The organism is Cohnella fermenti, from assembly GCF_004801405.1.
In the GTDB taxonomy this organism is placed as follows: Bacteria; Bacillota; Bacilli; order Paenibacillales; family Paenibacillaceae; genus Cohnella; species Cohnella fermenti.
This window is the reverse complement of the sequence record NZ_SSOB01000054.1, coordinates 1-57,671: the sequence shown is the minus strand read 5'-3', so window position 1 is coordinate 57,671 and position 57,671 is coordinate 1. Positions and strand designations below refer to the sequence as shown.

The window sequence follows — 57,671 nt, the reverse complement described above, 5'->3', positions numbered from 1 at the left end:
TAACGAACGGAACCACCGGAGAGGCTCCGATGGTTCCGACTGTGTCTCTATTTAATGTGTCTCTATTTAATGTGTCTGTATCTAACCTTCTATATCGTATGATCGTTATCTTATAAATAGCTGGTTGGGTTCTTCAGAACGCCGTTCAGGTAAACTTCGAAGTGGAGGTGCGTGCCGGTCGAATGGCCCGTGTTGCCCATGATGCCGAGCGCGTCGCCCTTGGAGACGACTTGGCCCTTCTTCACGGAGATGCTCTTCATGTGACCGTACAGCGTCTTGAAGCCGTTGTTATGATTGATGATGACCGCGTTGCCGTAGCCGTTCTTCACGCCTGCGAATTCCACCGTGCCGTTGTCCGCCGCCATGATCGTCTTGCCCCCGACCATGTCGATTCCCTTATGCAAGGTGCCCCAACGCTTGCCCATGTAGCTCGTGATTCGCGCTCCGGTTACCGGCCAGGCGAACGTACCCGTTCCTTCGCTCGGGATCACCTTCGTTCCCTTCACGATGATGGTCGACACGGCTGCCTTCAGCACCTTGGAGGATACCTGCTCCTCTTCGACCATCGTGCCGTTGCGCTTGACCAACCGATACGTTACTTCCCGCCGGCCTTCCGTTCCTTGTTGAATCGTCTTCGATTGACCGACCTTGTAATCGTCGCTCTTGCGAATCTCGACCGGAGGATCGATCACTTCGATCTCGGTCACCGTCTCTTCCGATTGGACGTTTAACACCGGATGATTCTGGGTAATGTCGAGTACGTCCCCGATGTCGATCCGGTCGTTCACAATCCACGGGTTGTTCGCCTTGAGGAAGGCGACCGTCAGACCGAGCTTCTCGGCGATGCAGCCGAGGCAATCGCCCTTCTGCACGGTGTAGGTCTTCTTCTCGGGATTGCCCGTCGTCAGCTCCTGATACAACTCGTCCACGTCGTCGATCTCGTCCAGCCCGATCTCGACCGGAACGGTCGTGACTTCTTCTTCGAACGTGATCGATTCCACGATCCGCTCCGACGTGCCGGCTTCCGCATCGGATGCCTCATCTGCCGGGTTGTCCGCTATATCCTCCGTCTCCGCCGTTGCCGAGTAGGACAACGTCTTGACGGCTTCCTTGGAGGCGAGCGTGGCGCCCGCCGGCATGAACTTGTCCTTGACCTTCTGCAGCAGCGCGTCGGCCTCTTCCTGATTCTTCACGATCCCGACCTCGCGGCCGTTCACGACCAGCTTCACTCCGACGGGATGCGTCGTCAGGCTTGCCGCCAGCGCCGCCAGCGTCGTCTCGTCGTCGGGCTGCTTATTGTAAGCACTTACAGCCTCGTATGTAACCTGACTGTCATCCAGCTCGTAGCGGACATCGGTCTCCGCTTCGGACAGCTCCTTCTTCTTGGAAGAGATGACGTTCTCGACCAACTGCGTGTCGCTGATCTCGCCGATCGACTGACCGTTCAGAAGAACGTGATAATAGGATGTCGTGTTGGCTTGAACGTATTGATTGGCTCCGATGAACGCCCCGGCAACGGCGATGATCCCGATGCCCGTCGCGAGGATCGGGACTTTATGATGAGCGAACATATGCTTCGCCGTCGGCTTGGTCTTCGTAACGAGATGCTTCGCGCTGTGCGTGCCCGTAGACCGGCTCCTTCGGATGCCTTGCCGCATAGCGGACACAGCTCCGCGAATTCGGTCCATTCCCTTGAATACGGCCATGAGAATCTCCTTTGGATTAACCTTCGGTTAGGGTGGTATTCGGTAAAGTTTTCCGATAATTTGTCAGCTTGATATAAACTTTAGCATACCTTTAACAAATCTATCAATAAAACGATTATGAAGATTATCTCATTTAAATAGGAAAAAGGCCCCAGAGTTTCGGGGCCTTGCTGTCGAAAATTGTTATATTTCCGCTCTTCCTGCGCCTTTTTGCACCCTCTCGATTAAGGCTCTTCAGGTGTGTTCTGTCCCTGAATAATGGCCATCATCTGCTCATATTCCTGCTCGCTAAGCGCCTCCTTCAGCAGCGCTTGAAGCTGCGGCAGCTCGCTGGCGTCGACCCCGCCCTCCAGGTAAGAAGACAACTGCCGAAGCTGCTCGGAGTCGAGCTTCGAGACGACAAGCGAGATCAGCCGCTGGCGATCCTCATCCGACAGAACCGACTCCAAGCCGCCCACACCGGCCGATTCATCGCCTCCGGCCTCGTTGCCGAACACCGGGATCGCCTCTCCCGTCTTCGGGGTGTCCACGCTCGTCTCGCTTCCGTTCCCGGTCTCGCCTGCCTCTTCGTTCGCCGTGCCGCCGTCCGCTCCCGCTTCTGCTTCTTCTGCGGAAGACTCCGCCCCCGGCGAGGCCGAAGCTTCGCCAAGCGTGCCGCCCGAATCAATCGCTCCGTCATCGCCGAAGACGGGCTGATCCGGCGGCGGCTCTCCCGTCGCTTCCGCCTCCTGAGCGTCGGGCTTGTCCGCCCCCCACAACGTTCCCCATACGCCCGATAAGGCGAACGGCTGCACGTCGAGCGGAATATCGAGCTGCTTCACGACGGTCTGCAGGTAGCTGTTCACGATATAGCCCGTTGTCCAAATGCACAAGAAGCTGAGCAACACCGCACTTGCCGCAAGCTTGGCCGCCCAGCCGATCCATCTCCACATTCTATTGTCCTCCTGCCGATAGGTTCTCATAGGTTTAGTATGGGCAAACCTATCGGCTATCATTCCTCGATCATTCCTCGATGCTTCCGCTTCCTCGATCTCCTTCAGGGTTTGGAATTCCGGTAATGCTGCGGCGCCACGCCCACGAGCTTCTTGAATATGCGACTGAAGTAAAAAGGGTCCGGATAGCCGACTTCCTCGGCAATCTCCTTGACGCTCTTGGCCGTCTGTTCGAGCAAATGCTTGGCGCGTTGAATTTTCAACTGGTGGACGTAATGGTGGATCGTGGTCCCTGTATATTTTTTAAATACCTGGCAGAGGTACTCGTACTTCCGCTCCAGTACCCGTTCCAGCGTTTCTTTGGAGACGTCCGATTCGTAGAAGTTATTCAAATGATCGGCCAGCGCGCGGAAGGTGAGGTAAGAAGCCGGGGAAGCCGCGCCCAATTGCCGCTGCTCCAAGAAGTCGCCGGCCATGAGCAGCAGAATCTCGCCAAGCAACAGCGTGGCGTGGAACCGGAAGTAGTCCTTCGACTGCTTCATCGTCTGCACCAGTTGCTCGAACAGTCCCAACAGCTTGTAACGCTGCAAGGACTGCTGTCGGCGAGGCAATACAAGCAGGTCCTCGCGATGGACTTCCGTGGTTCTGAGCTCCGTGCGCTCGGCATGGGCAATATGAAGCTGAGAAGCGCGCTCCAGCACAAATTCCTGCAGATCGGGATTGCAGGAGAATTGTACCCAGAAAAATTGCCCCTGCCGTTCCTGCGCATTCCAGCCGCGGTGGACCTCCCAAGGCATCAGAAGCAGGGATTCGCCCGTTTGCAGCGTATGGCGGGATTCCGAGACCTCCAAGTGCACGGTTCCGTCGGCAATGACAATCAGTTCATAATACGGATTATGGTGCTGGTCGAAAAAGGTAGGGTTGCTGGTGTCGAACAGATCCGCCCACTTGACGTCAAGCGAGACTAAGCGCGATAGGGAGAAGTACATGCCATGTCAGCTCCGGATATTTTTTGTTCAGATAACGAAGCGATGTCCATAGCTCGCCCCGATCCGCTTATTTTATAATGAATTCGTTGATCATTATATCAAACTGACTATGGAGCGAATAGAAAATGGCAAAGCAATGGCAAGCCCGCTGGATTTGCGATGCGCCGTTTGGCACGTTGGCCAAGATGAATCTTTACCGCAAAGAAATGGACGCTTGCAGCCCGGAACCGCAGCATCGGGAGGATCTGCAGCATCATCATTGGCTGGCGAGAACGACCATTGTCCGGGAGCCGGCTGCTCCGGAGGCCGACCCGGTTTATCTGGACATTACGGCAGACGATTACTATAAGCTCTATATCAATGGCCGATTTGTTGCCCAAGGGCCTGCCCAGAACGATGCCGGTCACTATTATTACAACCGGATTGAGGTCGGCTCATTCCTGATCGCAGGAACTAATGCCATTGCTGTGCATGTTTATTACCAGGGGCTGGTGAACCGTGCCTATAACAGCGGCGATTACCGACAAGGGCTTATTGCCGAGCTGTCGGCAGGCGGCCGCTTGCTCGTCCGAACCGATTCCTCTTGGCGAACCAAACGGGCGGAAGAATATACCCGAAGCGACTCCTTCGGCTATGATACGCAATTTCCGGAGCATATCGATGCCCGCCGATCGGAGCAAGGCTGGCGTCAGCCTTATTTTGACGACTCCGCCTGGCTTCCCGCCTGCGAGAGCGCCCACACCGACTATACGTTTGCCGAACAGCCGACACCTCTTCTATCCGTATACGAGCTGAAGCCGCTTCGTGTGCAGAGAAGGGCGCCCGGCCATTACTGGATCGACTTCGGCCAGGAATTGACCGGCCAGTTCTGCATGGAAGCGGAGGGAGAGGCCGGGGCGGTTATCGAAGTCCGCTGCGGCGAAGAGCTCGAAGCGGATGGACTCGCGGTCAGGTTCGACATGCGCTGCAACTGTACCTACCAAGAGCGCTGGACATTGTCCGGGGCGCGCGACAGGCTGGAGCCTTACGACTACAAGGGCTTCCGCTATGTCGAGGTGTTTGGTCCGGAAGCGGCGATTCAACCCGACTCCTTCCACGCCATCGTAAGGCACTATCCGTTGGATGAGGAGAGCTGCTTGTTCCAATGCTCGGACGAGAGAATGAACGGTATTTTTCAAATATGCAAAACCGGCGTCAAGCTGGGCGCCCAAGAAAATTATGTAGACTGTCCGACCCGGGAGAAAGGACAGTACCTGGGCGATAATACCGTAATCGGGCACTCTCATATGCTTCTGAGCGGCGATATGCGATTATATAAGAAAGCCATTGAACAATTCGCGCTGAGCTCGGCTACTTGCCCGGGCTTGATGGCGGTAGTTCCCGGCCACTTGATGCAGGAGATTGCCGACTTCTCGCTGCAATGGCCCCTGCAATTGCTTGAATATTATCGATATAGCGGCGATCTCGACTTTGCAAGAGACATGTATCCGTATGCGGAGCGGCTGCTTCGCCATTTTCAAACCTATAATCGCGGCGATGGATTGCTGCATAACGTCGCCGACAAGTGGAATTTGGTTGATTGGCCGAAGGAGCTGCGCGATGATTACGATTTCGAGCTGACGAGGCCGGTCGGCCCCGGCTGCCATAATGTCGTCAATGCCTTGTATCTGGGCTGCATCCAGGCCGTGAATGAGCTGCGGGAGCTGCTGGGGATTGCCGATGATGCGGATAAGAGCGACTGGCTCCGGCTGCGACAAAACTTCATCGAAGCGTTCTACGATCCGGCCAGCCGTTTATTCACGGATGCTCCGGGAAGCCGTCACCATGCGTTGCATTCCAATGTGCTGCCGCTGCTGTTCGGCTTGGCTCCGGTGGAAGCCATCCCCTCGATCGTACAGTTGATTCGGGACAAGAGGTTCTCGTGCGGCGTATACTTCGCCTATTTTGTCTTGAAGGCTTTGGCCAGAGTCGGCGAGCATTCGTTGCTGTACGAACTTATGGACTCCGAGGAGGAACGTTCCTGGGGCAATATGCTCAATGAAGGGGCAACGGCTTGCTTCGAGGCTTGGGGCAAGGAGCAGAAGTGGAATACGAGCCTCTGCCACGCGTGGGCCAGCGCCCCTGTCCCCCTGCTGATCGAGGAGATCATTGGGCTCAAGCCGTCCAAGCCGGGCTGGACGGAGATTTCGTTCGCGCCAAGAATCCCGCCGCAATGGGAGCATTGCACGCTGCAACTGCGCGTCCCTGCAGGATGGATTCGCCTTGCCTACAGCCAGGGGCAATGGCAGGAGGACTTCCCGAAGCAGGTCCGAGTGGTCAGGCGCTAAATCATTTACGCGATAGAGGGGGACAACGGTGCTAAAGCCTGCTTCGCTCAACAAAACATGGTTCCGTCGCCTCCTGTTTTCCTACGTGACGATTTTCTTGTTTATTGTGCCGCTTCTCATGTTTGTCCTGCTGATGGCGTTCAGCGATTTATCGCGCAGAACCGCAGTCGAGTCGAATAAGATTTTCACCAAGCAGGTGCTGCAATCCTTGGACAACCAGATGCAACTGATCGATAATACGATCACGAACGAAGCGGCCAGCGATGAATTGATCTTGAATTTCTTTAATCCCGCCATGCGCGAAGATCGTTATTACTCCGGTTATCTGTCATCTCTGAAGGTGAACAGTCTGATGTCGACGATGCCTCTTATCGAATCGATCTATCTCTACAGGATGTCGGACGACACGGTGCAGACACCGTATTCGGTGTCCAAGCTGGCAGCGTTTAACGATAAGCAGCCTATTGTCGACGCCCTGCAGCAGCCCGGCCTGAACGACCTGTGGACCGATGTCCGCGAAGGCTACACCGAGCAAGGAGCAAAGGTTCCGTTCGTATCATTGGTCAGGTATGTCCCGCTGAATTCCGGCAGTGACGGCCTGATTGTAGTCAATGTGCTGTTGAATGACATTGCCCGATTCGTTCAGACCCTGACAACGGACAACTCCAATCATATCGCCATTGACGACCAGGTGGGCTCGCCAATTTACCGTGACGGCCATGCGTATGATTCGAACGCTTCCCTGAAGACCGAGCTGCGCTCCGATTATTCCGGCTGGGTCATCTCCAGCGACATGGCGAATAGCAATATCTTTCGTCTGGTTTCAGCGATTTCTACATACTGGGTTATTGCTTGCTGCCTGTTCTTTGTCGTCGGCGTCGTATGGATCGTACTGTTGTCCAGGCGCAACTACAAGCCGGTCAAAACCATTATCGACCGAATCCAACTGTTCTCGCAGCAGAAGAGCGCCGAGCTGTTCCGCGAGAACCATCAGAACGAATTTATGTTCATCGATTCCGCACTGCTGAATCTGATGGAGCAATCGAATGTGTACCGGAAGCAGCATGAGGAGGATTTGGTGTTCCGGCGCAAGCACTTCTTCTTCGAATGGCTGGAGTGGAACACCCCTATGCAGCACGAGGAATGGCAGCACGAGATGGACAGCCTCGGATTGCCTTATGACTTCACCGCTTTATGCGTGAGCGTGCTTGAGATTAACAAATATAGCGCATTTACCGCCCATTATTCCCATCACGATCAAAACCTGCTTAAGTTCGTTCTGTCCAGCGTAGCCAAGGAAGTGGCAAGTTCGCGCAATGTAGCTCTGTGGTGCGAATGGACGTCCACCGAGCAGGTGGCTCTGCTATACCAGATTCAGGAAGCGTCGCTTGCGGCGGGAAGCACCCCGGAGGAGATTATCGTTGAGATCGCGAACGAAATGCTGCAGTGGGTGCAGAATCATCTCGATTTCCACATTTCCTTGGGTATTGGCACCGGCGTGGATCGAATCGAGCTTGTCCACGATTCCTATGCGGAAGCATTGGAAGCCTTGCAATACAAGCCATCGCTGGGCGCGGAGAGCGTGATCGGCTATTGGCAGATCACGCCGGTCAGCAAGCGGCAATCTCTCGACCTGCTCGAATACATTCGCGTGATCGCCTCCTCCTTCCGGACGGACGAAGTCGCTTGGCAAGACAGCTTCGCCCGGCTGTTCGAGGGCATTCGTGCCGGATTGTATGCCCGCAAGGAATTGGACAACCTGATGAGCTATCTGATCTTCTTTATGCATAAGGAGTTTATGGAGCTGCCGACGGATGTGCAGCAGCTATGGTCAGGCGGGCTGCAGGCCAAACTGCAGGAAACAGTGAACGACTGGGATTCGCTGGACGAGCTTCAGATGACCTTGTCGCTCGATCTGGCCGAGGTGGCGAGATCCGTGCTGCATCTGCGCGAGCTGAGCAGCAACTATGCACTCGTCCGCAATATCAAAGCGTATATGGAAGAGCATTACGGGAACCCGGATTTATCGTTGCTCCACTTAAGCGAAGTGTTCCATGTGAATATGAAGAGCATCAGCCGGATTTTCAAAGAAGAGATCGGGGTTAATTTTATCGATTGTTTGACCCGGATTCGTATCGAGCAAGCCAAGGAGCTATTGGCGCATTCGGAGCATTCCATTCAGGAGATTACAGCCAAGATCGGCTACCTGCATCCGAACACGTTCATTCGCTCCTTCAAAAAACTGGCGGGGAAAACTCCCGGGGATTATCGCAAGGAGATTCAGGCCAGTCCTTCAAACGTATTTTATTGAGCCAACCGAACCGGATTTGCCTGGTAACAAGCCAGGCAGGACGGTTCTTTTTTGCCTGCGGGAAATTTGTTGATCGGCGGAAAATGAACGATTGTGCCGCTCTGCCATTCGCCTGTAAAGTGAGAGCGCAGGTTACAACAACAGAGAGAGGGAGCTATATGAGAGCGGCATACCGAAAGGGCATTGACAGGAAAAGACTGAGAGAGAATCTCCCCTTGCTGATTATGTTCACGCCCGTCCTTTTATTTTATTTAATCTTCAAGTATTTGCCTATGGGCGGGCTGATCATTGCCTTTAAAGACTACAACTTCATGGACGGAGTGTTCCACAGCCCGTGGGTGGGCTTTGCTAATTTCCGCAAGCTGTTCAGCGACCCGAATTCACTAAATATTATTCGCAATACTTTGCTGCTCAGCTCGCTTTCCATTTTTGTCGGATTTCCGTTCCCGATCGTTCTGGCCATCCTGATGAATGAAGTGCGAAGAATGTGGTTCAAGAAAGTCGTGCAGACGCTTGTTTATTTGCCGTATTTTTATTCCTGGGTTATTGTCGGCGGCATTATCTTCAGCATCTTTGGCATCGAGGGAAGCTGGCTGAGCCATTTGTTCGTTTTCTTCCACGTTGAGCCGTTCCCGTTCTTATACGATGAGAAATCCTGGGTAGCTATTTTTGTCGGTTCAGGAATCTGGAAGGACATGGGGTTCAACGCGATTATCTATATGGCGGCGATGACGGCGATCGACCCATCGCTTTACGAGTCGGCCGGTATGGACGGCGCCAACAAATGGAAGCAGATTATTCACATTACGATTCCCGGCATTGCGCCGACAATCATATTGCTCTTTATCCTCTCGATGGGACGGGTGCTGGAGGTCGGGTTCGATCCGGTCTATGTGCTGCAGAATCCTGCGGTGAGCGATGTGTCCGATGTAATCAGCACTTATATCTATCGCGTTGGACTGCAAGGGGCGCAATTCAGCCTTACTACCGCTATGGGCATGTTCGAATCGGTTGTCGCTTTAACGCTGCTGCTCGCGGTCAACGGGATCGCGCGCCGTTTCCAGCGGGGCTTATTCTAAGAAAGGGGAATCGAGATGCGCATTTCCTTCGGAGATAAAGTATTCCAAAGTTTCAATTACGTCGTCTTAATCTTGATTGCCTGCTCCAGCTTGTTTCCGCTCGTTCATTTGATTGCGCTGTCCATCAGCAGCTCCGCAGCCATCGAAACCGGCAAAGTCAATCTGTGGCCGGTCGGCTTCAACTTGGACACGTTCAACCTGCTGGTTAAAGGGACACCGCTCGTCAAGTCCTTCCTCAACAGCGTGGAAATCACGGTTGTAGGGGTTGCTCTCTGTATGGCTTCGACGATTCTGGCTGCCTATCCGTTGTCGCGTCCCCAATTTTACGCCCGGCGCTTCTTCACGCTGATGATGATCTTCACGATGATCTTCACGGGAGGCGTCATCCCTACCTTCCTGGTCATTCAAGGGCTGGGACTGGTGAACTCTTACTGGGCGCTTTGGCTGTCCAGCCTGGTAAGCACGTACAACATGCTGATTTTACGCACTTATTTCGAGAACATCCCTTCCGAGATCGACGATGCGGCGCGTATGGACGGCTGCGGCGAGACTCGCCTTCTGCTGCGGATCATATTGCCCGTTTCCATGCCGGTGCTCGCAACATTAACGCTTTTCTACGGCGTTGCGTTCTGGAATGTTTTTATGAGCATGCTGATCTACATCAACGATACCGACAAGCATAACTTAACCGTGCTCGTCCAGCAGATGATTCAAAGCCAGAGCGTGCTGCAGCAATCGATGATGGTGCAGCCCGACGAACAGGTGCATGTCGTGGAAGAAGGAATCAAGGCTGCCGGTGTGCTGGTGATGATTGCGCCGATGCTGCTTGTATATCCGTTTCTACAAAGATACTTTGTCAAAGGCGTCATGCTCGGTTCCGTCAAGGGATAGAAGAGAAGGCGCTTTAAGGGGGTGGTGTCCGCGCAGGAGGGGTTGAAGCCAGACAGCTTATCGCTTCTTACCGCTTATTGAGGCAATCTTAGACAAGACCAACAATTCGAGAGGGGTTTCACCGTATGAAAAGCTGGGTTACGGCATCATTGGCAACCGTTCTGACAACATCTCTAATGTTAACCGCATGCAGCTCGCAATCAACGAATGAACCGGCTGCCGATCCAGCCGCTTCAACAGCATCGTCCGCTGCAGCTTCCACAGCGACAGCCTCTGCAACGCCGGACAAGAAGCCGAATTTGACCGTATCGGTCTATGACCGCGGCAACATCCCTGCTGCCGAAGGCACAGTGGAGAATAACCGTTGGACCAAATTCATCAACGATAACGGACCTGCCAATGTGAAGTTCGTGCCGATCCCGCGCAACGACGCCGCGCAGAAATTCAATGTCCTGTTTGCTTCGCACTCGGCTCCCGACATCATCAACGAGTTCGACCCGAATATTCTTAATCCGCTCATTGACCAGAAGCAGCTCATGCCGCTCAACGATCTGATCGAGAATAACAGCGTGGAGTACAAAAAGATTCTTGAGGATTATCCGGCATTGAAGAAGGTTGCAACGAATGCGGACGGCAATATGTACGAAGTCGGACGGGTGCTGGAGGCTTTCCCGAGCTATGCGCTCTTTATTCGCGCGGACTGGTTAAAGAAATTAAATCTGGAGGTTCCGAAGACGACCGAAGACCTGTACAAGGTAGCCAAGGCGTTCGCCGAACAGGACCCGGACGGCAATGGGCAGAAGGATACTTACGGCATGGCTATCAGTTGGCGCTCCGAATATGTGGTCGATATGATGTTCGGCAATCCGGTCGAGCTCTACGGGCTGGTCGACGGTCAACCAAGCCGTGCTTTTGAGAATGCCAAACTGGCTACCGAGTTCAAGAAACGTTTGTTTGACGAAGGGATCATCGACAAGGACTTCGTTAACGACAAGAACGGAGCCAAGGCCAAACAGGACTTCTTGAACGGCAAGCTGGGCATCTTCCCAACCTTTATCGCAAGCTGGTTTGATGCAACGGTGACCGACATTCAAACGTTGAGGAAGGCCGTTCCGGATGCGGAAGTCATTCCGATCTCCTTGCCTGCAAGCCCTGTTGGCCAGTACATTCCTGACGTCCAAAGTCCTGTGCAGATGACAACCGCGATCAACGCCAAAGCCAAGGACCCGGTCGCGGCCATCCAATATATCGATTTTATCGATCGTGTCTCGACCGGCACCGCCTTGCTCTTCGGATTGGAAGGCACGCATTATACGACGGATGCAAGCGGCTGCCCGCAGGTGATCGATCCGGACAAGACCAAATCGGAAGTCAGTTGGGCGGGAGATTTGGCTCAATCTTACTCGCGCTTGCAGTTCGGCAAATGCGCGTTCTACCAGAACCAATTCAACCCGGACATTCCGGAACAGAAAGCCGGGCTTGATATGTTCAACCAGGCGGAAGCCTTGTATCTCGATCCTGACAAGAAGTATCGCTTTATTACGTTGCAGGAGCTGATCCCGTCCTTCCCCAAGGATCTGCAAACTTCATTCAACACCGTCAAAGCCCAGATCACCAACACTTGGCTGAAGTCAGTGCTGGGCGGCGACAAATATTCCGTTGACCAGGCTTATCAGGACGTCCAGGCCGCATGGGATCAGGCCGGCGGCAAGCAGATGGACGAATTTATGGTGCAGTGGTTCAACGACAACCAGGAAACCAGCTTCATGATGAAGGATTTATGGGATACCATCGCCAAGCAAGCGGAATTGAAGCAATAAGCAGCAGAAGGAAATTGGGCGCCGTCAGTCATCTGCGGACGCCCGGTTTGCTTTGCAATATAACTATACGGTTTAGGAGGCTAAACGTATGCGTTTATGTAAGCGCTTATTTGGTTTGCTGACGTTGCTGCTCTTTATGGCTATGGGGTCGTATGTCGCGCATGCAGCGGACGTACAGCAGTTGCCTGTTGAGAATGCCGGATTTGAGACGCTTGTTACGACGAACGGCGTTACTCTTCCGAAGGATTGGAAAACCTGGTGGTGGAGCGGTCCCGCCAACAATCCGCCGGCATCGGCGGCCGGTTATACGGAGGATGAGCATAGCGGCGGCCAGCGTTCGGTGTATATCGACAGTGTCGGCACCGGATATGCAGGATGGGTATCGAAGCCGATTGCGCTTCCTGCGGAGATGGAGTCCTTCCGGATCACGGCCAAGCTGAAGGCGTCGGCCGATTACGCCGGGAATAAGCCGCGCTTCTGGGTGTCCTTCCAGAACGGCGGGACGTTCCTCGGCTCCTATACAACCGATCAGACCGAGGGGTTATCGTTTGCGGACTGGACGGAGATATCTTTTATCGTCGATCGCAGCCAGTTCCCGGCAGGTACGGATACGTTGGTGCTGAACCTGACCACAGCCAGCATGGATTCCGCAGCTCCGGCAAGCGGCAAGCTTTATTACGACGATGTAACGGTGGAGGCGTCGGAGGAGCCGATTCCGACAGTTCAGCGGCTCCCGATCAAGAATTCGGACTTTGAGACGCTGAGCGTGACGAACAGCGTATACAGCCCGAAGGACTGGAAGACTTGGTGGTGGAGCGGCCCCGCCAACAATCCGCCGGCATCGGCCGCCGGCTACACGGAGGATGAGCATAGCAGCGGCTTGCGTTCCGTATATATCGACAGCATCAGCACCGGGTATGCGGGATGGGTATCAAGTCCGATCTCCCTGCCCGCCAATATGACATCGTTCCGGTTCTCGGCCAAGCTGAAGGCATCGGCCGATTATGCCGGGAATAAACCGCGCTTCTGGGTGTCCTTCCAGAACGGCGGGACGTTTCTAGGCTCCTATACGACGGATCAGACCGAAGAGCTGTCTCTTGAAGATTGGACCGAAGTCTCCTTCACCGTCGACCGCAACCAGTTCCCCGCCGGGACAAATACGATCGTATTGAACCTGACGACAAGCAAGCTCAGCGGAGCGACCGCGACTGCCGGCAAGCTCTATTATGATGAGGTTACAGCGGAGGCGTCCAACCAACCGTTGGGTCCGGCTACGTTCACCCTGAAGGGCAACAAGTTCGCCAACTGGTGGAATCTAGGGGAGACCGTGCAGTTCCAATTGAACACCGGCAATGTAGCGGAATCCGTCAACTCGGTCATCGGCAGCGTCTATAACTCGGACAATGAATTGGTCGCGCAAGTGCCTGTGTCAAGGCTGAATTTCCTCGATCAAGGCTGGAGCTGGACGCCCGCGGAGCCCGGCTACTACGAGGTCGCTTTTGCATACCAGCAGGAGAACAGCACGGATATAACGGAGCTTCCTGTCAAATATACCTTCTCGGATACGGACCTGACGACGTTCTCGCGTGAGCGCTACTCCTTGGTCGTAAGCCGGGACGCAACCAAGCCGATCGCGCAGAGGTGGCCGGCTGCGGGCTTCAGCTACCAACTGACCGAGGGCGAGAATGCGATGAAGCTTGCCGACTTGGTGGGCTTCAGCTTCGCACGGATTCATTCGGTTCCATGGGGGACGCAGTTCCGCGATACGAGCTGGGCGATCGAGCCCGAGAGCGGTGTGTACGACTGGACGAAGTTCGACGATCAGATCAACAAGCTATCCAGCTACGGCTTCGGCCTGGTCGGCAACCTGTTGTATACGCCGCAATGGGCATCGCCGCACCCCGAGCAGACACAGGCCAATATCAGCGTACCGGCATACTCCGCTTATGCCCCTGTGGATATGCAGGATTGGGAGGACTTCGTCCGCGCCGTCGTTACGCGTTATCCGCAGATCAAGACGTGGGAAGTATGGAATGAACCGAATCTGCCGGGGCTGAGCGTCTTCTGGCTGGACACGCCGGAACGCTTCGTCGAGCTTCTGCAGACGGCCTACGAGACTATCAAGTCGGAGCAGCCGGATTCGGATGTATGGATCGGCGGGCTGGCGGGGCGCAACTATTTGTCCTTCTACAAGGAGCTGCTTAGCTTGGGCGGAGCCGCTTACTTCGACAAGCTGGCGCTGCACGGCTATCAAGCCGACCCGCGTGAATTCCAACGCGCCGACCAAGCGTTCGACATCGCCTCCAAGCCTTGGGTCGATTCGGAGAGCCATGCGATCCTGGTCAATTCCAACACGGTTACCGGTGCCGTACCATCGGAGACCGAGATCGCCAAACGCATGATTGTCGATTTCCTCTTCCAACTGAAGTGGGGAACACAACAAATTGCCTTCTTCAACATGCTCAACCTATCGGAGATGGAGACCTTGTCATACGCCAAGAGCATCGGCAACGTTACGGTCTCGGCCGGCCTCTTCCGTTCCAAGCCGCGAATCGAGCCGCGGCTTGCGGCATCCGTCGCCCATCAATTTCTCGATCTGGCCGGCGAGTCCGTCGTCTATACAAGGGAATACGATCTTGGCAACGGACAGAAGGCGGTTGAACTGGACAACGATGGAGCTCCGCTGGTCGGGATTTGGTCCGATGCGGCAGCGGCCGCCCCGATTGATGCGCAACTGGCGGCTGCCTTCAATAACGACACCGTCGTGACGGACTGGGAGGGCAAGCCGCTGTTGGCCGACAGCACATTGAGTATCCATCCCGGCAAAATATACTGGATCAGCAATATCGATGTCGCGACGCTGCATGCCTTGCCCGATTCTGCGCCCTTCTTGCTGTCGGACTATGACCGCAATACGAGCGACCTGGTGGTCCCGGAGGCGACGGGGAGCAGCGGAGAGCTGTTTGATCCCGCTACTCTGGAAGTATCCGAGCATGCGGTGTGGGTCGCCGACGATTGGGAATATAAAGGCGCAGCCCAGGCGACAAAGCCGGCGGACTTCGGCGCAACCTTCGCAGCGAGCTATTCGAACAGCGGGCTAGACCTGATCGTGCGCGTGCAGGATGGGACATTCGTTCAGGACAATCCGCTCGGCAGCTTCTGGCAAGGGGACAGCGTACAGTTCGCCATAGACACCTTCGGCCAGGGATTCACCGGAGACCAAGTGGAGTTCCAAGCGGCATTAACGCCGCAAGGGGCGGTTCTCTATAAGCAGTTGGTGCCTTATGTCGGCGGCAATCTGCCTACCAACTGGACGCCGGGCAACAGCATAGCGCAATATGCATCGCTTCGGGTTGACCAGTCGGTTGTCGGTGAGACGGATTATTATATCCATGTGGACACTTCCGAACTGTATCCATTTGTATTCGACCCCCAGAGCCCCATCCGGCTGTCCGTGCTGGTCAATAACAATAACGGCACCGGACGGCTCGGCTGGCTCGAATGGAGCGGCGGAATCGGAAGCGAGAAGAACCCGGCCAAATACGGCAAGATATGGGTGACGAACGAATGATTCATTAACACGGTCCACCCTGCTGCGGGCCGCCAGACGCCAAACAGCCGGCAAGCGGGTTCAACACCCGCTGCCGGCTTTGGACTGCTTACTGATTCTTTAAGCCTCGTAGATCGGAACGACCTGGTTCGTCTGCTCGCGGTTGCGGCCGACGGAGAAGATCGCGATCGGAATGCCGGTCAGCTCGGAGACGCGCTCGACATAGCGGCGGGTATTCTCCGGCAGGTCGGCGAGCGTGCGGGCGTTCGTGATGTCCTCGCTCCAGCCCGGCATCTCTTCGTAGACGGCTTCGCACTCGGCCAGAATCTTCAGGTTGGCCGGGTAGTGGTTGATGATCTCGCCGCGATACTTGTACGAGGTGCAGATCTTGACCGTGTCGAGGCCGCTCAGGACGTCCAGCGAGTTGAGCGACAGCCCGGTGATGCCGCTGACGCGGCGGGCATGGCGGACGACAACCGTGTCGAACCAGCCGACGCGGCGCGGACGGCCCGTGACGGTGCCGTATTCGTGGCCCTTGTCGCGAATCCATTGGCCCAGATCGTCATGCAGCTCGGTCGGGAACGGACCGTCGCCGACACGGGTCGTGTACGCCTTCGCAACGCCGATGACCTGACGGATCTTCGAAGGGCCGACGCCGGAGCCGATGCAGACGCCCCCTGCGGACGGGTTGGAGCTTGTAACGAACGGGTACGTGCCTTGGTCGATGTCGAGCATGACGCCTTGAGCGCCCTCGAACAGCACCTTCCTGCCCTCGTCGATCGCGTCGTTCAGGACAACCGAAGTGTCCGTCACGAACGGACGAAGCTTCTCCGCCAGCTCGAGGTACTCCGAGATGATCGACTCGGCGTCGAGCGGCTCGCCGCCGTACATCTGCGTGATGACGTTGTTCTTCTCCGCGATAAGAACGCGGGCCTTCGCTTCGAACTCCTCCGCCACCATCAGGTCGGCGATGCGGATGCCGTTGCGCGCGGCTTTATCCATATAGCAAGGGCCGATGCCCTTGCGGGTCGTACCGATCTTGTTATCGGCCTTGCGATCCTCTTCCAGCGCGTCCAGAACCAGATGATAAGGCATGATGACGTGAGCGCGGTCGCTGATCCGCAGATTGTCGGCCGAGAAGCCGTTATCGAGGATATATTGAATCTCTTCCACCAGAGCGCCCGGGTTGATAACCATTCCGTTGCCGATGACGCAGACCTTGTTCTCGTTAAAGATTCCGGACGGAATCATGGTGAGTTTGTACTTCTTATTCTGGATAAGAATCGTATGACCTGCGTTGTTGCCGCCTTGATAACGGGCGACGACATCCGCTTTCTCCGCGAGGAAGTCCGTGATCTTGCCCTTGCCTTCGTCTCCCCATTGCGTTCCTACGACGACTACTGTAGACAAAGCAATCCCTCCACCCGGCTGATTCGCTCATACCGGCATGATGATGCCTCCCCCGAGCGGACGCTCTCCCGAACCCGAAGCTGCCGGAGACAACGCACGCGAACGCATCGGCAACGAGTTGCTCGTTCCGATGCACGGCCATATGGCCGCAAGGCGGCATGATTAGTGTAGCAATTGACCGCAGCGAAGTCAACTCAAAGGCGAACAATTCCACACCCGTCTATTTGATCGTTCGGAATTATTCCGGCTAAAATGAGCAATTACGCGCTTTCCTCATGGCTCCGGTCGAGACTGACGAACTTGTTGAAGCTTTTCAGGAAGACCAGCTCCACCGTGCCGACAGGACCGTTCCGCTGCTTGGCGATGATGATCTCGATGATGTTCTTCTTCTCGGTATCCTGATTGTAGTAATCGTCCCGGTACAGGAACGCGACGATGTCGGCGTCCTGCTCGATCGAGCCCGATTCCCGAAGGTCGGACATCATCGGACGCTTGTCCTGCCGCTGCTCGACGCCGCGGGAGAGCTGCGACAGAGCGATAACCGGAACCTCCAGCTCTCTGGCGATCTGCTTAAGCGTACGCGAGATCTCGGATACTTCCTGCTGTCGGTTCTCTCCGGCCTTGCCCCGCCCTTGAATCAGTTGAAGGTAGTCGATCAGAATCATGCCGAGTCCCTTCTCCTTCTTCAAGCGGCGGCACTTCGCGCGAATGTCGGCAACGGTGATGCCCGGCGTATCGTCGATGTACACCTGGGCTTCGGAGAGCGCCCCGATCGCCATCGTCAGCTTCTCCCAGTCGTCGCCTTCGAGGAAGCCCGTCCGCATCCGGCCCGCGTCGACGTTCGATTCGGCGCACACCATCCGCTGCACGAGTTGGGCAGCCGACATCTCAAGGCTGAAGATGGCGACGGTCTCGTTCGCCCGCACCGCGACGTTCTGCGCGATGTTCAGCGCGAACGCCGTCTTCCCGACGGAAGGACGGGCGGCGACGATGATCAGGTCGTTGCGCTGGAAGCCGGCCGTCATCTTGTCGAGATCGCGGAAGCCGGACGGAATGCCGGTCGTCCCTCCCTTATGGTTGTAGAGGAACTCGACCCGGTCGAACACTTCCATAAGCACGTCGCGAATGCTGATGAAGCCCGAAGACGACTTGCGGTTCGAGATCTCCATGATCCGCTGCTCGGCATCGTTGATCAGCGTGCCGATCTCGTCCTCGCCCGCGTAGCCGTTCGAGACGATCTGAGTGGCCGTCCGGATCAGACGGCGCAAGAGCGACTTCTCTTCGACGATCTGGGCGTAATACTCGACGTTCGCCGCCGTCGGCACGGCATGGGCGAGCTTGGCGAGATAGGTGACCCCGCCGACCTCCTCCAACTGTCCGCGATCCTGCAGCTTCGCCGTAAGCGTGATCAAGTCCAGGGGTTCGTTGTCATCGTTCAGATCAAGCATGACCTCGTAGATCCGCTGATGGGCGACGCTATAGAAGTCCTCTGCCCGCAGCCGCTCCATCGACGTGATCAGAGCCTCGGTCTCCAGCAGAATGGCGCCAAGCACCGCTTGCTCCGCCTCCAGGTTCTGGGGCGGCACCCGATCGAACAGAACCGGTTCCCCGTTCATGTCCATGCCGTTATTCCTCCACGACTTGCACGTTTAGAGTGCCCTTCACTTCGGGATATAATTTAAGCGGCACCTTCGTGACGCCAAGCGTCCGAATCGGATCGTGAAGCTCGATCTTCCGCTTGTCGATGACGATCTTCTGGCTCTCGAGCGCTTCCGCGATCTGCTTGCTCGTGATGGCGCCGAACAGGCGGCCGCCTTCGCCGGCCTTGGCCTTGATGACGACCGTCATCTCCGACAGCTTCTCGGCGAGCGCCTTCGCGTCGGCCTTCTCGCGGTCCTTCTGCTTCTGAGCGGATGCGTTGATCTGATCCAGCGTCTTCTTCGCGCCGTCCGTAGCGATCTGAACGTATCCCTTCGGCAGAAGGAAGTTGCGCGCGTATCCTTCCGACACTTCCTTCACTTCGCCCTTCTTGCCTTGTCCCTTCACATCTTGAAGAAAAATGACCTTCATTCCAATATACCCTCTTTCCCCTCGAATTCTTTAAGCACTTGCTTCAGCTTCGCCGCGACTTCGTGAACCGTCTTGCCCGACATCTGGCAGGCCGCGTTGGACAGATGCCCTCCTCCGCCGAGCCGCTCCATCACAACCTGGACGTTGATCTGCCCGAGCGAGCGGGCGCTGATGCCCACCTGTCCGTCCGGGCGCATTCCGATGACGAACGACGCCTTGATGCCCGTCATGTTCAGCAGCGTATCGGCGGCCTGGGCGATCAGCAACTGCGGAATCGGCTTGCCGGTGTCCGCCACCGCGATCGCGATATGATCGCGATATGTCTCGGCGTGCTGGATGATCTCCGCCTTCTTGATGTACTCCTCCAGATCCTCCTTCAGCATCCGCTGAATCAGGATCGGATCGGCGCCGTTGCGGCGCAGGAACGATGCGGCCTCGAACGTCCGGGAGCCGGTGCGAAGCGCGAAGCTCTTCGTGTCGACCGTGATGCCCGCGAGCAGCGCGGTCGCCTCGCGGACGTCGAGCACGACGCGTTCATGAATGTATTGCAGAAGCTCGGTCACCAATTCGCAAGTCGAGGACGCGTATGGCTCCATGTAGACGAGCACCGCCTCGTCGATGAATTCCTCGCTGCGCCGATGGTGGTCCACCAGCACAATGCGATCCGTCATCTGCAGCAGCCTCGGCTCCGCGACCATCGATGCCCGGTGCGTATCGACGACAATCGCGAGCGAGCGCTTGCTCGTCATCGCCATCGCCTGCTCCGGGCTGATGAAGCGGCGGGCCAGCTTATCGTCCTCCCGGAGCATATCCATCATCTTCTGAATCGCCGGGTTGGTGCCTTCGAGCACGATGAAGGCTTCCTTGCCGAATTGCTGCGCGGCCTTCACGACCCCGATCGCAGCGCCGATCGCGTCCATGTCGGGCATCTTGTGCCCCATGACGATAATCGTCTCGCTCTCCTTCATCAGGTCGCGAAGCGCGTGCGAGATCACTCTTGCCCGCACCCTTGTGCGCTTCTCGATCGCGTTGCTCTTGCCTCCGTAGAAGCTCTGCCGCTGGCCGAACTTGACGACCGCCTGATCGCCGCCGCGCCCGAGCGCAATATCGAGGCTGCCCTGCGACAGTTGGCCCAACTCCACCGCGGAGTCGCTGCCGGAAGCGAAGCCGATCGACAGCGTCAGCGGCAGCTTCAGATTCATCGTCAGCTCCCTGACCTCGTCCAACAGCTCGAAGCGCGATTGCTCCAACTGCTTCAGCGCATACTGATTCGTGACGACCATATACTTGTCCGACGACAGCCTTCGCAGGAACAAGCCGTACTTGTTCGCCCACTCCGTGATCTCCCCGGCCACCTTCGACAGCATAATCGCGCGCTGCTGCTCATCCATTCCTTGAGCGACTTCCTCCAGGTTGTCAAGCATGACAATGCCGAGCGCCAGCTTCTCTTCCTCATACTTCTTCGTGAGAGTCCAATGCTCGGTAATATCCTTGATATACAGCATGCGCTCTTGCTGGCGAAAGAGCAACTCGTAAATCCTTCCGTTCAGGTTCGCTTCCTGCCGGCTCGCGTCCTTCTCCTTGACCGGAACGACAACGCCGGGGAACAGCTCGGGCAGCGGGATGCCGATCGCCGACGAACGGCCGACCAGTGTCGCAGCGTATGAATTATGCCATTGAACTTCCTTCTCTTCGTTATAAACGATGATGCCGAAGGGCAGCGTGCCGAACACATCGTTCGCGACTCCCTTGATGCGATGGGACAGCGTCAGCACGTAATCGTTCAGATCCCGGCGGAACGCCCGCTCCGAGAGCACCGAATAGACGGCGACCACTGCTCCAAGCAGCAGGCCGATCAAGCCGAGCACCCAGTGGTACCAAGCAAGCGCGACCGTAAGCAGCAGCGTGACCGCCATCGCCCCTACCATATGCATGCCATGCCAACGCTGAACGAGAAACTTAGGCATGTTAAAGCTCCGCTCCCTTGTGCCGACCGATCCCGCGGAAGTGCGGTTCGGTCTCAATATATGTCGATGCCGCACCTTGCGCCCGCGAACCCGCGGAACAGAAGGTCAGCCCTTCTTCTCGAAGCTCTTGCGAATAGGGAAGGCCGTGTCGAAGAGTCCGATCAGGTAGAATGGCCACATAAAGATAAGCAGCGGGAAGGCGATGATAATGGGAACGATGCGGGACCACTTCTTGATGTCGGCCAGGTAGAAGAAGAAGGCGATCGCCTGAATCGTGAAGGCGAAGGTCAGGATCGGCATGGCATTGATCGCGACCATGCTCCAGAAGCCCGTACTCTCCGAAGAGATCGTATAGCTGAGGATCAGCACGAGCAGATAATAGAACACGAGGCTGCGGGGCAGCTTCCAGTTCTTCATCGGCGTCATGCCGGGAACCAGAACTCCCATAAGTCCGAGTCCCCGGCGGGCCAGCACGTGCGTGACGACGGCGATCAGGAACGAGATCAGGAGCAGCAGCGCCGGCAGCATCCTCGTGATGGCGTCTCCAAGCGTAGCGGAAGTCTCCGCGGCCCAGCCGGCCGGCATAAGCGTATCGGTCTGAAGCTGGTTCAGCGATTCTTCGATCAGGCTGGCAAGCTCCGAGGATAAGTTCAAATCATATTGCACGGAGAAAATCGCAAGCTCCACAAGAAGCTGAACGAGAACCACCACCATGGTGACGGTAACGACAGTGCGAGCCGGCATTCGCCGCTTGTACAGATGGCCCATAACGGCGGCTGGAATAAGGAAGAACAGGCCGAACACGAGGGAAGCCAAGGAATAGGCTCCCATCAGGGCGAATGCGGCAATGCCAATGCACGCGACGTGAGCCGCGAACGAGAGCGGCTTCAGCATGGTGTACAGAACGACGAGCGGCATCATCACCAGGAATATCGTAATCGCGATTAGAGAGGTAGGGATGCTAAGCAGCACGAGCAGCGCGACGACACTCCACGCTACGGATTTCCAGCCAATCTTCAACCAAGGTCACCTCTTGCGGATATGTTCTTCCAATGTGGACAGATCGCGGTACAGATCCTCCAGTTGATGTCCTTCTTGCCTCATCTTCGCAAGCTTCTCCGCTACGGCCGCATCCAGGTCCCGATAGGAGATCCCGATGCGCCTTCCGAGAATATACCCGGAAGCGATCAAGCTTGCCAAACTATCTGCGATGCGGACGCCGCTTCCGTCCCACATCGCCTTGAACAGCCTTGCCGTCTGATCGACCACTTCCGCCTTCAGCCACTCAATCAGCCTTGCCCGAGTGGCGACATCTGCTTCGCGTTCCATCGCTTGAACTCATCCTCTCCAAGCTAAATCTTCGCGGTGTCTGTCCAGAAAGCTGCAATCTTCATTATATCACATAATTGCCCAGTATCTACTATGAAGGCGGCCGGCCCCGCACATGAGCAAAGCGGCAGAACCCCGCCGCCTCCCATGGAAGCCGACCGCCTGCCGCCGCTGTATTCCTCCTATCTATTGGGGAACGGAAGCCGTCCACCCTCCAACGCTTCTGGCGAGAGCGATTCCGAGCCTCCCCAGCGTCTCGAGACCGACATAGTCCCGGTCGCCGATCGAGAGCAGCTCGGCCGAGCCTTCCTCCCACTTCAGCCGATGGCCCCGCTCCAGCATCAGCTCCCGAAGCCCCGGCCCCGCCGCCCCCGCTTCCGGCACGTTGCGGGAGCGCCCTGCTCCCTGCTGCAGCCGCCAGTCTCCTCCCGGTTCCTCCCGGCTCGGCGTGCTTCCGAATGCCTGAAGAACGGCCAGGTCGACATAGTCCTCTCCCCGGTAAGAGACGATTGGCACGAAGCTCTTCTCCTTCTCCTGATTCAGCTCGAGCAGCCCGGCAGCTCCCTCGTACCGGACGAACTCGCTGCGGATCGGCTGCCCGACGGGCACGCTCTTGTGCATGCCGTTCCCGTCGAGCGCGATCTTCCCCCCGACCAGAACGTACCGAATGCCTTGCGACGGAAGATCCGGCTTCTCCACCGTCGATCGGTCGCGGATGCTCTCATAGTCGAAGATTACGATATCCGCATCCATTCCCCTCGCCAGACGTCCTTTTCTCCGCAGGCTTGGTGCTTGCTTCTCCAGCCTCCGCGCCGGCAGCAGCGTCATCTTGCCGACCGCATCGATCAGAGGAAGGACGGCGTGCTCCCGCGAATAGAGGCCGATCGTGCGCGCGAACGTGCCCGACGCCCGCGGATGGTTGTTCAGCCCCGGCTCGAGAATGGCGTCGCTGCCGATCATGACGAACGGCGAGGAGAGCGAGTCGACGATGTCCTGCTCGGGGATGGCGTACGCGACGGCCAGCTTCCCCTGCCTCCGGTATTCCTTGAACGTCGGTTCGGTCAGCCTCTCCGGCGTTCCGGCGATCTGAAGATCATTGTACGTGATGCGGAAGCGCTGCTGCCACCCTTCGTCGAAGCGTGCCGAGTTGAGATAGGTCCCCCAATAATCGTACGGGTATGTACAAGCCGTCAGATCAAGCCCCTTCTCGCGCGCCTCCGCCAGCATGTCCAGCGATTGCTTCATCGAGAACGTGCCGCCCGTGCTGTTGATATGATCGACGTGGACGGATGCCCCCGTCTTCTCAGCGTAGCCGATAAGCTCTTGAATCGCCTCAAGATTTGTTCCCGGCTCTTCCATATCGGAGTACCGGGCATGGAAGTAGACCGGCACATTGTATTCGTAGGCCAGCCTCATGAGCGGGACGATCTCCGAGGGGCCGATTCCGGGCACGTACTCCAGGCTGAAGGAGATGCCGAGCGCACCTTCGTTCAGCGCCCTCTCCGCCTGCTCGGCGAGCAATTCGCCTTGAACCGGATTCGCCGGCTCGTAACGCCCGATCTCCAGCCGGTTGCGGGCTTGCGTATAGAAGAACGAGGCGCCGAAGTTCAGCGGGGTCCGGATTCGGGAATAATAGGAATACCACTTCTCCGGGGAAGCTGTCCCTCCGTGCATCGCGATGTTGCTCGTCACGCCGTCGGCGAGCTTGGTCCACACTCCGAGCGGGTTCGGATCGTAGCTCAGGTTGTCGATGAAGCCGGGGGCGACGACAAGCCCTCTCGCATCGATCGTCCGCCTCCCCTTCACCTCGCGGTCGGTGACGAGCTCGATCGTTCCGCCGCTGATGGCGACGTTCAAGCCTTCCCGGTCGAGACCGGTCTCCGGATTGACAACCCGGCCGCCGAGAAGGACGACGTCGTACATTCGGTTCAGTTCCGCCTGCGTCGGAACATCGATTGGGGACAGGGCCGCGATCGCGGCGGCGTTGGCCGGCTTGCCGGAGGATGCCGTCTTCGGAGAGAAGCCCGGCAATAGAACACCCTCCGTGTCTCTCACGGAGGGTGCTTCTGCGGGTTGCGTATTCGAGGGGACGCCTAGACGCAGAGCTCCGGCAAGCGCCAACGCCGCAGCCGCGCCCGACAACAAGAGAACGGGGACCCCGCGCCGGGATCTCGGATTGTTGGTCATTCGGACCTCCATGGCATGCCGCCTTGGGCTTATATGCTCTTAGGCTTCCCTTCCGAGAGGCTTCTCATCCGTCGCCGGAGCAAGAAGAAGTCTCTCGCAATAATCGATAATGTCGCTTCGGCGTACGATTCCGATAAAACTGCTCATGTCGTCAACGACGGGGACGAAGTTCTGCGTCTTCGCGAGGGAGATCAAGTCCTCCATGTTCGCGTCGATTCTTACGGGGCGATTGTTCAGGCGCAGCGGCACTTCGGACAGCAGCACCCGATGCGCTTGGTCGAAGCTGAGGTCCAGATGATTCTTCATGAACCAGAGCAGGTCGCCCTCCGTTACCGTGCCGACGTACTTGCCTTCCGCGGTCAGCACCGGAACGGCCGTGTACCGGTAATGCTCCATTCTCTCCAGCGTCTGTCTGAGGGTCGCGTCCTCCTTCACACAGACGACCTCCTGCTTCGGCAGAAGGAAAAAAGCGATGTTCATCGATACCTCTCCTCTGTCAGGGACCTATCTATGCCGTCTTCCATTATAACACGGGGCCGCGGGACGGCACTATGCGCGACTTCCATTATTTTCTAAACATTTCGTGTCCGTTCGCTTCTCTACTCCGCCGCCGGCCGATCGGAGGAAGCCGGAGCGTCTGCCGCTTCTTCGCCCGGAATCGTCAGATCCGCAGCCGAAGTCGCCGGGTCCATCCAACGCGCGATCGTCGTTCGAACGTCGTTCAGGTCCTGTTCGTCCGCGACGAAGTACCACAGGTTCTGCTTGCCCATGCGGGCACCTGTCCCATGAAGAGTATAGCTGCGAATATGGAGCTCTGTCTGCAGGAATTGCTTGGCTAGTCCGGTCAGCTCCGAGGGCTGGAGATCGGTTCGGAAGTTGTCGCCGACGATGCCGAGCAGCTCGGTGATATGGTTCCATTGCTGGAGCGATGTTGCCTTGTGCATAAGCGCCTCGAGGAAAATACGGTTGCGTTCGGTCCGCGAGACGTCGCCGCCCGCATCCTCGCGATATCGGACGTAGTTGAGCGCTTCTTCTCCGGAGTAGGAGCTCTGTCCCGCCTTGATCGTGAACTTCTCGTGATCCGCTCCCTTGTTGACGATGTCCTCGGTGATCGGAAGGGCAATGCCGCCGAGCGTATCGACCATCTGGACGAACCCCTCGAAGTTGATCGAGGCGTAGTGGCCGATAGGAGCGTCAAGCAGCTTCTCCACGCTGTTCACCGCCATCTCCGGCCCTCCGTACGCGTAGGCGTGCGTAATCTTGTCCTGCTTGTCCTTCCCGACGATCTCCGCGTACGTATCCCGGGGAATGGACACCATCAGCGCATTGCCGTCCGTCGGGCGCACAACGGTGTAGATCAGCGTGTCCGAACGTCCGGCCTTCTGCCCCGGCCGGGCGTCGACGCCCATCATGAGCAGGGAGAACGGCTCTTCGGCGACCTTGACGACGGGCTCTTCCGCTGACGGATCCGGACGATCCGTCAGCGGCTGATACGTGTCCGCCAACTGATTCTCCAGCTTGTCGGACAGGAATGCGTCGAACCCCCACGCGGCCAACGCGCCGCGATTGAAGTAGCCTATGCAAGATGCGATGAGAAGAACGATGACGAGACAACAGGCTGCGATCCATTTTCCACGATGCTTGTTCACGATGTATGTTCTCTTCCCTCTCTATTATTCTCTTAGTTGTTAACTATCATGAATATAACGAGAGAGAGACGGTTCCGGTTGCATCCGGACCGCCTCCTAATCGTGCCAGCCGAGCTCTTATCTGTAATCCGAGGGATTCTTGCCCGTCAGCTTCTTGAACAGCCGATTGAAGTACGATACATCGCGGTATCCGAGCATCTCGGAGATGTCCCCGGCGGTCAGAAGCGAATCCTTGAGCAGGTAGACGGCCTTCTTCATGCGCGTGGCGTGCACGTATTCGCTGATCGTCTGGCCGGTCGCCCTTCGGAAGAGGGAGGCGGCATAGTTCGGGCTGCGACCGATGTGCGCCCCAAGAATGTCCTTCGTGATGCGTTCCCGGTAATACTCCTGAATGTAATCCTTCATTCGCTGCGCATTGTAATCCACCGCCGCGCTGACCGGCCCTTGCCGCCGTTCCCGGCTCCAGAGCACGAGCACCTCCGCGAGAATCGCTTCGGCCCGCACGTCCGCCAGCCACGTTCGATCCTCCCGTTCCTCCGCAATCGTCCGAAGCCGGTCGATCATCCAATCGAGCGAACCGATCCTCAGCCGGATCGGTTTCTTCTCTTGCAGGATGTCGAGCCGGGAGGGCTCTTCGCCTGCCGCATCTCTCCGCGAGAAGGTCAGGACGAACTTCTCATGGAACACCGAGGGTACACTCTTGGCGTAGTAGGGAGTTCCGTACGGAATGAGCAGCCCATCGCCTTTCTCGAGGATGAGCTTGACGTGATTGACCCAATAGACGCATTTGCCGTAACGAAGGAAGACAAGCGTGTAGAAGGGTTGATCGCCCTTCTCTTCCGTGAACCACTCCATGGCCCGATCCTGACGAATATCGTTCACCTTCAGCATGGCAGCACCTTCGCAATCGTACTATTATGCAATCATTGTACTATAGTTCATATGTTATCGGCAATTTAGCGACTAGAATAGAGGTATATCGCCAAGAGGCATTAATTTCTGGAGGGAATCAATCGCATGAGCACTCTTCGCAAAACCAAAATTATATGCACGATGGGACCGGCCTGCGAATCCGTTGACGTACTGAAGCAGATGATCGATGCCGGCATGAACTGCGCTCGCCTTAACATGGCGCATGGCGAGCTGTCCGACCACAGCGACCGGATGAACCGCGTTCGCCAAGCGGCGCGCGAGACCGGAGCGATCGTGCCGATCCTGATGGACATCAAGGGACCGGAGGTTCGCATCGGCAAGCTGAAGGAAGCTTCCTATCTGCTTGTCGCCGGCAATGTTCTTACCTTGACGACCGAGCTGATCCAAGGCGACGCGGAGACGATCTACGTGAACTACTCCGAGCTTCCGCTTGTCGTGAAGCCGGGCAACACGATTCTGATCGACGACGGCTTGATCGAGCTGAAGGTCGAGTCGACGACCCCGACCACGGTCGTCTGCCGCATCGTGAGCGGCGGCGTCATCAAGCCGAACAAGGGCGTCAACCTGCCGGGCATTCGCACGACCCTGCCGGGCGTAACGGAGCGCGACGTCAAGCATATCGCGTTCGGTGTCGAGCAAGGCGTCGACATCATCGCGGCTTCGTTCGTCCGCAAGGCCGAGGACGTGCTGCAGATCCGCCAGCTCCTGAAGGAGCACGGCGCCGAGCATATTCAGATCATCTCCAAGATCGAGAACGAGGAAGGCGTCACCAACCTCGACGCAATTATCGAAGCGTCGGACGGCATCATGGTCGCCCGCGGCGACCTCGGCGTCGAGATTCCGGTCGAGGAAGTGCCGATGATCCAGCGCGAGATGATCGAGAAGTGCAACCTCGCCGGGAAGACGGTTATCGTCGCAACGCACATGCTCGATTCGATGCAATACAACCCGCGCCCGACCCGCGCGGAAGTGAGCGATACGGCGAATGCCGTGCTCCAGGGCACCGACGTCATCATGCTCTCCGGCGAGTCTGCCGCGGGCAAGTACCCGGTTCAATCGGTCGCGACGATGGCCACCATCGCCCTGCGCGCCGAATCGATGTACGAGTATGCCAACAGCCCGGCCGCCAAGCAAGCGGCCGCCGAAGGCGAGACCGTCACCGAGGTGATCAGCGAAGCGGTCGTCAGCTCCTCGATGAAGCTCGGAGCCAAGGCGATTCTCACGCCGACCGTGAGCGGCTATACGGCCCGCATGGTGTCCAAGCACCGCCCGAAGGCCCCGATCATCGCCATCACTCCGGACGCGAAGGTTCTGGCCCGCCTGGCGCTCATGTGGGGCGTTATCCCGGTCAAGGGCGAGCCGACCGAGTCGACGGACGAGATGATCGACTCCGCGCTCCACAGCGGCAGCAGCACCGGCATCCTGCACAAGGGCGACTACGTCGTCATCTCGGCGGGAACCCCGGCCGGTGTCGCCGGCGTCACGAACCTGATCAAGATTCAGCAGGTTTAAGCTTGCCGCGCCGATCCTTCGGCGGCATAGGAGAGAGAACCATCAGAGCGGTCGAGGATCGCCTTGATGGTTCTTTTTGTTCGCTCTCCCCCTCCTTGGCCCCCTGAACGATGACTTTTTCGATTTTATGTGATTTTTCATATTCATCGGCTTGGATTGGCGGCAATCGCGGCGTTTTATGTGATTTTTCGCATATATGCGGGATCTCTGGCCGGAATTTGCTCGACGAATGTGATTTTTCACATATAATCGGCCAACACCCCCTTATCGGGACCAGCACCAATGTGATTTTTCGCATAAAACCCGCCACTATAAAAAAAGTCCCGCTGCCGAATCGGCAGCGGGCAAGCAATCTATATATCAGAGGGGGGTTATGTTGCTATAATATCCCCCGCCGCTTAAATGAATCTTATCGCAGCCTTAAGATTCGATAAGAAAGCTTCATCGATTCTCCGATTCTCCGATTCGCCATTCCCTGATTCACGCTGCTTCGATGCAAGTCTCTTCGATTTGCACACGATTCTCCGACTCGCCATGCTCCGATGCAGCGCACAGCCTCACTCGCTCGCCCGCTCATTCACTCTCATCGCATCGCATGGAAAAACCCCCGCAAACCATCTTCCGATGCCTGCAGGGGTTTATTGTTGCTGTTGCTTCGATTACTCCGTCGTGTAAGGCAGCAGCGCCATTTGGCGAGCGCGCTTCACGGCAACCGTCAGCATGCGTTGGTACTTCGCCTTCGTGCCGGTTACGCGGCGCGGCAGAATCTTGCCGCGTTCGCTGATGAACTTGCGGAGCAGGTCCAGGTCCTTGTAATCGACGTGGGTGATCTTGTTCACCGTGAAGTAGCATACCTTACGACGCTTGTTGCGTCCGCGACGGAACTTGCGCGGTTCGCGAGCGCCGTCTCCGCCTTCGCGAGGACCGCGTGGTCCGCGCTCTTCGCGAGCAGCCGGAGCTGCTTGTTGTTGTTCGCTCATTCTATTCAACTCCTGTTCATTGTCGTGTCCAACGCCTGTTCCTGCATCAGGTCAGGCCTTAGAATGGCAGATCATCGTCCGATATATCGATCGGCTTGCCGTCATTCGCGAACGGATCCATGCCCCCGCTGTTGCGCGATCCGGAGCTGCGGCTTCCACTTCCACCGCCGCCGCCATAACCGCCTCCGCCGTAGCTGCCGCCGGAATTCCCGCCGCTGCTTCCGCCTCCGTTGCCGCCATAGCCTCCGCCGCCGTAATCTTCGCGTCCCTGTGCTTGTCCGCCGCCGCCTTCGCGGTTCGGCGACTCCAGGAAACGAACGTTGTCGGCGATGACTTCCGTCACGTAGACTCGACGCCCTTCGTTGTTCTCGTAGTTGCGCACTTGAATGCGCCCTTCCACGGCGGCCAGACGGCCCTTACGAAGGTAATTCGCGCAAGTCTCGGCCAATTGGCGCCACGTCACGACCGGAATGAAGTCCGCCTCGCGTTCGCGTTCTCCTCCCCCGGAATCGCGGGAGAAGGGGCGGTCCACCGCCAGCGTGAATTGGGCAACGGCCACGCCCGCAGGCGTGTAGCGAAGCTCTGGGTCCTTGGTCAAGCGTCCGATCAGAATAACCCGGTTCAACATGGTTGGTTCCCTCCCAACAATGACGACTACCGGCGGTCACCCGCCAGGATGTTGCGTCAGTTCTTCTTAAGCGACGACTTCTCTGACGATCATGTGACGAATAACTTCGTCCGTAATCTTCAGAACGCGCTCAAGCTCATTCACGACAGCCGAATCCGACGTGAATTGAACCAGCACATACGTCCCGTCGCGGTGCTTGTTGATCTCGTAAGCCAGGCGGCGCTTGCCGAGTACATCCTGCTTCACGATCTCTCCGCCGTTCACGATGATGCCTTGGAATTTCTCCACGACAGCTTGAACGGTTTCTTGGTCCACGTCCGGACGGATGATGTACATCAACTCATAGTTGCGCATCTTCCGTTCACCTCCTTTTGGTCTTTGGCCCCCCGATTCCCAATACCGGCACGACAAGTCGCACTCGGCCGAGGAGCAAGGAGTATGCAATCTAATTCGAATCAAAGAGCATACCTTCCTACTTTATCACAAGCCCCCTTCCGGGTCAATGCGAACAACCGCCAATATCCATGCATAACCCCCTCGGCTCTCCCCTACACTATCCCACAGGGGGTGAAGCAGCATGGGTGAGCAGACGGAATTCGAGCCCGGCCAACGGGCGCCTAACGACGGCGAGTATATCGAGATCGGCGAAGCGTCCTTCCACACCGGCATCAACAACCCGAAGAGAATCCATCTTCATCGCGGAGACCGATTCCCCGAGACATCGAACCACCGACGCAAGTGGAAAAAATTCAATTCGTAACGACGAGGAACGTATATTGAGCGGACCAACGGGTATTCTAACTATCGGCGACGAACAGAGAGGTGTGGTTCCATTGAACCCATGCAGGCAACAACGGCCGAAGGAAGAGACGAGCCAAGCGGAGTAGGAGTAGGAATGGGAGGGACGTGCCGTAGACACGCTTCCGCATGACTAATTAGGGCCGAGAGATCGGCCCTGAACCGAAGAGCTGACGCGGAGAGCGGAACGTGAAGCCCGATTGCTTCACGCCAGCCCCGCGAACCGAAGCAACGACTGGATAACGACTTCAACTCATCAACGTCGCCCGGAGGGCCCCGCAAGGGGCCCTTCGTTATTTTTCCGATCCTCTGTCCCGATCCCCTGCCCCGGGCAAAAGCACCTTCAGCGTCCTCCCCCCTTCTCGATCCTGCGCATCATGCGATTTTATGTGATTTTTCACATTCATCGCCCTTGAATCCGAGGCAATCGAAGCGTTTTATGCGATTTTTAGCATATATCCAGCCACTCCAGCCGGAGTTTTCTCTATGTATGCTATTTTTCACATAAAATCGTCCAAATCACCCGTTACCGTGCATCGTCAATGTGAATTTTCACATAAATCCCTGGCAACGAGCGCCCCCATCATGGCAGAAAAACCTCCGACGTTATCCGTCGAAGGTTGGAATCGCAAACGGTATATGCCGGAGAGGGTGGGATTCGCTCCGTCGCACAGGGACCGCACTCTTACGAGCGCACTCCCTGTTGTCGCGACTATCACGCCGGGGCCTACGAACATGCCGTGAGGCATGTTCGCTTAACGGCCCGTTCTCATCCCACCTGCGCCACCCAACAAAAAAACGACCCTTTTGGGGTCGCATCTCGTTTTTTGTTGGGTGGCGGAGAGGGTGGGATTCGCTCCGTCGCATAGGGAACGCACTCTTGCGAGCGCGCATTCCCTATTATCGCGACTATCACGCCGGGGCCTACGAACATGCCGTGAGGCATGTTCGCTTAACGGCCCGTTCTCATCCCACCCATGCCATATACGCAAAAAACCGACTCCCGTAGGGAATCGGTTTGATTATTCGTATATGGCGGAGAGGGTGGGATTCGAACCCACGCACGCCTCGCGACGCCTAGTTGATTTCGAGTCAACCCCCTTGGGCCTCTTGGGTACCTCTCCGCAGCAAGAAAAATAATATCACAGATTGGCCAAGCTTGCAACTCCTTCTTGACCAAAATATTGCCGGGGTCGAATAAACATTATTCGGACGGCAATTGCCCCTCTTCGCCCGTGCCGGCTCCGGGCCGCAGCACCTTCTTGAAGCTCTTCTCGAACTTGGCGCGAGGCAGCAGGATGCTGTGCTTGCACTTCACGCACTTGATGCGGATATCCATCCCCATGCGAATAATCTCCATCTCGTTCGCCCCGCACGGGTGCTGCTTCTTCATCTGAACGATATCGCCCAGCTCGAAGGTCTTTTTCTCCATAGTCTACGCCCCTCCCATTCGTTCTGCCGATTCCATCGAATAATACCGCGGATCGCGGGCCGATTCGAACGCCTTCTTGATCTCGGCGTACAGATGCCGGGAGACGGTCGCCTGGGTGTTCGGACGGCATACCGCCGTGATGCGCAGCGTGACGTCCGAGGCGGTCAGCGTCTGCACGCCGAGCAGCTCGGGGGTACTTATCAGGCTCACGTCCTCAAAGCGTCCCAGAACGGCTCTGACGACCTCCATAGCCTTGTCCAACTGCTCCGACGCGGCAATCGATACATCCACGACCGCCAGCGAATTGTTGACGGAATAATTCGTGACGTCCGCGATTGAGCCGTTCGGGATCACGTACACCTCTCCCGTCCAGCTCCGAAGCCTTGTCGCCCGCAATCCGATCATCTCGACGGTCCCCTTGAACTTGCCGGTCTCGATGACGTCGCCCACGGAGAAGTGATCCTCCAGAATGATGAAGAAGCCGGTGATGATATCCTTCACGAGGCTCTGCGCCCCGAAGCCGATCGCGAGCCCGATAACGCCGGCACCGGCGAGCAGCGGAGCCAGGTTGATGTTGAATTCGCCAAGAATAAGAAGAATCACGATGAAGTTGACGACATAGGACACCGCATTCTTCACCAGCTTGCCGACCGTCTGCACCCTTCTCGGTCTCAGCTTCAGCCGCTTCGACGACTTCGGCGTCATCATGTGATCGACGAACCGATATAGGATTCCTCTGGCAATCCGACTGACGAGGAGGATCATCAGAATGCGAAGAGCGACCTTGAGAACGGAGATCCACATCTCCGTGTCGCTGACGCCGTTCCAGATCTCGTCCAGGAACTGCTCCCACAGGTTCATGTGATCTTCAATGACGGCTTCGATCGAGCCCGGATCGTCGGACAGCGGCAACCCCAAGCCCGTCATTCCTGGTAAGCTCATCCCTCAACCCTCTCTTCCGTTACAGAATTTGTTCGTACTGCCCCGGCTCAAGCAAGCGGAACAAGCCGCGAATCTCTACCTTTTCCGTTACCAATACGTTCTTCGCAGTCTCCAACTGTTCCTGCGGGAATTCGATGGACAACGCGCAACCGGCGGTAATCTCCTTCGGCGTCGGCCGAATATCGATCTCCACTTCCGCGTATTCGAGCAGCATCTCCGCCCGAAGCGCCTGCTGCGTGGAATCGAAAGCGATCAAGAGCGGGTTCATAGATCCTTCTTTCTAACGCGGCGAACGCGTTGATAGCCATAAAGTATAAAGCGGCCATTGTGTCCATATACTAGTAACACCCCATGGGAGGAGGCGAGGCAAGCGAATGAACGGCGCTTGGGAGAAGAGATTGGGTGCGATCGGCGGCGATGCGGTTCCGCCCTCGCTTAAGATTCATTACAACGAGCCGGCGGTGCTGTCTCGTTTAACGCAGCGACTGGAGAGCCAATTGGAATTGCTGCCTCACGATCGCAGGATCGTCGTCGTATGCGTCGGCACCGACCGTTCCACCGGTGACTCCCTCGGCCCCCTCGTCGGAAGCTCGCTGTCCCGGGACGAGCAAGCGTTGTTCGATCTATACGGAACGCTGGATGACCCCGTTCATGCCATGAACCTGAGCGACACGCTCGAGAAGATCGCCCGCAATATCCCTCATCCTTATGTCATCGCCGTGGATGCCTGCTTGGGGCAAGTGTCCAGCGTCGGCTGCATTCAGCTTGGCAGCGGACCGGTTCGTCCCGGGGCCGGCGTGAACAAGGACCTGCCTCCTGTCGGCGACGTCCATCTCACGGGCATCGTGAATGTCGGCGGCTTCATGGAATACTTCGTTCTGCAGAATACACGGCTTAATCTCGTCATGAAGATGTCCGACATCATCGCAGCGTCCATCCGCCAGGCCATCCGCAACAGCCGTTCTCGCCGGAATCCGGCTATTCCTTATGCGTTGCCTGACTGATCGCGATCTTCTCTTCCGGAGAGAGCATATAAGCGGATTGGCCCTTATCGAGCGGCTTGGCATACAGGAACGTCTGTTCCCTTCCGTATATGCCCGTAATAACGACTCCGTCTTGATTGTCGTTCACGAAGGCAACGGAGAAGCTTAGGTCGCTGCCGGAATCCGAGAATGCGTTAAATCGATGAACGCCTATTCGCCCTTTGAGCGCGGACAGGCGTTTCTCTTGCGTCTCGAGGCGGTCGTTCTGCTGCTTGCGATCGCCCTCCAGAGCTCCGATCCGCCCGTGCAGGCGATCCAGAACGGATTCCAGCTCGGGAACGCCCGTCTCGCCGATCATCTGCCGGTGCGCCTTGCCCAACCGCTTCAGCTTGCCGCTCAGAATGCTTACCCATACCAATAGAACAACAATCAACAGTCCTTCGCCCGCTGCAATGGCCAGCCACGCGTTATCGTCCAATCCATTCATGCCTGAATCCCCCATGTTCCCCATATCGGATGATCTTGCTGCCTCTATTATCTATGGGACTTGCCGTACGCGCGGGCGAGCTCCTTCGTCGCCTCTATCATGGATACGATATCCGATTCGGTCGTAAAATATCCCGGGCTTACGCGCACCGCCCCCGTCGCGGTCGTTCCGACAGTCCGATGTCCGAGCGGTGTGCAGTGGAAGCCTGCGCGGACGGCGATCCCATATTGCTTGTCCAGATCGAACGCGGTCAAGGCCGGGTCGGCTCCTTCGATCAAGAAGGAGACAATCGCCGTGCGCTCGACCTCGACCCCCGGTCCCAGAAGCACGACGCCTTCAACCGATCCGAGCCCCTCCAAGAGTGCGCGGGTCAGCTCCGACTCTCTCCGATGGATCTTCTCCGTCGACTGCTCCAGAATGAATCTCACGCCTGCGGTCAATCCGGCGATTCCGACCGTGTTCGGCGTTCCCGCCTCGTAACGATCCGGTCTGGTGTGCGGCTGCTCCGGCGATTCCGAGCTGCTTCCTGTCCCTCCTTGCATAAGCGGCTCCACTTCCAGTTCCGGGTGCAAGTATAATCCGCCCGTTCCTTGCGGTCCCATCAACCCCTTATGCCCGGGAAAAGCAAGCATGTCGATCCCCATCGCCTCGACGTCGATATCGAGCACTCCGGCGCTCTGAGCCGCATCGACCAGCAGCTTCACGCCTCTTCTTCTTGCGACTTCGCCAATCTCCCCAATCGGCGTAATCGTTCCCAGCAGATTGGAGCTGTGCGTAACCGCGATCAACGTCGTATTCGGCCGAATCGCTTCTTCAACGGAGGCGGCGCGAACCGCTCCAACAATGTCAGGCTCGACATACGTAATCTCGATTCCTATTTTCCTCTTAAGCGCTTCTAACGGCCTGCGAATAGAATTGTGCTCAAGGCTCGTCGCGATCACATGATCTCCCGGCCTGAGCCATCCCTGAATAGCGATATTTAACGAATGAGTCGTATTTAATGTAAAAGCGATATCGTTGGGGTTGGCCACCCGGAACAGCTTCGCCAACTGCTTGCGCCCCTCGAACAGCACTCGGCTCGCTTGAACGGCCATCCGGTGGCTGCCTCTGCCGGGGTTGGCTGCAGCTTCTCTTAAGCATCTCTCCATCGCTTCATGAACGGATGGGGGCTTCGGCCAAGAAGTGGCCGCATTATCTAGATAGATGATGGATTCACTCATCGGATGTCCTCCGCTAACGTCTTCCTGACGCAAGGATAGCATACCTAAGTGTAATCCTTCCCCTGGAAGAATACAACTCAGGTATGCTATCTCTCTGTGCCTGTTTATGCAAGAGCCTTGAGCAGTTCCAGCAGTCTCTCCAGATCGCCTTGGCTGTAATAAGCAAGCTCGATATGACCCTTATCCTTGTTCGGCTTGATCTTCACGGTCGTCTGGAACTTCTCCCGGAGCGAATGCTCAACCTCTTCGATATAAGGGTCTCTCTTCTTCGCCTTCGTCTTCGGCTTCTCCTTGCCCTTCGTCTCCGGCTGTTGCACCGCATCCTCCAGCTCGCGAACGCTCCACCCGCTCGACACGCACAGCTTGGCCAACTGCCGCTTCTTGCCCTCGTCCTTGATTCCCGCAAGCGCCCTGGCGTGTCCCATCGACAATGTTCCACGTGAAACATAATCTTTGATCTCTTCCGGCAAACTTAAGAGTCGCAGGAAGTTGGCGATGTGCGATCTCGACTTGCCTACCTTAAGCGACAGCTCTTCCTGGGTAAGGGAGAATTGGTCCATAATCGCTTGATAAGCAATCGCGACTTCAATCGCGTTAAGATCCTCTCTCTGAACGTTCTCGATCAGAGCGATCTCCATAACCTGCTGATCGTTATACGTTCGGACGACCGCCGGAATCGTCGGATTGCCCAGCAACTGAGAAGCACGGAAGCGCCTCTCCCCCGCGATGATCTCGAATCCCCTTAACGCGGTTCGGACAACGATCGGCTGGATGACGCCATGCTCGCGAATCGACTCCGCAAGCTCCTTGATCGCCTCTTCATCGAATGTCTTCCGCGGCTGGTACGGATTCGCCCGCAACTGGTTCAGAGGAATCTCTACAACTTTGTCGTCTTCCTTGACGGAGAGTGAAGGAATGAGTGCTTCAAGCCCTTTACCTAGCCGCTTGCTCATACGTAATCACTTCCTTAGCCAGCTCGAGATACACCTCGGCGCCTTTGGATTTGGGATCGTAAGTAATGATAGATTGACCATGGGAAGGCGCTTCGCTCAGACGAACATTCCGCGGAATAACCGTCTGGTAAACCTTCTGCTGGAAGTACTTCTTGACCTCTTCGATAACTTGAATGCCCAGATTCGTCCTGGCATCGAACATCGTGAGCAGAACGCCTTCGATCTGAAGCGTCGTATTGAGATGCTTCTGAACAAGCCTGATCGTATTAAGCAGTTGGCTTAATCCTTCCAGGGCATAATATTCGCATTGAATCGGAATCAAGACCGAATCCGCCGCCGTCAGCGAATTGATCGTCAGAATTCCGAGCGAAGGCGGACAATCGATCAAGATGTAATCGAACTCATCCCGGACCAGACCTAATGCCTTCTTCAGTCTGATCTCCCGGGAGATCGTCGGAACGAGCTCGATCTCGGCGCCGGCCAATTGAATCGTCGCGGGAATCATCTTCAGATTCGGCAACCCCGTCTCGACGATTGCTTGCTTCGGATGCACGTCGTTGATCAAGATGTCGTAAATACAGTATTCGGCATCCGCCTTGCTTACCCCTATTCCGCTTGTCGTGTTGCCTTGAGGGTCAATATCGACAATCAGAACCCGGCGTCCAAGCGTCGATAAGCAAGCTCCCAGATTAACGGCGGTGGTCGTCTTCCCGACACCGCCCTTCTGATTGGCAACGGCAATAATCTTAGACAAAACATTCACCTCATTATTTACTGCCTTCGCAGGCTCTCCCCAAACCTAAGCCTGCGCCGTGCTAACTTCTTACTTTTTCTTCGGAATGTGAATGACAATCTCGATATGGTCGTCGCAATCGCGTTCGGTGGACTTGATCGGAATACCCGATGTGTTCACCATATCGACCGATTGACGAATCGTATTGATCGCCAATCGAATGTCCTTCGTGAAGGATACCCGGCGACTCTTCGGCTTCTTGTTCAATTCGAGCAGGAAGGCAATTCGCATCTCCGTCTGCTTCACGTTCAATTCCTTCTCAATAACTTCATTGAGAATCTTGATCTGCGATTCTTCGTCGGGCAGCGCCAGCATCGCTCTCGCATGCCGTTCCGTGATCTTCCGCTCCATGAGCGCATTCTTCACGGTATCTCCAAGCTGCAGCAGACGAATCTTGTTTGCAATTGTGGATTGACTCTTGCCTAGCCGCTGGGCCAGACTCTCTTGCGTCAATTCATGCAATTCCATCAGCTTCTGATACGCAACCGCTTCTTCAACTGCCGTCAGATTCTCGCGTTGAAGGTTCTCGATCAGCGCCACCGAAGCCGCTTGGGAATCGTTGATCTCGCGAATGATCGCCGGGATCTGCTCCCAACCGAGCCGCGTTACCGCCCGCCATCTTCTCTCGCCGGCGATGATCTCATGTTTGCCATTGCGCAGCCGAACGACGATAGGCTGAATGACGCCATGGGTCTTGATGGTCTGACAGAGCTCCTCGAGCTTCTCGTCATCGAACACCGAACGCGGTTGATAAGGACTTGGAACAATGTCCGTTATAGCTATTTGCCGTACTTCTTCTTGGCCGCTTCGCTCCGACAGTCCAAAAATACGCGATAACGGTTCTCTCATGTTATTAGGACCACCACGTTCTTCTAAACTTATAAACGCAAGTACCAGAGCAGAACAAGCCAGGTTCGCCTATTCCCTCTGATAGTTCAAGCAGAAATGCCTTCGGCATTCGGAGACGCCGAAGAAGCTTTGCAGAAGTTTTAATAGAATAAAGGGACGATCCAGCTTCATCTTTCCGACGTTTTGACGAAAAAAGCGCCGCCATTTCGCGCCTTTGGGCGCATGAGCGGCACACCGGTTCTTTTATATTATAATACATTCGATGCGTCATCGCCATTTCCTTCTATTGAAAAAACTTTCATAGCAAAAGAAGATTTCACCATGCGTTTTGCCATGCGTGCCGAAAATAAAAAATGTTCCACGTGAAACACCTCCTTCGTTGGAAGTTGATGTTTCACGTGGAACATTAGGGTGCTTCCCCATACTTCCCCATGCATCCCAGCTAAAGTCGAACTCCGTGTGAAGCGCCGGATGATGATGACGATACGAGCGGCGATTTTAACGGCATCCCTGCTTTGCGCGGGTAGATCTTCGGCGTAGCGCCAATCTTCGCGATAACAACAAGATGGCGCTCGGATTGTTCGAGCGGAAGCTCAAGGCGCTTCACCTCTGTCAGCTTCGCGCCCAGCTTATCCAGGCTGAATCGGCTCTCGCTCAGCTCCTCCTGAATGTCGGACCCCTTCATCGAGACGAACGCGCCTCCGGTCTTCGCGAACGGAAGGCAGAGCTCGTTCAATCCGGCAAGACGAGCGACGGCTCTTGCCGTCACGACGTCATAGCGATCCCGGTGTTCGGCCAGTCTCGCAATGTCCTCCGCTCTTCCATGAACGCAGTCGACATTCCGCAGCCCCAGTTGCTTGACGACTTCCTCAAGGAACCGAATTCTCTTCGCCAAGGAATCGACAATCGTTATCTTTAATGTTGGGAAAGCAATCTTAAGCGGAATGGACGGGAAGCCGGCCCCGGAACCGATGTCGGCCAGCTTCGTTCCCTCTGCCGACAGTTCCACCGCCGACGCCACGGTGAGGGAGTCGTAGAAGTGCTTCTCGTACACGGCACCCCGTTCCGTAATCCCTGTCAGATTCATTTTCTCGTTCCATTCCACCAGCAGCTCATAATAACGCTCGAACTGCGACAATTGCTCCTCGGACAGGACGATTCCCATCTGTCCAGCCTGTTGCTGAAGCCAATTCGCCGGATCGTACATCAAGAGCTCCTCGCAGCCGTAACCCGGTTGTAATGCTCCAAGTGAACAAGCAGAATCGAGAGATCCGCCGGAGTGACGCCGGAGATTCGCGAAGCCTGGCCGATGGACAGCGGACGAATCTTATCGAGCTTCTGCCTCGCTTCCGTTGCCAAGCCGTGAATAACCGAGTAGTCGATATCGTCCGGTATCTTTTTCTTCTCCATCTTGCTCAGCCGTTCGACCTGAAGCAGTTGCTTCTCGATATAACCGGTGTACTTCGTCTGAATCTCGACTTGTTCCTTCATATCTTCCGTCAATTCGACGGGAGACGGGGACAATCGTTCCAGATCGGTGTAGGTTACCTCCGGCCTGCGGAGCAACGTCAGCCCATCCGTCGTGTTCTGAATCGGCGCGGAGTCGAGGCCGGCCAGCATTGCTTGCACCGCTTCGTCCGGACGGAACTTCGTCTCCTTCAACCGGACCAGCTCCCCTTCCACGAGCGCCTTCTTCTCCAGGAACTTCTCATAGCGGGCTTCCGTGATCAAGCCGATCTCCCGGCCGATCGGCGTCAGGCGCAGGTCCGCATTGTCATGGCGAAGCAGCAGCCGATACTCCGCTCTCGATGTGAGCAGGCGATACGGCTCGTTCGTCCCCTTCGTTACGAGGTCGTCGATCATAACGCCGATATAACCGGCGGAACGGTCAATGATGACCGGCTCTTCGCCCTTCGCCTTGCGAGCGGCGTTAATGCCGGCCATAATTCCTTGTCCGGCAGCTTCTTCGTAGCCCGACGTTCCGTTGATCTGTCCGGCCGTGAACAGATTCGGCACAAGCTTCATCTCCAGCGACGGCCACAACTGTGTCGGAACAACCGCATCGTATTCGATCGCATAGCCCGTTCTCATCATCTCGACCTTCTCCAGGCCCGGAATCGAACGCAGAATTTGTAATTGAACGTCTTCCGGCATGCTTGTCGACAGGCCTTGAACGTAGTATTCCTTCGTATTGCGTCCTTCCGGCTCGAGGAAGATCTGATGCTTCGGCTTGTCGGCGAAGCGAACGATCTTGTCTTCGATCGACGGGCAATAACGCGGCCCCGTCCCTTCGATCGCCCCCGAGAACATCGGAGCGCGGTGGAGATTGTCGTTGATGATCCGGTGCGTATCCTCGGAAGTATACGTAAGCCAGCAAGGAAGCTGCTCGTTGGAACGTTCCATATACTCCGTCTCGAACGAGAAGTACTTCGGCTTCTCGTCGCCGGGCTGGATCTCCGTCTTGCTGAAGTCGATCGTATCCTGATGGACGCGCGGCGGGGTGCCCGTCTTGAAGCGAACGAGTTGGATGCCGAGATTGCGCAGCGATTCCGACAGCTTAACCGCCGGCTGCTGATTGTTCGGCCCGCTCTCGTACATCAATTCGCCCATAATAACCTTGCCTCGAAGGTAGGTGCCGGTTGTGAGCACGACGGTCTTCGCCCGATACTCCGCTCCCGTCTTCGTCACGACCCCGCGGCATATGCCGTCCTCCACGATCAGATCCTCGGCCATGCCTTGCCGCAGCGTCAGCGTCTCCTCCTTCTCGATCGTCTCCTTCATCGTGTGCTGGTACAGGAACTTATCCGCTTGCGCGCGCAGCGCATGTACGGCCGGTCCCTTGCCCGTGTTCAGCATTCTCATCTGAATAAACGTCTTATCGATGTTCCTTCCCATCTCTCCGCCAAGCGCATCGATCTCGCGGACGACATGCCCCTTCGCCGGCCCGCCGACCGACGGGTTGCAGGGCATAAAGGCGATCATGTCCAGGTTGATCGTGAGCAGCAACGTCTCGCAGCCCATTCGCGCGGCGGCAAGCGCCGCTTCGCAACCGGCATGGCCCGCTCCGATGACAATGACGTCGTATTCGCCAGCCAGGTAACCCATCGTTTTCACTCTCCTTATCGCCATTATATTTTCCACTATTTACCCAAACAGAATTGGGAGAAAATTTGATCCAACAACGACTCTCCAACCGAATCTCCGACGATCTCCCCAAGCAGCTCCCACGCACGCGCCAAGTCGATCTGAATGAGATCGATCGGGATGCCGGCGTCCGCCGCCTCGATCGCATCGTTTAACGACTGAACGGTCTGATGCAGGAGCGCGATATGCCGGGCATTGCTCACATACGTGAGATCCCCGCTCTCGATGCTGCCTCCGAAGAAGAGACGCGACACCGCCTTCTCCAACTGGTCGATCCCGCTTCCCTCTCTCGCCGAGATCGAGACCATCCGCTCCTTCGGGTATCGCGCTTCGATCTCTTCGAGATCCAAGCGATTCTCGAGATCACTCTTATTCAACACGATAATGACCGGGCGGTCAACCAAATCTTCAAGCAGCTTGCGTTCATCCTCATGCAGCTCCTCGTTGCGATTCAGCACGAGCAGAATAAGATCCGCCTCGAGCAGCGCCCCGCGCGAACGCTCGACACCGATTCTCTCCACCACATCGCTCGTCTCGCGGATTCCCGCAGTATCCAGAAGCCGCAGGGGAATGCCGGAGAGCGACACCGATTCCTCGACAATATCCCGGGTCGTTCCGGGAATATCCGTCACGATCGCCTTATTCTCCTGCGCCAGCGCATTCAGCAGCGACGACTTGCCGGCATTCGGTCTTCCGACAATCGCCGTTACGATGCCCTCTCGCAATATTTTGCCTTCGGCCGCCGTGATCAGAAGCTGCTCGACAATCGTCTTCACCTGTCCGCACGTGTCGGTGATGGAAGCAGTCGTCATCTCCACCACGTCATGCTCGGGGTAATCGATGTTCACCTCGACATGCGCAAGCAGCTCGATCAATTGCCTGCGCAACGGGACGATTCGCTTCGACAGCGCGCCTTCTGCCTGCTTCCTTGCAACCTGGAACGCGCGGCTTGACTTCGACCGGATCAGGTCGATAACCGCCTCAGCCTGCGCCAGATCGATGCGCCCGTTCAAGAACGCCCGCTTCGTGAACTCTCCCGGCTCCGCCATCCGCACGCCGCTTCTCAGGACAAGCTCAAGCACCGCTTGAACCGCGACGATGCCCCCATGCGTGCTGATCTCGACGACATCCTCCGCCGTGAACGAACGCGGTCCCTTCATCACCGTCACCAGCACTTCGTCCAGAACCGAGCCGTCCATCGGGTCCCGAATCAAGCCGTAATGCACCGTATGCGAATCCGCCTCGCGCAGATCCGTCTTCGACTTGAACAATGGGGCGATCCGCTCGATCGCTTCCGCCCCGCTCACCCGAACGACGGCGATGCTTCCCTCTCCAAGCGCTGTCGCTACCGCCGCTATCGTATCTTCCGTCATTCTCTCTCCCTCTCTTGCGCGCTTCTCGGGCAACGCCCTTATAAGATGTAAAAAACGCAATGATCCGCAGGAATGCGGAAGCCATTGCGTAGTTGCGATCGATTTACTTAGGGGCGATAACGATGCTTCGGTTCGGTTCATCGCCTTGGCTGTAAGTCTTCACATAAGGATTGGATTGAAGCCGGGAATGAATGATCTTGCGTTCCTGGGACGACATCGGCTCAAGCACCACTTCCCGCTTCGACCGGATAACCCGGCTGGCCATTCGTTCCGACAGCGCTTCGAGCGTCTGCTTCCTGCGCTCCCGGAAGTTCTCGGCGTCGAGCACGACCCGCAGATGCTTGTCCGAATGCCGATTGGCGACAATGTTGGTCAAGTATTGCAAGGAGTCGAGCGTCTGGCCTCTTCGGCCGATCAGAATGCCGAGCTCGCCGCCCGTCAAGTTGATCGTTGTCTGCTCGGCTTCCTCGCTCCGCTCCACCGCTACTTGAAGATCCATGGCCCCCGTCAGCTCCCGCAGGAATGCCATCGCCTCTTCAATGCCGTCCGGCTTCACGCTTAGCTCCACCTTGGCATCCTTCGAGCCGATAAGTCCGAACAACCCTCGGCTAGGATGCTCAAGGATGGACACTTCTACTCGGTCTTCCTCAACGCCCAGTTGATTTAGACCGCTTCTTACCGCCGCTTCCACTGTTTTTCCGATTGCCACCAGTTTTTTCACTTGGCATGGCCTCCTTGCCTTTACCTTCCGGCTTCGGCGAACGTCCATACATGAAGTAATTCTGAATGATGGTGTAGAGGTTCGTGTAAATCCAGTAAAGCGGCAACGCGGACGGGAAGTTCAACGCCATGACGAAGATCATGACCGGGAAGACGAACATCAGCGCCTTCATCGGCCCCATCTGCTGCTGCGGATTCATCGTCATCATCATGTACGACTGCACGAACGTCGTAATGGCCGCGATGACCGGCAAGATGTGGTACGGGTCCTTCTCTCCCAGCTCCAGCCACAGGAATTGGTGCGCGCTAATCTCCGAGTTGATCGTAATCGCCCGGTACAGCGCGATGAAGATCGGCATCTGCACGAGCAGCGGCAAGCATCCCGCCAGCGGATTGACTTGATGCTCCTGGTAGAGCTTCATCATCGCTTCCTGCTGCTTCTGCGGTTCGTCCTTGTGCTTCTCGCGAATCTTCACCATCTCGGGCTGCAGCTTCTGCATCGCCTTCGAATTCTTATATTGCTTGATGCTTAGCGGCAAAATAAGCGTACGGACGATAATCGTCAGAATAAGAATCGACAGTCCATACTCCCCGCCGAACCAGTCGGCGAACTTGTCCAACATAAGCGAGAACCAGTAAACGACGTTGCTGTCCCACCAGCCGTGAGAATTCTGAAGCTCTTCCGTCGTCTTCTTCGCTGTGTTAGGCGTACAACCCGACAGCAGCAGAATGAGCGCGGACAACGCGCTGAGTGTAATCCACCACTTGCGATTGCGCAACAAGAACACGTGCAAACTCCTCTCCTGCTTGCCTATCCGTATATCATTAATCATGCAAGTACGGTCATTGCATACAAATCCACTATACCATACTACTAAAGGCAAAGAAAAGCGCGAGGACCGCCGCTGCGCGAGTTCTTGGGAGCGCCTCCACCGGCGGCTCTCTTGCCGTAGGACTTCGCAGGCGGAGGCGTCGAACCCTTCGTCAATCCGGCCTTGCGCAGAACATGCAGCACGCTTCGCTCCATCTCCTGGTAAGACAGGCCGAGCGCCGGCTTTCTTACTATTAATATAAGATCCAATCCGTCGTTGAGCTTGCCCGCATTCAGTCGTACGATCTCCTTAATCCTTCTGCGGAGTCCGTTGCGCACGACCGCGCCGCCAAGCTTGCTGCTCGCGGAGATGCCCAGTCGGAACCGCTCCGTCTCCGACCATCTCCGCCAGTAGACGACGAACTGGGAATTCGCGAACGATTGCCCGTGCCGATATATCCGATTGAAATCCTCTCGGTTCCGAAGGCGCAGCTTCCTCTGCATCTCACACCGTCCCCCGACCCACTCGTTCCCTCATTGAAATAACGAATGCTACTATTATGAACCTAATATAAAGAAAAAAGACCACCTGACGTGGTCTCTTTATCTTTAAGCAGACAGCACTTTGCGGCCTTTCTGACGACGAGCCTTCAGGACCTTGCGTCCATTCTTGGAGCTCATGCGGCTACGGAAGCCGTGAACCTTCTTGCGCTTGCTTACATTTGGCTTAAATGTAGGACCCACAGATCATACCCCCTTACTTCAAAACTCAGGTCCTTAAATTAAACCATAACAACGGCCCGAAAGTCAAGCAATCGTCCCCCTTAACCAATACCTTCCTCACTTGGCCCTCTTTTATGCCTTCTTATCGCTGCTCGTCCCTCCTTAATACATATCCCTTATATAGAAGCGAAATCCACAGGCGGAGAACCGAAATATCGACAGCCGAACGTTCGCAGCTTCCGACAGCAACAAACGGCTTGTGAGTAATTTCATCCTCGTTGCATCTTTGTACACATGTGAATAACATATCGTCGTTTTTTCGGATATTAACGGGTTTTGTCGAAAAGTCTCACAATGTATCAACAATATCTAGTGTTGTGCACAGGTTTCATCCACAAGTTATTGAATTTGTGGATAACAGGCCGCATTTCGTTGAATTATGCGGGTTCATCTGCTATGATTAGTTCTATCTTTCTTCGTGGATAGCATCCAAACGGACCTGTTTTATCAACACCCTGTGAATAACTTTGTGAACAACATCCATAAATTGCGGACAACCCGATATTTAATTCCGTGAGAACTGTGGACAACTTTATCGGGTTGCCTTCGTTCGACAGTAGAATGCTCATTGTCCGCTTGTCTAGGTAAAGGAGTGACTCATGTGGACAGCCGCAGCAACGAGATCTGGCAGCAGGTATTGTCGGTCATCCAAACCAAGTTAAGCAAACCAAGTTACGATACCTGGTTCAAAGCGACCAAAGCTTCGTTCGTCGGAGACGATACGGTCGTAGTAACCGCGCCGACGACGTTTGCCGCCGAATGGCTGGAGACCCGATACACGAAGCTGGTTTCTTCTGCTCTATCCGATTATTTAAACCGATCGGTCGAAGTTAAATTCGCGATCGAAGAGGCGCGCTTCACCGAAGCGCCCGCCGCATTCCCTCCCAAGCAGGCTCCGAAGTCGGTCGTTGCCGAGGAGAGCGTTACCCATCTGCTCAACCCGAAGTATACGTTCGACACCTTCGTCATCGGCGTAGGCAACCGATTCGCGCATGCCGCCTCTCTCGCGGTAGCCGAAGCCCCAGCCAAGGCCTACAATCCCCTGTTCCTCTATGGAGGAGTCGGACTCGGCAAGACCCACCTGATGCATGCGATCGGCCATTATATTCTGGAACATAATCCGAACATGAAGGTCCTCTACATCTCGTCCGAGAAGTTCACCAACGAATTCATCAACGCGATCCGCGACAATCGCGGGGAGAGCTTCCGGAACAAATACCGCAATATCGACGTCCTGCTGATCGACGATATTCAGTTCCTGGCCGGCAAGGACGGGACGCAAGAGGAATTCTTCCATACGTTCAACGCCCTTCATGAAGAGAACAAGCAGATCATCATCTCCAGCGACCGCACGCCGAAGGAGATTCCGACCCTCGAGGAACGGCTGCGTTCCCGCTTCGAATGGGGCCTCATCACCGACATTCAGCCGCCTGACCTGGAGACTCGGATCGCCATCCTGCGCAAGAAGGCGAAGGCGGAGAATCTCGACATTCCGAACGAGGCGATGGTGTACATCGCGAACATGATCGACACGAACATCCGCGAATTGGAAGGCGCTCTTATCCGGATTGTCGCTTATTCTTCGCTCACCAACCAAGACGTGTCGTCGCATCTCGCCGCGGAAGCTCTGAAGGATATTCTGCCGACCGGGCGCAACCGGCTTATCACGATCCAGGACATTCAGCAGCGCGTCGGGGAGTTCTACGGCCTCAGGCTCGAGGACTTCAAGGCCCGCAAGCGAACGAAGGCCGTCGCCTTCCCGCGCCAGATCGCGATGTACCTGTCCCGCGAGATGACCGATTATTCGCTGCCGAAGATCGGCGATGCGTTCGGCGGACGCGACCATACGACCGTCATTCACGCCCACGAGAAGATCTCGTCGCAGATGAAGGTCGACCAGGAGCTGTTCAAGATCATTCAGAGCTTGACGGAGAAGATCAAGAACTTAACCTGATCGTCCCGACAGCCGTCGAATACCCGTGGAAAACATCAAAGCCTATACACAAAGAGTACACATGTGGATAGGCTTTCGTTTTCGCGACTTTTCGTACTTATCCACATATCCACCGCACCTACTGCTACTGCTTCTATTTTTTAATAAAAGAACATCTACAAACTGAGTCGAAATAACGAGGTGAGCCCGTGAAACTGACGATATCCCGCAATGAGTTGAACGACGCGGTTCAACAAGTATCCAAAGCGGTTGCCGCTAGAACGACCATTCCGATCCTTAGCGGGATCAAGATCGATGCGCACGCTCAAGGAATCACCCTGACGGCAAGCGACACCGATATCTCTATTCAGAGCTTTATTCCGCTGGAGACCGCGGATAAAGTCATCTCGACCATTCATCGTGCAGGCAGCGTCGTGCTTCCGGCCAAGTTCTTCGTCGAGATCGTGCGCAAGCTGCCGGATGAAGAAGTGAACATCGAAGTGGGCGAACGCTTCCAGACGTTTATCCAATCGGGAGCGATCGACATTCAACTGATGGGAATGGACCCGGAGGAATTCCCGGTTCTGCCCGTTCTCGAAGAGGATCGCGTGTTCTCCATCCCGGGCGACATTCTGAAGACGATGATCCGCCAGACGATCTTCTCCGTAACGACAAGCGAATCGACACCGATTCTGACAGGGGTTCTGTGGAGCCTGAACGACGGAATTCTGAAGTTCGTCGCGACGGACCGCTACCGTCTCGCTACGTGCAAGGTTAACGCCGACGTCGATCCGGAGCTGCACTTCTCCAACGTCGTCATCGCCGGCAAGACGCTCAGCGAATTGTCCAAGATTATTCCGGACCACAACGTGCTTGTGGATATCGTCGTCGCGGACAGCCAGGTGCTGTTCAAGGTCGGCAACGTCCTGTTCTTCACACGGATGCTCGACGGGACTTTCCCGGATACTACCAAGATTATTCCGAACCAGTTCAAGACAGAACTGTTCCTCAATACAAAAGCGCTCAGCGAAGCGATCGACCGTGCGTATCTGCTGTCCCGCGAAGAGAAGACGAACATCGTTCGCCTCTCGACCACCGAATCCGGAGCGATCGAGATCTCCTCAAGCTCCTCTGAGCTGGGCCGCGTTCAGGAAGTGCTTCCCGTCGAGAAGCTGACCGGAGAATCGATTCGCATCGCGTTCAATTCCAAGTACATGCTCGACGTGCTCAAGGTGGTCGACAGCGACAATCTGTTCATTGGCTTCAACGGCGCGATGAGCCCGATTATTTTCAAGCCGGAGCACGACGACAGCCTGCATCTCATCCTCCCTTACCGGACAACGAACTGAGGAGAAGACGATGAAGGATATTGCGATATCGACGGATTACATCACGCTCGGCCAAGTGCTCAAGCTGGGGGACTGCGTCGGCTCCGGCGGGGAAGTGAAGATCTTCCTCCAGGAGAAAAACGTAACGGTAAACGGGCAGGCGGAGAATCGGCGGGGACGCAAGCTTGTGCCAGGGGATACGATCGAAGTGGAGGGCTGCGGCAGCTTCGTGGTGAAGAACCGCTAAGCCCGCGGAAAGGAAAGCGAAGATGCAACTCAATCGCTTGGAGCTTCACGGGTACCGCAATTACAAGCAACTGGAGCTGGAGACGCGCGCGGGGGTCAACATCCTGATCGGCCCCAACGCGCAGGGGAAGACAAATCTTCTGGAGGCCATCCACGTGCTGGCGCTCACGAAGTCGCACCGAACCTCCAAGGACAAGGAGCTTATCGGCTGGAACGAGCCTTCCGCCAGGATCAAGGCGGAACTTGAACGCAGGCAAGGCAACGTGACGTTGGAGCTGCAGTTATCCGCTCAAGGCAAGCGAGCCAAGGTGAACGGGCTTGAGCAGCGGAAGCTGAGCGGCTTCGTCGGAACGATCAACGTGGTGCTGTTCGCGCCTGAGGATCTGGATATCGTCAAGGGAGCACCGGGTGTGCGCCGCCGCTTCATGGACATGGAGATCGGGCAGGTGCACCCCGGTTATTTATACGATTCGCAGCAATACCAACGGATCATGCAGCAGCGGAACAATTACCTGAAGGCCACGGACGCATCAAGGGCCTCCCAGCCGATGCTCGACGTCTGGAATGAACAACTCGTTCAATCCGGTGTTAAAATGATGCAAAAAAGGAAAAACTTTATAAGTAAACTCCAGGTGTGGGCAGAGCAGATTCATCGCGGAATCACGAATGGCGGGGAACAGTTGACGGTGGAGTACCGTCCGTCGTTCTCGGGGGACTACGAGGCCTCCCCCCAAGATGAATCTTCTTTATTCCAACAATTTATGTTAAAGTTAACTCAAGGAAGAGAGCAGGAATTCCGCAGAGGAACAACCCTGGCAGGCCCGCACCGAGACGATCTGGCCTTCCACATCAACGGCAAGGACGTCCAAGCCTTCGGCTCCCAAGGCCAGCAGAGAACGGCGGCATTGTCGCTGAAGCTCGCGGAGCTGGAGCTGATGCGGGAGGAGATCGGCGAGTATCCGTTGCTCTTGCTCGACGACGTGCTGTCAGAGCTTGATCAATTGCGTCAGACGCAACTGATCGAGACGTTCCAGAACCGGGTTCAGACGTTCATAACGACAACGGGAATCGAGAGCGTGAATATGAGCCGGCTGAAGGACGCGGCGATTTATCACGTGAAGGACGGAGAAGTACGGATGTAAGCTCTAACCCTTGGGAGGCGCGGCATGTATATTCATCTCGGCGGAGAGAAGATTATCCGCACATCGCAGGTTGTGGCCATCTTCGATATATCCATCGAGAGTTCTTCCAAGCTCTCGCGGCAATTCGTCGCGCATGCCCGCAAGAATCGGGATGTGGAGACCATCGGCGAAGAGGACCCGAAGTCGATCGTCGTGACGGAAGAACGTGTTTATTATTCGCCCATATCCACTTCGACTCTGAAGAAGCGGGCACATTATCTGGTCGATTTATAGTCGTGAACGCGTCAACGCAAAGAAGGCGGTGGAGGGTTTGTCCGTGAATTCGCAACAGAATACGTACGACGAGAGTCAGATTCAAGTTCTTGAAGGATTGGAAGCGGTTCGCAAGCGGCCGGGGATGTATATCGGCTCGACCAGCGGCAAGGGTCTTCATCATCTCGTGTGGGAAGTCGTCGATAACAGCATCGATGAAGCGCTGGCCGGCTATTGCAACGCCATCCAAGTTATCGTCCATACGGACAACAGCATTACGGTCATCGATAACGGCCGGGGCATTCCGGTCGGCGAGCATCCGAAGATGAAGAAGTCGACGCTCGAGGTCGTTATGACGGTGCTTCATGCCGGCGGCAAGTTCGGCGGCGAAGGCTATAAGGTATCCGGCGGCTTGCACGGCGTCGGCATCTCGGTCGTCAACGCCCTGTCGGAGAAGGTTGTCGTCAAGGTCAAGCGGGAAGGGCATATTCATGAGCAGGAATATCGCCGCGGCATTCCGCAATACGACCTGAAGATTGTCGGCGATACCGATGAGACGGGAACGGAGACGACGTTCCTGCCGGACCGGGAAGTGTTCACGGAGACAACCGTATATGAGTACGACACGCTGGTGGGCCGTATCCGCGAACTGGCTTTTCTGAACAAGGGGATTCAGATCTCGCTTACCGACGAGAGAACGGGAGTCAGCGAATCGTTCAAGTACGACGGCGGCATTATCGAGTTCGTGGAGTATTTGAACAAGACCCGCGAGCCTGTGCATGAGAATCCGATCTACGTCGAAGGCATGAAGGACAACATCTCCGTCGAGATCGCGATGCAGTACAACGAGGGCTACTCGGAGAACATCTACTCCTTCGCCAACAACATCAACACGCATGAAGGCGGAACGCATGAATCCGGCTTCAAGAGCGCCTTGACGAGAATCGTCAACGAGTATGCGCGGAAGATGGGCTTTGTGAAGGAGAGCGAATCGAACCTGACCGGCGACGACGCTCGCGAAGGCTTGACCGCGATCATCTCCGTCAAGATTCCGGAGCCGCAGTTCGAAGGCCAGACGAAGACCAAGCTCGGCAACAGCGAAGTGAGAGGGATCGTCGAATCCCTGCTTGCCGACAAGCTGCTGGAATTCATGAACGAGAACCCGGCTGTTGCGCGCAAGGTGATCGAGAAGTCGCTTCAAGCTTCCCGCGCTCGCGAAGCGGCCAGGAAGGCGCGCGAATTGACCCGCCGCAAGAGTGCGCTCGAAGTCAGCGCCCTGCCGGGCAAGCTAGCGGATTGCTCGTCCAAGGATGCGGCAATCAGCGAGCTGTATATCGTCGAAGGCGACTCCGCGGGCGGTTCGGCGAAGTCCGGACGCGATCGCCACTTCCAGGCGATCCTCCCGCTGCGCGGCAAGATCCTCAACGTCGAGAAGGCGCGCCTCGATCGGATTCTGTCCAACCTCGAGATCCGCGCGATCATCACTGCGGTCGGAACGGGGATCGGCGACGACTTCGATATCGCCAAGGCCCGCTATCACAAGATCGTCATCATGACCGATGCCGATGTCGACGGCGCGCATATTCGCACGCTGCTGCTGACGTTCTTCTATCGCTACATGAGGCAGCTTATCGAAGCCGGTTACGTCTATATTGCCCAGCCTCCGCTCTTCAAGGTGGAGCGGGGCAAGGTTATCCGATACGCGCAGAACGAGGCGGAGCGCGATGCGATTATCGCCGAATTCGGCGAAGGCACGAAGATCAACGTCGCTCGCTATAAGGGTCTCGGAGAGATGAACGCCGAGCAGCTCTGGGAGACGACGATGGACCCGAACAATCGGACGATGCTGCAGGTGAGAATCGAGGACGCGATCAAGGCCGACCTCATGTTCGATACGCTCATGGGAGACAACGTCGAGCCTCGCCGCGACTTCATTCACCAGCATGCGAAGTTCGTGAAGGATCTCGATATTTAATCTCCATCCGCATCATGGAAGGCCAGGGTCGCTCAAGCCACCCGCCGCGGCAACAGCAGGGAGAAGGTCGGAGACAATATCCGAGCCTCGGACCGGGTTGCGGAATCGGCGGGTGGCTTGCCTAATCTCGGGGCGAGTCAACCTCTGCGGCTTGAGCGCTTGCCGTATCGCCCGTAGGCGATGGCATATCGATACATTCTGCGGAAGATGGTGCGGTCCTTCAGCTTGCGGAAGATAAACGGGTCGGGAAGCGTGTTCACTTCGAGAATCCAAGGCTTCAAGGACTGATCGACGGCGACGTCCACCCCGAGCTCCTGGATTCGGGGGAACTTCTTCTCCATGGCGACCGCGACTGCGATTCCCAAGGCGTTCAATCTCTGGCGATAGGCGTCTACGGACATGCGCCCTTCGAGGTGCTTGGCGATCAGAAGCTCCAGGGCCATCGGCGTTCCTCCGCTATGGTAGTTGGTCACGATCTTGCGCGGATGGGCGAGCCGGCCGATGACGCCGGTCGTCTCCCATCGCCCGTGCGGATTGCGCTGCACCATGATGCGCAGGTCGAACCTGCGGTTCCGGTGCTTTAGCAATTCGATTCCTTGTTGAGCCAGATACGCGGTCTTCCTCTTGATGGCGAGCAGCTTGGCGTACATCGAATCGTAGGCAGCGAACCGGTACGTCGTCTCTTCGGATTGGAACCGGTACGGCTCCGGCACTCCCTGGGACCACTCGACGCGGATGACGCCGCGGCCGAAGGTTCCGCGTACGGGCTTCACGTAAACCATGCCGAATCGATCGAGCAGCTCCCGCAGGGAGGCTCGGGATAATGGCCGGGTCAGGGGGATCTGATCGCTTAACTGGCGATCGGCGAGCAGGGCATCGGTCTTCGCTTGCTTACTGAGGACGCGTTGGATCGTCAACGAGCCTCGCCACCTTTCCCGTCAACATTATGCTATAATGGGATTATTCATCTTCATACATTATGACGCGTTGTGCCGCACGGTGTGTGCCGGCAGGAAGAACAGGACGAAGGAAATACGAAGGCAGTACCAAGGAATACGAAGGCAATACAAACGCGGTACAATGAACAGTGCGACGGTTCGATTAAGAACGATAGTGTAGGTTCGATGTCGGACTTGAAGGCTTGGCAACGATGAAGGAGGATCTTCATGGCGGAAGAGCAACGCTCCCCCATTCGCGACAGAGATATCAGCGTCGAGATGCGGGAATCGTTTATGGGTTATGCAATGAGTACAATCGTGAGCCGCGCTTTGCCCGATGTTAGAGACGGGCTTAAGCCGGTTCATCGTCGTATTCTGTACGGAATGGCCGAGCTTGGCATGTATTCGGACAAGCCGTTCAAGAAGTCCGCGAGAATCGTCGGCGAAGTCATGGGCAAGTATCACCCCCATGGCGACTCCTCGATTTACGAAGCGATGGTGCGCATGGCTCAGGACTTCTCGATGCGCTATATGCTTGTTGAAGGTCAAGGGAACTTCGGTTCCATCGACGGAGACGGCGCAGCCGCTATGCGTTATACGGAAGCCAGGCTGTCCAAGATCTCGATGGAGATGCTTCGCGATCTGAACAAGGAGACGGTTAATCTCGTTCCGAACTATGACGGCGAAGAGCAGGAGCCGGAGGTTCTGCCGGCGCGCATCCCGAATCTGCTCGTGAACGGAACGACCGGGATCGCGGTCGGGATGGCGACGAACATTCCGCCGCATAACCTGTCCGAGGTTATCGAAGGCGTTCAGGCGCTTATTCAGGACCCGGAGCTGACTCCTTACGACCTGATGGATTACATCAAGGGACCGGACATGCCGACGTCGGGATATATTCTCGGCCGCGAGGGCATTCGTCAGGCTTACATGAATGGCCGCGGCTCCATCACGATGCGCGCCAAGGCGGAGATCGAGGAGAGCGGCAACAAGGCCCGGATCATTGTGACCGAATTGCCATACCAAGTCATCAAGGCCAGACTTGTCGAGAAGATCGCCGAGCTTGTCCGCGAGAAGAAGATCGACGGCATTACCGATCTTCGCGACGAGTCGGACCGCAACGGCATGCGCATCGTCATCGAGCTGCGCCGGGACGTGAACCCGAACGTCGTTCTCAACAACCTGTACAAGCAGACCTCGATGCAATCGACCTTCGGCATCAACATGCTCGCTATCGTGAACAAGGAGCCGAAGGTTCTGAACCTGAAGGAAGTGCTCCAATACTTCCTTCTTCACCAGATCGAAGTCATTCAACGCAGAACGGCTTACGACTTGAAGAAGGCGGAAGCCCGGGCTCATATTCTGGAAGGCCTCAGGATCGCTCTCGATCATCTCGATGAAGTCATTGCGCTCATTCGCAGCTCGCAATCGGACGAGGATGCCCGCAACGGCTTGATCGAGCGCTTCGGTCTCTCGTTCGATCAAGCGCAGGCGATTCTCGATATGCGTCTTCGCCGGCTCACCGGACTCGAACGCGAGAAGATCGAGCAGGAGTACAATGAGCTGCTCGGGAAGATCGCCGAGTACAAGGCGATTCTTGCGGACGAGCAGCTCGTGCTGAAGATCATCAGCGAAGAGCTCGACGAGATCAAGGCCAAGTACGGCGACGAACGCCGGACGGAGATTACGGCGCTGGACAACGAGATCCTCGACGAAGACTTGATTCCTCGCGATGAAGTCGTCATTACGATGACGCATACGGGGTACGTCAAGCGTCTGCCGGTCTCGACGTATCGCAGCCAGAAGCGCGGAGGGCGCGGTGTCGTCGGCATGGATACGAAGAATGACGACTTCATCGAGCATCTGTTCGTCTCCAACACGCACCACTTCCTGCTGTTCTTCACGAACAAAGGCAGGGTGTTCAGGCTGAAGGCGTACGAGATTCCGGATCTCAGCCGGACGGCGCGCGGAACGCCGATTATCAACCTGATTCAGATCGATCAGGGAGAGACGGTCAACGCCGTTATTCCGGTAGAGTCGCTGGAGCCGGATAAGTATTTGTTCTTCGCCACTCGCAACGGGATTGTGAAGAAGACGCCGCTTGACGATTATGCGAACATCCGCAAGGTCGGTCTGATTGCGATCTCGCTCCGCGAAGACGACGATCTGATCGGCGTCAAGCTGACGGACGGTTCACGCGATATCGTGCTTGGCACGAGCGAGGGCATGTCGATTCGCTTCGCCGAGGACGACGTTCGGCCGATGGGCCGTTCGGCGACGGGCGTCAAGGGCATCCAACTCGACGATAACGACAAGGTTATCGATATGGATATCGTGGAAGCCGGCCGAGATGTCCTGATCGTAACGTCCAAGGGCTACGGCAAGCGTACGCCGGAAGACGAATATCGCACCCAGACCCGCGGCGGCAAGGGCCTTAAGACGCTTAACGTCACGGAGAAGAACGGCGCGATCGTCAGCCTTAAGGTCGTTCACGACGGCGAGGATCTCATGATCATGACCTCGTCCGGCACGCTCATTCGGACGAGCATGTCCGGGATCAACTCGATGGGTCGGATCACGCAAGGCGTGAAGCTGATTAATATCAAGGACGACGACTTTGTTGCGACGGTAGCGAGAGCGCCTAGAAGCGAGGAAGAGGAAGGTGCCGGCGAGGAAGGCCAGAGCGACATCCCGGACGGCATCGGCGAATCGGGATCTGTCGAGGATAACGACGGCAATTCCGACGCTAACGCGAACGGAGAGGGCTAGACCCTTTCCGAACGCGATCGGGGAGATGAGAGCGACATGCCAGTACTGCCCATATCACAGCTTCAAGCAGGCGATCGCTTGACGGAGGACGTTCAGACGGCAATGGGGAACCTGCTGTTCAACGAAGGACGGGCCTTGTCTCCAAGGGATTTGGAGATTCTGCAGGCGTTTCTTATTCCGAATGTGGATATTACGCGCCAAGGTCTCGCAGAGACGACGTCGGAAGGAGCGGGCGAAGAGTCCGCATCGAATCCGGAATCCAAGCTGACTTCGTTGCAGCAGCAGTTCCTGCAGATGGAGAAGGAATTGAAGCGCGTGTTCGCGATGATGGGGCCCGGCCAGAAGCTGCCGATCCTGGAGATCCGCAATGCCCTCAAGGACTTGCTTGATCATATCAACGAATACAACGTGCTTATGTTCCAGCCTCCGCCCGATCCGGCCCAGCCGGATCGCTGGATCCGCAAGAGCGTCCTGACGTCGCTCACGTCCTATCAATTGGCCAGGTGGAATAAGCTGCCGGATAAGGACTGGATGCCGGTCGCATTGGCAGGCCTGCTGCACGATATCGGCAACATTCGCGTCGATCCGGCGATCTTCCGCAAGCCGTCTCGCCTGACGGTCGATGAGATGAACGAGATGCGCCAGCATACGGTGTACGGGTACAAGCTCCTGGAAGGGGTTCCTTCCTTGAACAAAGGAGTCGCCCTTGCCGCGCTGCAGCATCACGAGAGGCTCGACGGGAGCGGTTACCCGCTGAAGGTAAGCGGGGACAACATCCATCCGTACGCCCGCATTGTAGCAATCGCCGACATGTACCATGCGATGACGAACGAGCGCAACTATCGGAAGGCGCACTCGCCTTATCTGGTGCTTGAGCAGTTGCAATCGGAATCGTTCGGGAAGCTGGACCCGGTGTATGTCCAGACGTTCATTGACCGAACGACGCAATTCCACAATGGAATGCTTGTTCAGCTTAACGATAATCGCGTCGGGGAGATCGTCTTCACCGACCGTCAGCACCCGACCCGTCCGATGGTATCCGTTAACGGGGAGATCATCAACTTAACGAAGGATAAAGAGCTGTATATCTGCGCGATATACTCGACTTGATTGGAAGACCGTCCTCAAGAGATCGTTCTTGGGACGGTCTTTTTTTGCTGGGAGGAGGATGCCGGCAAAAAAGTAAAAAGAAATTGAAAATAGGGGTTGCAATGGGCAATCTACCTATGATATATTATTCAAGTCGCCGCTGAGCGGTGGCCGCGAAGAAGTAAAGCAAGCAAGTAAGAGCAACAACCTTGTTCCTTGAAAACTGAACATCGAGCGTAATGAAATAGTCGAGCGGAACTTCGGTTCTGCGAGACAAACCAGCAGTACAGAACGAGCCTTCAAGGTTCTTCACAAGTTGGACATTTCGACTCTCGGGATTTCCTCACGGAAACCCTGCCGTCGAAAGTCCCTTTATGGAGAGTTTGATCCTGGCTCAGGACGAACGCTGGCGGCGTGCCTAATACATGCAAGTCGAGCGGA

48 protein-coding genes, 1 tRNA gene, 1 rRNA gene and 1 pseudogene are annotated in these 57,671 nt (G+C 56.3%); 18 read left to right on the top strand and 33 right to left on the bottom strand.

The window, feature by feature from the left end; all coding sequences use genetic code 11:
• Nucleotides 1-110: 110 nt before the first annotated feature.
• The 3 genes from E6C55_RS29020 to E6C55_RS29010 all read right to left on the bottom strand — a co-directional run bounded on the left by E6C55_RS29020 (nucleotide 111) and on the right by E6C55_RS29010 (nucleotide 3,627).
• Nucleotides 111-1,706, bottom strand: a complete 1,596-nt coding sequence (locus E6C55_RS29020) for a M23 family metallopeptidase (RefSeq protein ID WP_136373332.1) — start codon at nucleotides 1,704-1,706, stop codon at nucleotides 111-113.
• Between the two features lie 224 nt (nucleotides 1,707-1,930).
• A complete protein-coding gene (locus E6C55_RS29015; RefSeq protein ID WP_136373331.1) occupies nucleotides 1,931-2,638 on the bottom strand; it encodes a hypothetical protein in 708 nt (235 codons plus the stop codon).
• Between the two features lie 104 nt (nucleotides 2,639-2,742).
• Nucleotides 2,743-3,627, bottom strand: coding sequence for a helix-turn-helix domain-containing protein (locus tag E6C55_RS29010; protein ID WP_136373330.1), 885 nt, complete (start codon nucleotides 3,625-3,627; stop codon nucleotides 2,743-2,745).
• A gap of 125 nt (nucleotides 3,628-3,752) precedes the next feature.
• Between E6C55_RS29010 and E6C55_RS29005 the strand changes: the two genes are divergently transcribed.
• The 6 genes from E6C55_RS29005 (at nucleotide 3,753) to E6C55_RS28980 (ending at nucleotide 15,626) form a co-directional block, all read left to right on the top strand.
• Complete coding sequence (locus E6C55_RS29005) at nucleotides 3,753-5,954, top strand: family 78 glycoside hydrolase catalytic domain (protein WP_136373329.1); 2,202 nt, start codon at nucleotides 3,753-3,755, stop codon at nucleotides 5,952-5,954.
• Between the two features lie 28 nt (nucleotides 5,955-5,982).
• Nucleotides 5,983-8,265 carry a helix-turn-helix domain-containing protein gene (locus E6C55_RS29000; RefSeq protein WP_136373328.1) on the top strand — a complete coding sequence of 761 codons (2,283 nt, stop codon included), beginning with the start codon at nucleotides 5,983-5,985 and terminating at the stop codon, nucleotides 8,263-8,265.
• 158 nt (nucleotides 8,266-8,423) lie between these two features.
• A complete protein-coding gene (locus tag E6C55_RS28995; RefSeq protein ID WP_136373327.1) occupies nucleotides 8,424-9,344 on the top strand; it encodes an ABC transporter permease in 921 nt (306 codons plus the stop codon).
• 15 nt (nucleotides 9,345-9,359) lie between these two features.
• Entirely contained in the window at nucleotides 9,360-10,235 is an 876-nt protein-coding gene (locus E6C55_RS28990; RefSeq protein WP_136373326.1) for a carbohydrate ABC transporter permease, read from the top strand.
• Between the two features lie 125 nt (nucleotides 10,236-10,360).
• A complete protein-coding gene (locus E6C55_RS28985; RefSeq protein ID WP_136373325.1) occupies nucleotides 10,361-12,055 on the top strand; it encodes an extracellular solute-binding protein in 1,695 nt (564 codons plus the stop codon).
• A gap of 88 nt (nucleotides 12,056-12,143) precedes the next feature.
• Nucleotides 12,144-15,626 (top strand): beta-galactosidase, encoded by a 3,483-nt coding sequence (locus E6C55_RS28980; RefSeq protein ID WP_136373324.1) that lies wholly within the window; start codon nucleotides 12,144-12,146, stop codon nucleotides 15,624-15,626.
• A gap of 99 nt (nucleotides 15,627-15,725) precedes the next feature.
• Here the strand turns inward: E6C55_RS28980 and E6C55_RS28975 are convergent, their stop codons facing one another.
• From E6C55_RS28975 to E6C55_RS28930, 10 genes are all read right to left on the bottom strand, one after another.
• Nucleotides 15,726-17,015 carry an adenylosuccinate synthase gene (locus tag E6C55_RS28975; RefSeq protein ID WP_136373323.1) on the bottom strand — a complete coding sequence of 430 codons (1,290 nt, stop codon included), beginning with the start codon at nucleotides 17,013-17,015 and terminating at the stop codon, nucleotides 15,726-15,728.
• Between the two features lie 260 nt (nucleotides 17,016-17,275).
• Nucleotides 17,276-18,631, bottom strand: a complete 1,356-nt coding sequence (gene dnaB / locus E6C55_RS28970) for a replicative DNA helicase (RefSeq protein ID WP_136373335.1) — start codon at nucleotides 18,629-18,631, stop codon at nucleotides 17,276-17,278.
• A gap of 10 nt (nucleotides 18,632-18,641) precedes the next feature.
• Nucleotides 18,642-19,085 carry a 50S ribosomal protein L9 gene (rplI, locus tag E6C55_RS28965; protein WP_136373322.1) on the bottom strand — a complete coding sequence of 148 codons (444 nt, stop codon included), beginning with the start codon at nucleotides 19,083-19,085 and terminating at the stop codon, nucleotides 18,642-18,644.
• Nucleotides 19,082-21,052, bottom strand: a complete 1,971-nt coding sequence (locus E6C55_RS28960; RefSeq protein WP_136373321.1) for a DHH family phosphoesterase — start codon at nucleotides 21,050-21,052, stop codon at nucleotides 19,082-19,084. The genes rplI and E6C55_RS28960 overlap by 4 nt, the downstream gene beginning before the upstream one ends.
• Before the next feature lie 105 nt (nucleotides 21,053-21,157).
• A complete protein-coding gene (locus E6C55_RS28955; protein ID WP_136373320.1) occupies nucleotides 21,158-22,072 on the bottom strand; it encodes a DUF2232 domain-containing protein in 915 nt (304 codons plus the stop codon).
• 6 nt (nucleotides 22,073-22,078) lie between these two features.
• Nucleotides 22,079-22,381, bottom strand: a complete 303-nt coding sequence (locus tag E6C55_RS28950) for a MazG-like family protein (protein ID WP_136373319.1) — start codon at nucleotides 22,379-22,381, stop codon at nucleotides 22,079-22,081.
• 186 nt (nucleotides 22,382-22,567) lie between these two features.
• Nucleotides 22,568-24,436 (bottom strand): amidohydrolase family protein, encoded by a 1,869-nt coding sequence (locus tag E6C55_RS28945; protein WP_230986908.1) that lies wholly within the window; start codon nucleotides 24,434-24,436, stop codon nucleotides 22,568-22,570.
• A 171-nt stretch (nucleotides 24,437-24,607) separates the two neighbouring features.
• Entirely contained in the window at nucleotides 24,608-25,048 is a 441-nt protein-coding gene (locus tag E6C55_RS28940; protein ID WP_136373317.1) for a CBS domain-containing protein, read from the bottom strand.
• 119 nt (nucleotides 25,049-25,167) lie between these two features.
• Complete coding sequence (locus E6C55_RS28935; RefSeq protein WP_230986907.1) at nucleotides 25,168-26,217, bottom strand: LCP family protein; 1,050 nt, start codon at nucleotides 26,215-26,217, stop codon at nucleotides 25,168-25,170.
• A gap of 117 nt (nucleotides 26,218-26,334) precedes the next feature.
• A complete protein-coding gene (locus E6C55_RS28930; protein ID WP_136373316.1) occupies nucleotides 26,335-27,108 on the bottom strand; it encodes a helix-turn-helix transcriptional regulator in 774 nt (257 codons plus the stop codon).
• 126 nt (nucleotides 27,109-27,234) lie between these two features.
• Here E6C55_RS28930 and pyk point away from each other — a divergent pair, with 126 nt between their 5' ends.
• A complete protein-coding gene (gene pyk, locus E6C55_RS28925; RefSeq protein ID WP_136373315.1) occupies nucleotides 27,235-28,662 on the top strand; it encodes a pyruvate kinase in 1,428 nt (475 codons plus the stop codon).
• 659 nt (nucleotides 28,663-29,321) lie between these two features.
• On the opposite strand, the gene rpsR is transcribed toward pyk, so the two are convergent.
• The 3 genes from rpsR to rpsF form a co-directional block, all read right to left on the bottom strand.
• Nucleotides 29,322-29,642: a 30S ribosomal protein S18 gene (gene rpsR / locus E6C55_RS28920; protein WP_136373314.1), complete on the bottom strand. Its 321-nt coding sequence runs from the start codon at nucleotides 29,640-29,642 to the stop codon at nucleotides 29,322-29,324.
• A 58-nt stretch (nucleotides 29,643-29,700) separates the two neighbouring features.
• The gene (ssb, locus tag E6C55_RS28915) at nucleotides 29,701-30,270 is read right to left on the bottom strand and encodes a single-stranded DNA-binding protein (RefSeq protein WP_136373313.1); all 570 of its coding nucleotides are present in this window, start codon (nucleotides 30,268-30,270) and stop codon (nucleotides 29,701-29,703) included.
• 66 nt (nucleotides 30,271-30,336) lie between these two features.
• Nucleotides 30,337-30,624, bottom strand: coding sequence for a 30S ribosomal protein S6 (rpsF, locus tag E6C55_RS28910; RefSeq protein WP_136373312.1), 288 nt, complete (start codon nucleotides 30,622-30,624; stop codon nucleotides 30,337-30,339).
• 223 nt (nucleotides 30,625-30,847) lie between these two features.
• Here rpsF and E6C55_RS28905 point away from each other — a divergent pair, with 223 nt between their 5' ends.
• A complete protein-coding gene (locus E6C55_RS28905) occupies nucleotides 30,848-31,030 on the top strand; it encodes a YjzC family protein (RefSeq protein WP_136373311.1) in 183 nt (60 codons plus the stop codon).
• A 1,071-nt stretch (nucleotides 31,031-32,101) separates the two neighbouring features.
• Here E6C55_RS28905 and E6C55_RS28900 read toward each other — a convergent pair.
• From E6C55_RS28900 to E6C55_RS28885, 4 genes are all read right to left on the bottom strand, one after another.
• Nucleotides 32,102-32,192 (bottom strand) — tRNA-Ser (locus tag E6C55_RS28900).
• A gap of 80 nt (nucleotides 32,193-32,272) precedes the next feature.
• Complete coding sequence (locus E6C55_RS28895; RefSeq protein ID WP_136373310.1) at nucleotides 32,273-32,500, bottom strand: DUF951 domain-containing protein; 228 nt, start codon at nucleotides 32,498-32,500, stop codon at nucleotides 32,273-32,275.
• A 3-nt stretch (nucleotides 32,501-32,503) separates the two neighbouring features.
• Nucleotides 32,504-33,442, bottom strand: coding sequence for a mechanosensitive ion channel family protein (locus tag E6C55_RS28890; RefSeq protein WP_230986906.1), 939 nt, complete (start codon nucleotides 33,440-33,442; stop codon nucleotides 32,504-32,506).
• A 19-nt stretch (nucleotides 33,443-33,461) separates the two neighbouring features.
• A complete protein-coding gene (locus E6C55_RS28885) occupies nucleotides 33,462-33,710 on the bottom strand; it encodes a DUF3343 domain-containing protein (RefSeq protein ID WP_136373309.1) in 249 nt (82 codons plus the stop codon).
• Between the two features lie 106 nt (nucleotides 33,711-33,816).
• Here E6C55_RS28885 and yyaC point away from each other — a divergent pair, with 106 nt between their 5' ends.
• The gene (yyaC, locus tag E6C55_RS28880) at nucleotides 33,817-34,446 is read left to right on the top strand and encodes a spore protease YyaC (RefSeq protein ID WP_136373308.1); all 630 of its coding nucleotides are present in this window, start codon (nucleotides 33,817-33,819) and stop codon (nucleotides 34,444-34,446) included.
• On the opposite strand, the gene E6C55_RS28875 is transcribed toward yyaC, so the two are convergent.
• From E6C55_RS28875 to rpmH, 12 genes and pseudogenes are all read right to left on the bottom strand, one after another.
• Nucleotides 34,421-34,912, bottom strand: a complete 492-nt coding sequence (locus E6C55_RS28875; RefSeq protein ID WP_168735931.1) for a DUF4446 family protein — start codon at nucleotides 34,910-34,912, stop codon at nucleotides 34,421-34,423. The two genes, yyaC and E6C55_RS28875, sit on opposite strands and share 26 nt — an antisense overlap.
• A 47-nt stretch (nucleotides 34,913-34,959) precedes the next feature.
• On the bottom strand, nucleotides 34,960-36,132 hold the full coding sequence (locus E6C55_RS28870; RefSeq protein WP_136373306.1) for an aminotransferase class V-fold PLP-dependent enzyme: 1,173 nt from the start codon (nucleotides 36,130-36,132) through the stop codon (nucleotides 34,960-34,962).
• 104 nt (nucleotides 36,133-36,236) lie between these two features.
• A complete protein-coding gene (locus E6C55_RS28865) occupies nucleotides 36,237-37,085 on the bottom strand; it encodes a ParB/RepB/Spo0J family partition protein (RefSeq protein ID WP_136373305.1) in 849 nt (282 codons plus the stop codon).
• Nucleotides 37,066-37,839 carry a ParA family protein gene (locus tag E6C55_RS28860; protein ID WP_136373304.1) on the bottom strand — a complete coding sequence of 258 codons (774 nt, stop codon included), beginning with the start codon at nucleotides 37,837-37,839 and terminating at the stop codon, nucleotides 37,066-37,068. The genes E6C55_RS28865 and E6C55_RS28860 overlap by 20 nt, the downstream gene beginning before the upstream one ends.
• A gap of 69 nt (nucleotides 37,840-37,908) precedes the next feature.
• The gene (noc, locus tag E6C55_RS28855) at nucleotides 37,909-38,727 is read right to left on the bottom strand and encodes a nucleoid occlusion protein (RefSeq protein ID WP_136373303.1); all 819 of its coding nucleotides are present in this window, start codon (nucleotides 38,725-38,727) and stop codon (nucleotides 37,909-37,911) included.
• A 442-nt stretch (nucleotides 38,728-39,169) separates the two neighbouring features.
• Nucleotides 39,170-39,934 carry a 16S rRNA (guanine(527)-N(7))-methyltransferase RsmG gene (gene rsmG / locus E6C55_RS28850; protein ID WP_136373302.1) on the bottom strand — a complete coding sequence of 255 codons (765 nt, stop codon included), beginning with the start codon at nucleotides 39,932-39,934 and terminating at the stop codon, nucleotides 39,170-39,172.
• Nucleotides 39,934-41,832, bottom strand: a complete 1,899-nt coding sequence (mnmG, locus tag E6C55_RS28845; RefSeq protein ID WP_136373301.1) for a tRNA uridine-5-carboxymethylaminomethyl(34) synthesis enzyme MnmG — start codon at nucleotides 41,830-41,832, stop codon at nucleotides 39,934-39,936. The genes rsmG and mnmG overlap by 1 nt, the downstream gene beginning before the upstream one ends.
• Nucleotides 41,833-41,867: 35 nt before the next feature.
• The gene (gene mnmE, locus E6C55_RS28840; RefSeq protein ID WP_136373300.1) at nucleotides 41,868-43,244 is read right to left on the bottom strand and encodes a tRNA uridine-5-carboxymethylaminomethyl(34) synthesis GTPase MnmE; all 1,377 of its coding nucleotides are present in this window, start codon (nucleotides 43,242-43,244) and stop codon (nucleotides 41,868-41,870) included.
• 103 nt (nucleotides 43,245-43,347) lie between these two features.
• Nucleotides 43,348-43,965, bottom strand: coding sequence for an RNA-binding cell elongation regulator Jag/EloR (jag, locus tag E6C55_RS28835; protein ID WP_136373299.1), 618 nt, complete (start codon nucleotides 43,963-43,965; stop codon nucleotides 43,348-43,350).
• Nucleotides 43,892-44,752 carry a YidC/Oxa1 family membrane protein insertase gene (locus tag E6C55_RS28830; protein WP_230986905.1) on the bottom strand — a complete coding sequence of 287 codons (861 nt, stop codon included), beginning with the start codon at nucleotides 44,750-44,752 and terminating at the stop codon, nucleotides 43,892-43,894. Before E6C55_RS28830 ends, jag begins: the two co-directional genes overlap by 74 nt.
• 185 nt (nucleotides 44,753-44,937) lie before the next feature.
• A pseudogene (gene rnpA / locus E6C55_RS28825) lies at nucleotides 44,938-45,279 on the bottom strand (ribonuclease P protein component); the annotation flags it as partial.
• Between the two features lie 105 nt (nucleotides 45,280-45,384).
• The gene (rpmH, locus tag E6C55_RS28820) at nucleotides 45,385-45,519 is read right to left on the bottom strand and encodes a 50S ribosomal protein L34 (RefSeq protein WP_126956000.1); all 135 of its coding nucleotides are present in this window, start codon (nucleotides 45,517-45,519) and stop codon (nucleotides 45,385-45,387) included.
• Nucleotides 45,520-46,159: 640 nt separating this feature from the next.
• Between rpmH and dnaA the strand changes: the two genes are divergently transcribed.
• The 6 genes from dnaA (at nucleotide 46,160) to gyrB (ending at nucleotide 52,434) form a co-directional block, all read left to right on the top strand.
• The gene (dnaA, locus tag E6C55_RS28815) at nucleotides 46,160-47,512 is read left to right on the top strand and encodes a chromosomal replication initiator protein DnaA (RefSeq protein WP_136373296.1); all 1,353 of its coding nucleotides are present in this window, start codon (nucleotides 46,160-46,162) and stop codon (nucleotides 47,510-47,512) included.
• A gap of 188 nt (nucleotides 47,513-47,700) precedes the next feature.
• Nucleotides 47,701-48,840, top strand: coding sequence for a DNA polymerase III subunit beta (gene dnaN / locus E6C55_RS28810; protein ID WP_136373295.1), 1,140 nt, complete (start codon nucleotides 47,701-47,703; stop codon nucleotides 48,838-48,840).
• Nucleotides 48,841-48,850: 10 nt separating this feature from the next.
• Nucleotides 48,851-49,066 carry a S4 domain-containing protein YaaA gene (gene yaaA, locus E6C55_RS28805; RefSeq protein WP_136373294.1) on the top strand — a complete coding sequence of 72 codons (216 nt, stop codon included), beginning with the start codon at nucleotides 48,851-48,853 and terminating at the stop codon, nucleotides 49,064-49,066.
• 22 nt (nucleotides 49,067-49,088) lie between these two features.
• The gene (gene recF / locus E6C55_RS28800; RefSeq protein WP_136373293.1) at nucleotides 49,089-50,207 is read left to right on the top strand and encodes a DNA replication/repair protein RecF; all 1,119 of its coding nucleotides are present in this window, start codon (nucleotides 49,089-49,091) and stop codon (nucleotides 50,205-50,207) included.
• 24 nt (nucleotides 50,208-50,231) lie between these two features.
• Entirely contained in the window at nucleotides 50,232-50,480 is a 249-nt protein-coding gene (gene remB, locus E6C55_RS28795; protein ID WP_136373292.1) for an extracellular matrix regulator RemB, read from the top strand.
• A 43-nt stretch (nucleotides 50,481-50,523) separates the two neighbouring features.
• Nucleotides 50,524-52,434, top strand: coding sequence for a DNA topoisomerase (ATP-hydrolyzing) subunit B (gene gyrB / locus E6C55_RS28790; protein WP_136373291.1), 1,911 nt, complete (start codon nucleotides 50,524-50,526; stop codon nucleotides 52,432-52,434).
• Between the two features lie 137 nt (nucleotides 52,435-52,571).
• Here gyrB and E6C55_RS28785 read toward each other — a convergent pair whose 3' ends face one another.
• Nucleotides 52,572-53,351, bottom strand: a complete 780-nt coding sequence (locus tag E6C55_RS28785) for a YheC/YheD family protein (RefSeq protein WP_136373290.1) — start codon at nucleotides 53,349-53,351, stop codon at nucleotides 52,572-52,574.
• A gap of 249 nt (nucleotides 53,352-53,600) precedes the next feature.
• On the opposite strand from E6C55_RS28785, the gene gyrA reads away from it, so the two are divergent.
• The 3 genes from gyrA to E6C55_RS28770 all read left to right on the top strand — a co-directional run.
• A complete protein-coding gene (gyrA, locus tag E6C55_RS28780; RefSeq protein ID WP_136373289.1) occupies nucleotides 53,601-56,141 on the top strand; it encodes a DNA gyrase subunit A in 2,541 nt (846 codons plus the stop codon).
• A gap of 36 nt (nucleotides 56,142-56,177) precedes the next feature.
• The gene (locus tag E6C55_RS28775) at nucleotides 56,178-57,251 is read left to right on the top strand and encodes an HD-GYP domain-containing protein (protein WP_136373288.1); all 1,074 of its coding nucleotides are present in this window, start codon (nucleotides 56,178-56,180) and stop codon (nucleotides 57,249-57,251) included.
• A gap of 350 nt (nucleotides 57,252-57,601) precedes the next feature.
• Nucleotides 57,602-57,671 (top strand): 16S ribosomal RNA (locus E6C55_RS28770); the annotation flags it as partial.

Coding starts and splice junctions, on each gene's coding strand:
- E6C55_RS29020 (WP_136373332.1), bottom strand. CDS start 1,706: ATGGCCGTATTCAAGGGAATGGACCGAATTCGCGGAGCTGTGTCCGCT.
- E6C55_RS29015 (WP_136373331.1), bottom strand. CDS start 2,638: ATGTGGAGATGGATCGGCTGGGCGGCCAAGCTTGCGGCAAGTGCGGTG.
- E6C55_RS29010 (WP_136373330.1), bottom strand. CDS start 3,627: ATGTACTTCTCCCTATCGCGCTTAGTCTCGCTTGACGTCAAGTGGGCG.
- E6C55_RS29005 (WP_136373329.1), top strand. CDS start 3,753: ATGGCAAAGCAATGGCAAGCCCGCTGGATTTGCGATGCGCCGTTTGGC.
- E6C55_RS28995 (WP_136373327.1), top strand. CDS start 8,424: ATGAGAGCGGCATACCGAAAGGGCATTGACAGGAAAAGACTGAGAGAG.
- E6C55_RS28990 (WP_136373326.1), top strand. CDS start 9,360: ATGCGCATTTCCTTCGGAGATAAAGTATTCCAAAGTTTCAATTACGTC.
- E6C55_RS28985 (WP_136373325.1), top strand. CDS start 10,361: ATGAAAAGCTGGGTTACGGCATCATTGGCAACCGTTCTGACAACATCT.
- E6C55_RS28980 (WP_136373324.1), top strand. CDS start 12,144: ATGCGTTTATGTAAGCGCTTATTTGGTTTGCTGACGTTGCTGCTCTTT.
- dnaB (WP_136373335.1), bottom strand. CDS start 18,631: ATGAACGGGGAACCGGTTCTGTTCGATCGGGTGCCGCCCCAGAACCTG.
- rplI (WP_136373322.1), bottom strand. CDS start 19,085: ATGAAGGTCATTTTTCTTCAAGATGTGAAGGGACAAGGCAAGAAGGGC.
- E6C55_RS28960 (WP_136373321.1), bottom strand. CDS start 21,052: ATGCCTAAGTTTCTCGTTCAGCGTTGGCATGGCATGCATATGGTAGGG.
- E6C55_RS28950 (WP_136373319.1), bottom strand. CDS start 22,381: ATGGAACGCGAAGCAGATGTCGCCACTCGGGCAAGGCTGATTGAGTGG.
- E6C55_RS28940 (WP_136373317.1), bottom strand. CDS start 25,048: ATGAACATCGCTTTTTTCCTTCTGCCGAAGCAGGAGGTCGTCTGTGTG.
- E6C55_RS28930 (WP_136373316.1), bottom strand. CDS start 27,108: ATGCTGAAGGTGAACGATATTCGTCAGGATCGGGCCATGGAGTGGTTC.
- pyk (WP_136373315.1), top strand. CDS start 27,235: ATGAGCACTCTTCGCAAAACCAAAATTATATGCACGATGGGACCGGCC.
- rpsR (WP_136373314.1), bottom strand. CDS start 29,642: ATGAGCGAACAACAACAAGCAGCTCCGGCTGCTCGCGAAGAGCGCGGA.
- ssb (WP_136373313.1), bottom strand. CDS start 30,270: ATGTTGAACCGGGTTATTCTGATCGGACGCTTGACCAAGGACCCAGAG.
- rpsF (WP_136373312.1), bottom strand. CDS start 30,624: ATGCGCAACTATGAGTTGATGTACATCATCCGTCCGGACGTGGACCAA.
- E6C55_RS28905 (WP_136373311.1), top strand. CDS start 30,848: ATGGGTGAGCAGACGGAATTCGAGCCCGGCCAACGGGCGCCTAACGAC.
- E6C55_RS28895 (WP_136373310.1), bottom strand. CDS start 32,500: ATGGAGAAAAAGACCTTCGAGCTGGGCGATATCGTTCAGATGAAGAAG.
- E6C55_RS28890 (WP_230986906.1), bottom strand. CDS start 33,442: ATGAGCTTACCAGGAATGACGGGCTTGGGGTTGCCGCTGTCCGACGAT.
- E6C55_RS28885 (WP_136373309.1), bottom strand. CDS start 33,710: ATGAACCCGCTCTTGATCGCTTTCGATTCCACGCAGCAGGCGCTTCGG.
- yyaC (WP_136373308.1), top strand. CDS start 33,817: ATGAACGGCGCTTGGGAGAAGAGATTGGGTGCGATCGGCGGCGATGCG.
- E6C55_RS28875 (WP_168735931.1), bottom strand. CDS start 34,912: ATGAATGGATTGGACGATAACGCGTGGCTGGCCATTGCAGCGGGCGAA.
- E6C55_RS28870 (WP_136373306.1), bottom strand. CDS start 36,132: ATGAGTGAATCCATCATCTATCTAGATAATGCGGCCACTTCTTGGCCG.
- E6C55_RS28865 (WP_136373305.1), bottom strand. CDS start 37,085: ATGAGCAAGCGGCTAGGTAAAGGGCTTGAAGCACTCATTCCTTCACTC.
- noc (WP_136373303.1), bottom strand. CDS start 38,727: ATGAGAGAACCGTTATCGCGTATTTTTGGACTGTCGGAGCGAAGCGGC.
- rsmG (WP_136373302.1), bottom strand. CDS start 39,934: ATGTACGATCCGGCGAATTGGCTTCAGCAACAGGCTGGACAGATGGGA.
- mnmG (WP_136373301.1), bottom strand. CDS start 41,832: ATGGGTTACCTGGCTGGCGAATACGACGTCATTGTCATCGGAGCGGGC.
- mnmE (WP_136373300.1), bottom strand. CDS start 43,244: ATGACGGAAGATACGATAGCGGCGGTAGCGACAGCGCTTGGAGAGGGA.
- yaaA (WP_136373294.1), top strand. CDS start 48,851: ATGAAGGATATTGCGATATCGACGGATTACATCACGCTCGGCCAAGTG.
- recF (WP_136373293.1), top strand. CDS start 49,089: ATGCAACTCAATCGCTTGGAGCTTCACGGGTACCGCAATTACAAGCAA.
- remB (WP_136373292.1), top strand. CDS start 50,232: ATGTATATTCATCTCGGCGGAGAGAAGATTATCCGCACATCGCAGGTT.
- gyrA (WP_136373289.1), top strand. CDS start 53,601: ATGGCGGAAGAGCAACGCTCCCCCATTCGCGACAGAGATATCAGCGTC.
- E6C55_RS28775 (WP_136373288.1), top strand. CDS start 56,178: ATGCCAGTACTGCCCATATCACAGCTTCAAGCAGGCGATCGCTTGACG.